Here is a 53499-nt window from a genome sequence, read left to right as displayed (position 1 = left end):
GTCATCACCCGTACCTTCACCGCTTCTCTGTAATAGAATCTCGGTGAACAAAAACCGGCGCCCAGGCGCCGGTTTTTTTATGTCAGCTCTTCAGGGCTCAGCGGCTTGCAAGGCCGATGACAACCCAACCCACCCTTCCCTCATACCACCTTGTTCAGGGCCGCTCGCCAGCCGCCAGACGGCGGTTGATATCGGCGATGACGGGGGCTATGTCGGCCAGGGTGTCGATCACGTAGTGAGCCCCCGCCGCCCGCAACTTGGCCTCGGCCGGTGCGCGCCGGGCGGCGATCTCCACCTCGCTCATGGCGGCGAACTCCTGCCATGTCGCGCCAAACTCATTGCCGGAGACCGACAGCCCCACCGTCCACATACCGGCGTTCAGCCCTTCGCTGATACCCGGCACGGCGTCATCCACCTTGATGCAGCGATGCACGGCGCTTATTCCCAGCTCAATCACGTTGGCCAGCGCCATCCAGGGGCCGGGGCGACCACCGGCCTTGAGATCATCGGTGGCGACCCAGTGATCCGGCCGATAGCCGTGATCGGCCGCGGCTGGCACCAGCGCCTCCATCACCGGACGGGGGTAGCCGGAGCAGGAGCCGATGCGCAGCCCCTGCGCTTGCAGCTCATCCAGCACCGGCAGCACATCGGGGATGGGTGCAGCGAAGCGGGTCACCGCAGCAATCTGCAGCGGCATAAAAGTGTGATAGAGGTGGTCCACCTCGGCGTGGCTCATGGGGTGGCCGAAGCGAGCCTGCCAGCGCGCATCCACCGATGGCAGACGGCCCAGCGCGGCGATATGATCCCACTTGCCCAGCCCCATTGGCTGGCGTGCTTCATCCAGGGTCACAGCAAAGTCATAGGCGCGGGCAAAGGCTTCGACGAAGATAGAGGTGGGGGCGAAGGAGCCGAAATCGACGACGGTGCCAGCCCAGTCGAGGATCAGCGCCTCTACGTTAGTGGCCGGGTGAATGGCGATCTGCAAGTCAGTCATGGTGAGGTTCCTGTTTCGGTGAAAGTGCGATCTCGCCAAGGGCGCGATCGAGAATGGTGATGGCGCGCACCAGATCGGCGCGAGCGATGTTGAGCGGGGGCGAGAGCTGGATGACATTGCCCTGGGAGACCTTGAAGCTGAGCCCCAGTTCCAGACAGCGGTAGAGCAGCCGCTCGGCGGCCTGGCTATTGCGGGTGCGACTCTGGTGATCGACCACCAGATCGAGCGCCCACAAGAGACCGATACCGCGCACCTGCCCGATCAGCGGGTGACGCTCGGCAATCGCCGCGAGCTCGCGCGCCATAAAGCGGCCATCCTCCTGCGCTTTTGCCAACAATCCCGCTTCGCGGATTGTCTCTATAGTGGCGAGGGCCGCCGCGCAGCCAATGGGGCTCTTCTCGTGGGTGTAGTGACCAAGCGAGATGGCCGCCGCCTGATTGAAACGATCGCGGGTGATCAGTGCAGCAAACGGCACCACCCCGCCCCCCAGCCCCTTGCCCAGACAGATGATGTCGGGCTCAATGCCAAACTCCTCGAAGCTGAACCAGTGGCCGGTGCGCCCCAGCGCGTTGGGGATCTCGTCGGCGATCAGCAGCACCTTGTGGCGATCACAGATCTCCCGCACCCGTTGCCAGTAGGCTTTTGAGGGCACCTGAACATCGGTGTTGCGGATCGGCTCGGCGATAAAGGCACCTATTCCTCCCTCCTTCTCGATGACGTACTCCAGATAATCGGCGTAATGCACATCATCCCCCTCCCCGCGATACCAGACGCCGCGATAGCGGGTAGGCGGAGGAATACGCTCCACCCCGGCCATCAGCGGGCCCATACCGGCGCGAAAGCAGGCCTCGCCGCCGACCGAAATGGCATCGAGGGAGGCGCCGTGAAAGGCATCCCACAGGGACACCACCTTGCTGTTGCCGGTGATGAAACGGGCGAGCTTCAAGGCAATCCCCACCACCTCGCTGCCGCCGGGGGCGAACAGCACCCGATTGAGATCGCCGGGGGCCAGCTCGGCCAGAGTGCGGGCGCAGTCGATGGCGACCTGATGGGTGTAGCGGCGGGGTGCGAACGGCAGATCGGCGAGTTGCTGCTGTACCGCGGCCACCACCCTGGGGTGACCGTGGCCCAGCTGATGGACGCTGTTGCCGTGAAAATCGAGGTAACGCGCGCCCGATGCGCTGGTCAGCCAGCTCCCCTGCGCGCTATCAAGCAGATCGAGACAGGGGGTGGAGAGTGCCTGATGGAGAAAATAGCGGCTATCTTCCGCCAATCCCGCCTGCACAAGGTCGCTCTGGCCCGCCCACCAGCGCGCCCGCCCCTCACCGAGGTTGATATCCCCTTCGCTGTCGGCGCGGCCGCTGCCGTGCAGCTTATCGTTACGCAGATCGCGCCCCTGAGCCAGCATGCAGGTCATCGCGCGTCCCCTTGCCAGTAGCAGGCGCTGGCCATGGCCGCGAGCAGATCGCGCACCCGCTCCGGGGTCACGTCACCGATATTGCCAATGCGGAAGCAATCGGCCTGGGAGACCTTGCCCGGATAGATGACAAAACCTTGCGCCTTGAGCCGCTGGTAGAAGTCGGCGAAGCGGTAGTCTGGATGAGCCGGGGAGTAGAAGGCGGTGATGATGGGCGATTGCCACTTCTCTGGCAGCAGCGGTGCAAAGCCCAATGCCGCCATGCCATCCACCAGGGTGCGCTGATTTTCGCTGTAGCGCTGATGGCGGGCGGCAATGCCCCCCTCTTCATCAAGTTCGCGCAGGGCCTGGGCAAAGGCGAGTACGGTATGGGTTGGGGAGGTAAAGCGCCACTTTCCCCCCTGCTGCTCCATGGTCTGCCACTGGGCGTGCAGGTCGAGGGAGACCGAGCGGGCGCGACCGGCGCAGGCCGTCAGCGCCGCGCGGCGGGCGATGACGAAACCAAAGCCCGGCACCCCCTGAATGCACTTGTTGGCGGAGCTGATCAGAAACTCGATGCCAAGGCGCCCCATGTCGATGGGGATGCCGCCAAAGCTGCTCATGGCATCGACGATCAGGCGAATGCCGCAGCGCTGGCAGAGTGCGGCCACCTCGTCGAGCGGGTTGAGCATGCCGGTGGTGGTCTCGCAGTGCACCATGGCCAAGTGGGTGATCTCGGGGTGACGCGCCAGCATCGCTTCGATGGCGGCAGGTTCCGGGCGGGTGGTCTCGCCGCAGTCAAGCTCGTGGTGGCGCAGGCCGAGACAGCGAGCCATCTCCCCCATGCGGGCACCGTAGGCACCGTTGTTGATGATCAGCAGACACTCGTCGGCGCCGATCGCCGAGCCCAGCACGCTCTCCACCACATAGCTGCCGCTCCCCTGCAGCAGCACGGCGCTGTAGTCGCTTTCATACTCCGGGCCGGTGGCCAGCCGCACCAGCTCGCGGCGGATGGGCTCGACCACGCCGAGGTTATAGTCCGCATCCCAGGTGCAGCTGTCTTGCAGCATGGCGGCGCGCACAGTAGAGGTGGTCGAGAGGGGGCCCGGGGTCAGCAGCAGGTAATCGACGGCGGCAGGGGCCGCAGGAATATGGGTCATGACTTCGCTCCTTTTGGTATATACCAGAATAAACGCATTGTGGGTAACTGCCCCACCAAGGTCAAAGGGGTGGGGCCACGTGCAACAAAAAATTCATTTTCAGCGCCGGGATCGCGATAATCTAGGAAGCCTGAACAACAGGGGTAATACTGGTATCTACCAATGCATTTTTATGCCGCCACTTAGCGACCAGCCCTGCGCCCAAACCATTACCCTGCCAAGGATTTTCATGAGCAAACCCCAATACCTGCAGATCAAGGATGCCCTCGCCAACCAGATCCTGGCAGGGGGCCTGGCCCCCAACGACAAGCTCCCCTCCGAGCGGTTGCTGGGGGAACTCTACGGCACTACACGAGTCACCATCCGCGAGGCGCTGGTGCAACTGGAGGCCAATGGCCTTATCTATCGGGAGGATCGCCGCGGCTGGTTCGTCACCCCACCACGCTTTCGCCTCAACCCCAGACGCACCTCCAACTTTCACCAGATAGTGCGGGAGCAAGGGGGCGAGCCGCGCACCGAGCTGCTGGAAAAAAGCCGCCAGGCGGTGCCCCCGGCGCTGATGGCGCAGCTGCAGCTCAAGCCGTTCGACAGCCTGTTTCTGCTCAAGCGACTGCGCTATGCCAACGGCCGCGCCATCTGCTACTGCGAGAACCACTGCCTGCCGGAGCGGGTGCCGGGCCTGCTGGAGCTGGATCTCAATGGCAGCCTGACCGAGATCTACCAGGCCCATTACGATCTTCACTACGCCCGCATGCAGGTGCGCTTCTTCCCCACCGCCCTGCCGGACGAGGTGGCCAAGACGCTGGGGGCTACCGCCGGTCTGCCGGCCCTGCGCCTCGAGCGGCTCAACTTCGATCAGCACGGCCGGGTGCTCGACTTCGATCTGGAGTACTGGCGCCACGACAGCCTGGAGATCGAGGTGGATACCCAGAATTAAGAGCAGCCAATCGAGTGCGGCAAAACGTCACGGGGCCGTCACCTGAACGTCATAAAGATCCCCTAGCCTCTCTCTCGACCAATCTGGTTTATACCAAGCCAATTTAACTGGAGAAGAGGATGAAACAGGGAACCTATTTGCTGGCCGCCGCCGTGCTGGCTGCCATGACCGCCCCGGCACTGGCCGCAACCGATCTCACCGTCTATACAGCCTTCGAACCGGAGCAGCTCAGCGAGCTGAAAACCGCGTTCGAGCGCCAGCATCCGGATATCAACATCAAGTGGGTGCGTGACTCCACCGGCGTGGTCACCGCCCGCTTGCTGGCGGAAAAAGCCCAGCCCAAAGCGGATGTGGTGTGGGGACTGGCCGCCACCAGCCTGATGCAGCTCGATCAGCAGCAGATGCTCAATGCCTATGCACCGAAAGGGCTGGATAAGCTCGACAGCCGCTTTCGCGACAGCAAGGCCGAGCCGCACTGGATCGGTCTGGACGCCTTCTTCAGCGCCATCTGCTTCAACAAGGTAGAGGCTGAGAAACAGGGGATCCCGGCGCCAACCAGCTGGGCCGACCTCACCAAGCCCATCTACAAGGGCAAGGTGATCATGCCCAACCCCAGCTCTTCCGGCACCGGTTACCTGAGCGTCGCTGGCTGGCTGCAGACCATGGGCGAGAAGCAGGGCTGGCAATTTATGAACGGCCTGCACCAAAACATCGACCGTTACACCCACTCGGGCTCCGCCCCCTGCAAGCTGGCCGCCAGCGGCGAAACGGTGATCGGTATATCCTTCGACTTCCCGGCCACCAGCCTCAAGGCCAAGGGTGCCCCCATCGAGGTGGTGTTCCCGAAAGAGGGTTCGGGCTGGGATATGGAAGCTGCCGCCATCATCAAGGGCACCCCCAAGCTGGATGCGGCCAAACAGCTGCTCGACTTTGCCGCCACCGAACAGGCCAACGCCCTCTACAACAAGTCGTTCGCGGTAGTCGCCATCCCCGGGGTTGCCCAACCGAGAGCGGGCTATCCGGCAGATATCAAGAGCCAGATGATCGACAACGACTTTGGCTGGGCTGCCCGCGAGCGCAACGCCATCCTGGCCCAGTGGAGCGCCAGCTTCGACGGCAAGTCGGAAGCCAAACAGTAAGCGTGAACGGCAGCGGCTTGTTCACGCCAGACGCACCGCCACTCATAAACCCCTTGTCGAAGGCCAACAGGTGTTGGCCTTCGCTTTTTGGTTTCATCCCAACGTTTGTTTCGCCCTTGATGGGTGGCACGCCACCTGTCTGAACTCGACCAAGCCACCTGCTGACGACCCGCCGTCATCTGACTGTCATCAAGCTGTCATCCCCAGATCACCTGACCGTCACACTTCACCCGCAAACTGGTATATACCAAATCAGTAGCGAGTCGAACCATGACCCAGCCCTATCTGGACATTCAACATCTCAACAAGCAGTTCGGTGCTTTTCAGGCCCTCAAGGGGATCTCTCTGACCATTGAGCCGGGGGAGTTTATCTGCTTTCTCGGCCCCTCCGGCTGCGGCAAGACCACCTTGCTCAGAGCCATCGCCGGTCTGGATCTGCCAGACAGCGGCGAGATCTGGCAAGGGGGGCGCAATATCTCTCGCCTGCCGCCTCAAGAGCGCGATTTTGGCATCGTGTTTCAGTCTTACGCCCTCTTCCCCAACCTGACGGTGGCCCAGAACATCGCCTTCGGCCTTGAGAATCAGGGATTGGCGCGGGATCTCATCAAGGAGCGGGTCGATCACTGGCTGGGACTGGTGGATCTCACTGCCCAGTCCCACAAATACCCGAGCCAGATCTCCGGCGGTCAGCAGCAGCGGGTGGCGCTGGCCCGGGCGCTCGCCCTCTCCCCCGGCCTGTTGCTGCTGGACGAACCGCTGAGCGCGCTGGATGCGCTGGTGCGCACCCACCTTCGCAGCGAGATCCGCGCCCTGCAGCAGCGCCTTGGCATCACCACCATCATGGTGACCCACGATCAGGAAGAGGCCCTGACCATGGCCGATCGCATAGTCGTGATGGAGAGCGGCAACATAGTGCAGGTGGGCACCCCGCAGGAGATCTACCACCAGCCTGCGAGCCGCTTCGTGGCAAGCTTTGTCGGCAGCATGAACTTCCTCGACACCCTGGTGCTGAGCCCCACTCAGGTGCGCCTCAACCAACAGCCTCTTCAGCTCGCCAACCGGGCCGCGGCCGGCAGCAAATTGCAGGTGGCGATCCGCCCCGAGGCGATCACGCTGGGTGCGCCGAGCGAGCCTTATCTTGGTCAACATGGCGTTGAAGCACAGATCGATCAGGTGGAGTTTCTAGGCGCCGCCCAACGGCTTATCTGCACCGCCGACACCTATCTGGGCCCGCAGCAAATTCTGGTGGAGCGTCCGACCCATGAGCTGCTCCGCCACGAACAGGGTGGCTGGCGCAGCGGCATGCGCTGCTCGCTGCACTGGTCAGCCGGGGCGATGCAACTGTTTGAAGGAGAGCGCCCATGACAGCCCCCCTTGCGACCTCCTCCCTGCTGCCGCCAGCGACAGTCCGGCAAGACTCCCGCTGGCAGCGGCTTTGCCCTGGCTGGAGCCGGGATCAACTGCTGCAGCTCCTGCTGCTTCTGCTAGGCATCGCCCTGCTCACTGGCGGCCTGCTGATGCCACTGCTCACCATGCTGCAAAAGAGCCTGCAGGATGAGAACGGCCTCTGGGTGGGCCTTGCCAACTTCAGCGCCTACTTCGACTCCCCTCATCTGGGGCGCACCATTGGCAACACCCTCTGGCTCGGGGTGCTGATCACCGCGCTGGTAGTGACCATCGCCTTTGGCTACGCCTATGCCCTCACCCGTACCTGCATGCCGGGCAAGAGCCTGTTTCGCCTCATTGGCCTTATTCCGCTCTTGATGCCCTCCCTGCTGCCCGCCATCAGTCTGGTCTACTGGTTTGGCAATCAGGGGATCGCCAAGGGGCTGCTCGGCGGCGAGAGCATCTACGGCCCCATCGGCATCGTCATTGGTCTGGGCTTCTGGTGCTTTCCCCACGCCCTGATGATCCTCATCACGGCGCTCGGCCAGAGCGACGCCCGCCTCTATGAAGCCTCACGGGTGCTGGGCAGCAGCGGCTGGCGCACCTTTGCCACCGTCACCCTGCCCACCGCCCGCTACGGATTGCTCAGCGCCGCCATCGCCGTGTTCACCCTCACCATCTGCGACTTCGGGGTCGCCAAGGTGATTGGCGGCCAGTACAGCGTGCTGGCCACCGACATCTACCGGCAGGTGATCGGGATGCAGAACTTCTCCCTCGGCGCCGTTGCCAGCGTCACCCTGCTGCTGCCGGCGCTCTTGAGCTTTGCCCTAGAGCACAGGGTGCGCAGCAAGATGCAGGAGCAGAGCAGCACCAAGGCGGTGCCCTATCAGCCAAAGCCCCATCGGCTGCGGGATCTGCTGGCGCTCGGCTGGTGTACCCTCTGGGCCCTGCTGTTTCTGGCGCTGGTGGGCATGGCGGTATACGGCTCGCTGGTGCAGTTCTGGCCCTACAACCTTGGGCTGACGCTCGATCACTACGCCTTTGACAGCAACAGCGTCTACGGCTGGCAGCCCTTTACCAACACCTTGCAACTTGGCCTCTATACCGCGCTTATCGGCACCGTGCTGGTGATGGTGCTGGCCTGGGCACAGGAGAAGGGGTGCCACTTCGCATGGCTTCGCCAGTTGCTGCACCTCTTTGCCATGCTGTCGCTGGCGGTGCCCGGCATTGTGCTGGGGCTCGGCTACATCTTCTTTTTCAACGGCAATCCGCTGTTTGGCAGCCTCTACGGCACTCTGCCGCTGATGGTGCTCTCCTGCGTCATCCACTACTACACCGTGGGCCATATGACGGCACTGACCAGCCTCAAACAATTGCCCAGGGAGCTGGAGCTGGTGGCCATCTCATTGCGCATTCCGCTCTGGAAGGCGTTCTGGCGGGTCACCCTGCCCGCCTCCCTGCCCGCACTGCTGGAGATCTTCATCTATCTGTTCGTCAACGCCATGACCACCACCTCGGCGGTGATCTTCCTCTACTCGAGCGACAGCGTGCTCGCCTCCATCGCCGTGCTGAACATGGAGGATTCCGGCGATACCGCCGCAGCTGCCGCCATGGCCACCCTGATCCTGCTGGCCGCCGCCACCGTCAAGCTGCTCCAGCTCTTTTTGAGCCGCGCCCTGCTGGATCGCACCCAGCGCTGGCGCCACCAATAACCTTATCGAGGAGTCATGATGTCCACTCTCCCCTTCTGGCTGGCCGAGGCGCTCGCCGCCGAACAGCCTGCGCCCCCCGAGCCCCTTCAAGGCAATCACGAGGTCGATGTCTGCATCGTCGGTGGCGGCTTTACCGGGCTCTGGAGCGCCATCGCCCTTAAACAGGCCGAGCCACACCTGCGTATCCTGGTGCTGGAAAAAGATCGCTGCGGCAGCGGCGCCTCGGGGCGCAACGGTGGTTGTCTGCTCACCTGGTCGGCCAAGTACTTGACCCTGAAGCGCCTCTTTGGCGAGCAGCAGGCCGCCTGGCTGGTGCAAGGCTCCGAGCAGGCGGTGCACGAGATCGCCCTCTTCTGCGAAGTGCACCAGATAGAGGCGGAGCTGAGGGTCGAGGGCACTTGCTACACCGCCACCAGCGAGGCCCAGCGCGGCCTGATGGAGCCGGTCTTACAGGCGCTAAAGCGAGCCGATCTTAACCAGTGGCAGGCGATTGAAGAGGATGAACTGGCAAGCCAGAGCGGCTCCCACGTTCATCTGGAGGGGCTCTACAGCCCCCACGCGGGCTCGGTGCAACCGGCACTGCTGGTGCGCGGCCTGCTGCGGGTGGCGCGGGAGCTGGGGGTCGAGGTCTATGAGCACTCCCCCATGCTGCGCCTCGACGCAGGCCAGCCTGCACGGGTGCAAACGCCGCATGGCGAGGTGCGTGCCCGCAAGGTGGTGCTGGCCCTCAACAGCGCCATGGTGCAGCACTTTCGCGAGTTTCGCCGCAGCATAGTGCTGGTCTCCTCCGACATGGTGATAACCGACCCCGCGCCGGATGCACTGGCCGCCCAGCAGCTTGCGCACGGCCGCAGCGTGGTGGATGGCCGCACCTTCGTCCATTACTATCGCTCGACCCCGCAAGGGCGGCTGATGCTGGGCAAAGGGGGCAACACCTTCGCCTTTGCCAACCGCCATCTGGCCGAGTTCGATGCCCCCAGCCGTTATCTTTCCCCCCTCACCCGCACCCTGCGCCGCTTCTTTCCGGCGCTCAAAGAGGTGCCCATCGCCGCCAGCTGGTGCGGCGCCTCCGACCGTTCGGTGGATGGTCTCCCCTTCTTCGGCCACTGGCGAGGGCAGACCAATATCGTCTATGGCCTTGGCTATTCCGGCAACGGGGTGGCGCAGAGCTGGATGGGCGGCCAGATACTGGCGGCCCTGGTGAGAGATGAGGTGCGGGAAACAGACAAGCCGTGGCGTGAATGTGCCCTGGTGAGCGGCCCGCGCGGCTATTTTCCGCCCGAGCCGTTTCGCTGGCTGGGGGCCATGGCGGTGCGCAATGCCATCCGCCGCAAGGAGCGGGCGGAAGACGAAGGTCGCCCTGTGCCCTGGTATGACAAGCGGCTGGCCCGGCTGGCGGATGCGGCGGGCAAGGCCGACAAATAGGGGCCGCCCGGCACGCCAACATGCAGAAGGGGCAGGAGAGTGTGACTCCCCTGCCCCTTCGGTTACCCGCGCGGCACGTTCTGACCGCGGGGTTTCACTGGCTCAGATTAAAATCGCCAGTATTTAGCTCGCCCAGGTGATGATGTGATCGATCCACTCGCCGGCATGGGCCTCGTGTATCACCTTGCCACGCACCGACTGGCCGGCCTGGTGCATGGCGCTGCGGCTGCCGGTGATCAGCGGATGCCATTCGGGCAAGGTCTGCCCCTCGGCCAGCAACCGGTAGGCACAGGTCGAGGGCAGCCAGTCATACTCGGCAATCTTGTCGACCGTGATCTGCAGGCAATCGGGCTCTTTCTGGAAGCGGTTGCCGTAATCAGAGCACTGGCAGGTCTTGGTGTTGAGCAGATCGCAGGCCACATTGGTGAACACCAGTTCGTCGGTGTCCTCGTCAATTAGCTTGTTCAGGCAACACTTGCCGCAGCCATCGCACAGAGACTCCCACTCGGCATCCGTCATCTGCTGCAGGGTCTTTTCCTGCCAAAAAGGAGTTGGCTGCATTTTCTCGACTTGCTGCATGGAAGGGGCTCGCTAAATAGACCAGTAAAGCGCGTGGTTATACGCCTTATGGCCCGATTTTTCAAGGTGGGCGGCGGTCTGCGGTAAGCGTTGGGCTTCGCAGGCTCAGCCACAACCTACAAAGCAGAAAATAATGTAGGTTGGTTCGAAGTGAAGTCTAACGTTTATCAGCCATAAAAAATGCCGCCCTAAGGCGGCATTTTTTATCAGAGATAACGGGCTAACTTACCAGCCGGTTACTTCACGCAGTGCTTTGCCAATATCGGCAAGGGAGCGCACGGTTTTCACGCCGGCATCTTCCAGGGCGGCAAATTTCTCTGCCGCAGTGCCCTTGCCACCGGCGATGATGGCGCCCGCATGACCCATGCGCTTGCCGGCCGGGGCTGTGACGCCCGCGATATAGGAGACCACCGGCTTGGTGACGTGGGCCTTGATGTAGGCCGCCGCCTCTTCCTCGGCGCTGCCGCCGATCTCGCCGATCATCACGATGGCTTCGGTCTTGGGATCGTTCTGGAACATCTCCAGAATGTCGATAAAGTTGGAACCCGGGATGGGGTCACCACCGATGCCGACGCAGGTGGACTGGCCGAAGCCCTCGTCCGTGGTCTGTTTGACCGCTTCGTAGGTCAGGGTGCCGGAGCGGGAGACGATGCCCACCTTGCCCGGCTTGTGGATGTGGCCCGGCATGATGCCGATCTTGCACTCACCCGGGGTGATGACGCCCGGGCAGTTCGGGCCTATCATGCGCACGCCGGTTTCCTGCAGCTTCACCTTGACCTGCAGCATGTCCAGGGTCGGGATGCCTTCGGTGATGGTAACGATGAGCTTGATGCCGGCATCGATGGCTTCCAGGATAGCGTCCTTGCAGAACGGCGCTGGCACATAGATGACGGAGGCGGTGGCACCCGTGGTTTCAACGGCATCACGGACGGTGTTGAACACCGGCAGGCCCAGGTGGGTGGTGCCACCCTTGCCTGGCGACACGCCGCCGACCATCTGGGTACCGTAGGCAATCGCCTGTTCGGAGTGGAAGGTACCCTGACCGCCGGTAAAGCCCTGGCAGATCACCTTGGTGTCTTTGTTGATCAGAACGCTCATTATTTGGCCTCCGCTGCTTTAACCACTTGCTGAGCTGCGTCAGTCAGACTCGTTGCGGCGATGATATTGAGGCCGCTGTCGGCCAGTTTACGGGCACCCAATTCGGCATTGTTGCCTTCCAGACGCACTACCACGGGCACCTTGACCCCCACTTCCTTGACCGCGCCGATAATGCCTTCCGCGATCATGTCGCAGCGCACTATGCCGCCGAAGATGTTGACCAGCACGGCCTGCACCTTGGTGTCGGAGAGGATGATCTTGAAGGCTTCGGTCACACGCTCCTTGGTGGCGCCGCCGCCGACGTCCAGGAAGTTGGCCGGTGAGCCGCCGTGCAAGTTGACGATATCCATGGTGCCCATGGCCAGACCGGCGCCGTTGACCATGCAGCCGATGTTGCCATCGAGCGCCACATAGTTCAGCTCCCACTGGGCGGCATGCGCTTCGCGGGGGTCATCCTGGGACGGGTCGTGCATCTCGCGCAGCTTGGGCTGACGATAGAGGGCGTTGGCGTCGATGTTGATCTTGCCGTCGAGGCAATGCAGGTTGCCCTGGGCGGTGATCACCAGCGGGTTGATTTCCAGCAGCGCGAAGTCGCAATCCAGGAACATCTGGCCCAGACCCATGAAGATCTTGGTGAATTGCTTGATCTGATCGCCGACCAGACCCAGCTTGAAGGCCAGCTCGCGCGCCTGATAGGCCTGCGGGCCCACCAGCGGATCGATGGCGGCCTTGTGAATGAGTTCCGGGGTTTCGTGGGCGACTTTCTCAATCTCCACGCCACCTTCGGTAGAGGCCATGAAGACCACGCGACGGCTGCCACGATCGACCACGGCGCCCAGATAGAGCTCCTTGGCGATGTCGGTGCAGGATTCCACCAGTATCTTGGTGACCGGCTGACCGTTGGCGTCAGTCTGATAGGTCACCAGGTTCTTGCCGAGCCAGTTCTGGGCGAAGGCGCGGATCTCGTCCTTGCTCTTGGCCAGCTTGACGCCGCCCGCTTTACCGCGGCCACCGGCGTGGACCTGGCACTTGACGACCCAGGTATTGCCGCCAATCTTGTCGGCCGCTTCAGCCGCTTCCTGCGGGGTAGCACAGGCATAACCTTCGGAGACCGGCAGGCCATACTCGGCAAACAGCTTTTTTGCCTGATATTCATGCAGATTCATAGATGCTCTATCCGTGTTGTAGGTATTTCCGTCCGGGGCTCGTGTTTCTCAATCCCCTGTGAATGGGGGCCTGGGCGGCCCCTCGTTATCTTTCTAATTCGCTCAGAATGCTGCTGATTGCCTAGACATCCAGCAACAGACGGGTCGGGTCTTCCAGCAGCTCCTTGATGGAGACCAGGAAGCCCACCGACTCGCGACCGTCGACAATGCGGTGATCATAAGAGAGGGCCAGGTACATCATCGGCAGGATCTCGACCTTGCCATCGACCGCCATGGGTCTGTCCTGGATCTTGTGCATCCCCAGGATGGCGCTTTGCGGCGGGTTGATGATGGGGGTGGACATCAGGGAGCCAAACACACCACCGTTGGTGATGGTGAAGTTGCCGCCGGTCAGTTCATCCACGGTCAGCTTGCCGTCGCGGCCCTTGCCCGCCAGATCCTTGATGGCCTTCTCGATGTCCGCCAGGCTCATGTTGTCGCAATCGCGCAGCACAGGTGTCACCAGCCCGCGCGGGGTGGAGACGGCAATGCTGACGTCGAAGTAGTTGTGGTAGACGATGTCGTCACCGTCCAGCGCCGCGTTCACTTCCGGGTAGCGCTTCAAGGACTCCACTACCGCCTTCACGTAGAAGGACATGAAGCCGAGCTTGATGCCGTGCTTCTTCTCGAAGATCTCGCCGTACTGCTTGCGCAGCTTCATGATGGGCGCCATGTTGATCTCGTTGAAGGTGGTCAGCATGGCGGTGGTGTTTTTGGCTTCCAGCAGACGCTCGGCGATGCGCTTGCGCAGACGGGTCATGGGCACACGCTTCTCGGTGCGACCGACCAGCGGCGCTACCGCGGCCACAGGGGCAGCAGCAACCGGTGCAGCGGCAGGCTTGTTGCCACCCTTGATGAAGGCTTCCACATCTTCCTTGCTGATGCGACCACCCTTGCCGGTGCCGGTCAGCTTGGTCACGTCGATGCTGTGTTCAGCCACCAGGCGGCGTACCGAGGGGCTCAGGCCATCGGCGCCGTCATCGGCAACCGCTTCCACCGGCTTCTCCTTGGTCTCTTCACCGGCCACGGGAGCCGGCTTGAGCATGGCGATCAGCTGGCGGGACAACACGGTAGCCCCTTCCGCTTGCAGGATGTCGCCGAGGACGCCAGCTTCCGGCGCGGGGACTTCCAGCACGACTTTATCGGTTTCGATGTCAACCAGTACTTCGTCACGGGCAACCAGATCACCCGGTTTCTTGTGCCAGGTAGCGATGGTGGCATCCGCCACTGATTCCGGCAGGTCCGGTACCTTGATCTCGATAGTCATGTAATCAGTTCCTTGTTACTTCTTGTTCAGGGCTTAGGCCAGAGTAAGGGCGTCTTCCACCAGGGCTTTCTGCTGCTTGGTGTGGACCGACATGTAACCGACGGCGGGTGAGGCCGAGGCCGGACGACCGGCATAACGCAGACGAGCACCGCTTGGCAGCACACCATCGTAGTGGTGACGAGTGCAGTACCAGGCGCCCTGGTTCTGCGGCTCTTCCTGACACCAGACAAAATCGGTGACGTGGGCGTAGTCGGCGAGGATGGCGCGCACTTCCGCTTCCGGGAAGGGGTAGAGCTGCTCGATCCGCACCAAGGCCACATCGTGCTGCTCGGCCTTGCGACGGGCATCGAGCAGGTCGTAGTAGACCTTGCCGGAGCAGAACACCACCCGCTTGACCCCTTTGGGATCCAGCGCATCTATCTCGCCAATGGCGTTCTGGAAGGTGCCTTGCGCCAGATCTTCGAGCTTGCTCACTGCCATCGGGTGGCGCAGCAGGGATTTGGGCGACATCACGATGAGCGGGCGGCGCATCGGGCGGATCACCTGGCGACGCAGCATGTGGTAGACCTGAGCCGGGTTGGAGGGCACGCACACCTGCATGTTGTGCTCGGCGCACATCTGCAGATAACGCTCCAGACGGGCGGAGGAGTGCTCCGGGCCCTGACCCTCGTAACCGTGCGGCAACAGCATGGTCAGACCGCACATCCGGCCCCACTTCTGCTCGCCGGAGGAGAGGAACTGGTCGATCACTACCTGGGCGCCGTTGGCGAAGTCACCAAACTGGGCTTCCCAGATGGTGAGGCCGGCCGGCTCGGCGCTGGCATAACCGTATTCAAATGCCAGTACCGCCTCTTCAGACAGGACGGAGTCGAAGACTTCGAACGGGCCCTGCTCGTCGTGAATGTTGCACAGCGGGGTATAGGTGCTGGCATCGTTCTGGTTGTGCAGCACGGCGTGACGGTGGAAGAAGGTGCCACGGCCGGAGTCCTGCCCCGTGATGCGGATGCGCGAGCCCTTGTCCACCAGCGTGGCGTAGGCCAGGGTCTCGGCAAAACCCCAGTCCACCAGCTTGTCACCGGCGGCCATGGTGCGCCTGTCTTCGTAAATCTTCTCGACCTGGCGTTGCAATACATGGGCAGCCGGATACTGACTGACCCGCTCACCCAGTGACTTGAGCTCATCAAGCGCCAGGCTGGCGTCATAGTGCATGGCCCAGTCGTGGCCCAGGTACGGGGTCCAGTCGACGGAGTGCAGCTCCATCGGCCGCCACTCCTTGACCACCCGCTCCCCCTTGTCCAGGGCATCGCGATAGTCATTGACCTGGGTCGTGGCCAGCTCCTGGCTGATGCAGCCTTCCGCAACCAGCTGATCGGCGTAGATCTTGCGCGGGGTCGGATGCTGTTTGATCTTCTGGTACATCAAGGGCTGGGTTGCGCTCGGCTCGTCCGCCTCGTTGTGACCGTGACGACGGTAGCAGACCAGCTCGATCACCACGTCGCGTTTGAAGGTGTTGCGGTAATCCAGTGCAATCTGGGTCACCAGCACCACGGCTTCCGGATCATCACCGTTGACGTGCAGCACGGGGGCCTGCACCGCTTTGGCGATGTCGGTGCAATATTCGGTGGAGCGCACGTCACGCATGTTGGAGGTGGTGAAACCCACCTGGTTGTTGATGACGATGCGCACAGTCCCGCCCACGCCATAGGCACGGGTCTGGGACATGTTGAAGGTCTCGGCCACCACACCCTGACCGGCGATGGCTGAATCACCGTGAATGGTGATGGGCAGGACGCTGGAGCCATCCTTGTCGCCACGTCTGTCCATACGGGCACGGACCGAGCCGATGACCACGGGGTTGACGATTTCGAGGTGAGATGGGTTGAAGGCGAGCGCCAGGTGCACGTTGCCGCCCGGGGTCGCAAAATCGGAGGAGAAGCCCATGTGGTACTTCACATCCCCTGTGCCCCAGGACTCGCCATGCTTGCCGGCAAACTCGTCGAACAGCTCCTGTGCCCGTTTGCCGAGCACGTTGATCAGTACGTTGAGGCGACCACGGTGGGCCATGCCGATGACGGCCTCCTTGCAGCCCTGCTCACCGGCGCGACGGATCAGCTCCTTGAGCATGGGCACCATGGCATCGCCCCCTTCCAGCGAGAAGCGCTTGGCACCGGGGAACTTGGCGCCCAGGTATTTTTCCAGCCCTTCGGCGGCGGTCAGGCTCTCGAGGATACGGGTCTTCTCCTCAATGCTGTAGCTGCCCTTGGCCTCGATGGATTCGAGTCTGTCCTGCAGCCAGCGCTTCTCCTCGGTGGAGGTGAGGTGCATGTAGTCGGCACCTACGCTGCTGCAGTAAGTTTTCTTGAGCGAGGCGTAGAGATCGGAGAGCACCATGGTCTCGCGACCGATGGCGTAGGAGCCCACATTGAAGGTGGCCTCCATGTCGGCGCCCTGCAGGTTGTGGAAGGCAGGATCCAGTTCGGCAACGGTTTCACGGGTCCAGAGTCCAAGGGGATCCAGATTGGCATTCTGGTGACCACGGAAGCGGAAGGCGTTGATCAGTTGCAGCACGCGCACCTGTTTCGCATCCACTTGCGGATCGGAGACGGGGGCGCTGTAACGGGAGGGATCCTTGGCCAGACGACGGAAATAATCGCGGACTCGGGAGTGGGGTTGTTCAACCGCATGACCATTGACCTGGGGCAGCTGTTCAAACAGGCTGCGCCATTCGTCGGCTACGGATTCGGGGTCTTCCAGGAAGGATTCGTACAAATCCTCAATATAGCTTGCATTCGCACCAGCCAGGTGAGATGACTCCAACCAGGCCTTCATCACGCCGTTATGCATTTCTATCCCTTGTACATCTTGTTCACTGCAGCGCAGCTTGTAGGGTTTAAATAGCCATCCAGCCACAGGGTCGGATGGCTATCCAGAGGTCGGGCCTGGCGCGTGACGCCCTGGCCCTGATACTAAACAGCCCGATTGAGCAGCATCGACTTGATCTGACCGATGGCCTTGGTCGGGTTCAAGCCCTTGGGACAGACGTTCACGCAGTTCATGATGCCGTGGCAACGGAACACGCTGAAGGCGTCATCCAGGTTACCCAGTCGTTCGGTGGCGGCGGTGTCGCGGCTGTCAGCCAACCAGCGGTAGGCTGCGAGCAGACCGGCCGGGCCGATGAACTTGTCCGGGTTCCACCAGAAGGAGGGGCAAGAGGTGGAGCAGCAGGCACAGAGAATACACTCGTACAGGCCATCCAGCTTGGCGCGCTCTTCGGGGGATTGCAGGTGCTCACGCACGGGCGGCAATTTCTCATCGTTGATGAGGAAGGGTTTGACCTTCTCCCACTGGGTGTAGAACTGGGTCATGTCGATCACCAGATCGCGGATCACCGGCAGGCCGGGCAAGGGGCGGATAATGACGCTATTGCCCTTCTTCAGCAGATCGGAGAGCGGGGTGATGCAGGCAAGACCGTTCTTGCCATTCATGTTGAGACCGTCTGATCCACAGACCCCTTCGCGGCAAGAGCGGCGGAAGGCGAGCGTGGGATCCAGCTCTTTCAGCTGGATCAGTGCATCGAGCACCATCATGTCGGAACCTTCAGGAATATCAAGACGATATTCCTTCATATAGGGGACGTTATCAACATCCGGATTGTATCTGTAGACAGAGAATGTGACGTTCATGTTGTTTGGCTCCGCAATCGTTAAGTCCGCACCGTGGAGAAGAGAGATGGGAATGCCTCCCACCTCTTCACAGACCGGCACATGCTGCAATAAGCCGACTGTCTGCTCTTCATTGTGCTTGTCTCCGCCATCGGTCAGTAAGTCCGGACCTTGGGTGGGAATGCCTCACGGGTTTTCGGAGACATGTTGACAGCGCGACGAGTCATGGACTCTGTGTCCGGATGATAGAGGCTATGGCAGAGCCAGCCCTCATCGTCGCGATCCGGGAAATCGAAGCGACTGTGGGCACCCCGACTCTCGGTACGGAAGTTGGCCGCCACCGCAGTGGCAAACGCCGTCTCCATCAGGTTGTCCAACTCCAGGCACTCGATGCGCTGGGTGTTGAACTCCTTGGAAGTGTCGTCCAGACGAGCATTTTTGAGCCGCTCGCGGATGCGTTTCAGCTCGGCCAGCCCTTCGGCCATGGCGTCACCTTCACGGAACACGGAGAAGTTGTTCTGCATGCAGGTCTGCAGATCCTTGCGGATCTGGACCGGGTCTTCCCCGTCACGGTTGTTTTCCCAGCGATTGAAACGGGCCAGCGCGGCGGCCAGATCAGACTCGGACGCCTCGCGACCGTGTTCCATCTCGCCCAGGGTGTTGACCAGGTGCATGCCGGCAGCGCGACCAAACACGATCAGATCCAGCAATGAGTTGCCGCCCAGACGGTTGGCACCGTGTACCGAGACGCAGGCAATCTCGCCCACCGCGAACAGACCGACCACGGGGACGTCGTTGCCATCTTTATCCTGTGCCAGACACTGGCCATTCACGTTGGTCGGCACGCCGCCCATCATATAGTGACAGGTAGGTATGATAGGGATGGGTTCCTTGACCGGATCCACGTGGGCGAAGGTGCGAGAGAGCTCGCAGATGCCTGGCAGACGGGATTCGAGCACCTCTTTGCCGAGGTGATCCAGCTTGAGCTTGATGTGTGGGCCCCAGGGACCGTCACAGCCACGGCCTTCGCGAATCTCGATCATGATGGAACGGGCCACCACGTCGCGACCGGCCAGATCCTTGGCGTTCGGCGCATAACGCTCCATGAAGCGTTCGCCGTCTTTGTTGAGCAGATAACCGCCTTCACCACGGCAGCCTTCAGTTACCAGCACCCCTGCCCCGGCGATGCCGGTCGGGTGGAATTGCCAGAACTCCATGTCCTGCACGCCGACGCCGGCGCGCAGCGCCATGCCGACGCCGTCACCCGTGTTGATGTGGGCGTTGGTGGTGGACTGATAGATACGACCGGCGCCGCCAGTGGCAAGCACTGTAGCCTTGGCCTTGAAGTAAACGACTTCGCCGCTCTCCATGTCGATAGCGGTGCAGCCAACGATGTGGCCGTCCTGGTTTTTCACCAGATCCAGTGCATACCACTCGGAGAAGACAGTGGTCTTGTTCTTGACGTTCTGCTGATAGAGGGTGTGCAGCAAAGCGTGACCGGTACGGTCCGCTGCGGCTGCGGTACGAGCAGCCTGCTCGCCACCAAAATTCTTGGACTGGCCGCCAAACGGACGCTGGTAAACGGAGCCATTGTCGAAGCGGGAGAAGGGCAAGCCCATGTTCTCCAGCTCATAGACGGCCTCGGGGCCAGTCTTGCACATGTATTCGATCGCTTCCTGGTCACCGATATAATCGGAGCCCTTGACGGTGTCATACATGTGCCATTGCCAGTTGTCGTCGTGGGCATTGCCCAGCGCAACCGTGATCCCGCCCTGGGCAGAAACCGTGTGAGAACGGGTCGGGAAAACCTTGGATAACAGAGCGCAGCTCTTGCCGGACTGGGCAATCTGCAGCGCGGCGCGCATGCCGGCACCACCGGCACCGATCACGACCGCATCAAATTCACGAGTTGGAATAGTCACCTTACACCCCCCACAGCACAACGAAGCCGGTCATCAGATAGACAAACAGCACCACTACCAGGGCAAATTGCAGCGCACCGCGCAGCCCCACCGGCTTGATATAGTCGGTCAGCACCTGCCACAGACCGATCCAGGCGTGGATCAGTACGCACAGCAACGCCAACAGGGTGAATACTTTGGTGAAGGTTTTGGCGAAAAAGCCGGTCCACACCTCGTAGCTGATGTCGTTGAACGCGACAAAGCCAACCAGATAGAGGACGTAAGCCGTCATGATGAGGGCGGTGGCGCGGATCAGGATGTAATCATGAACACCGCTGCGCCCGAATGTTGCAGAATTGGTTACCATACCAGTACTCCCGCCAATACCGCCAAAACCGCGGTGATCACGAAGGCCACACGGGCACTCTGATTACCGGATTCCAGCTCTTCCCAATAGCCCATGTCCATGACCAGATGACGCAGACCGCCCACAATGTGGTAAGCCAGCGCAGTCAGGATCCCCCACAACACGAATTTGACCAGGAAGTTGTCCATGATGGACACCACGGTTTCAAATCCTTCGGGAGAGGCGAGTGAAGTACCAAGCATCCACAGCAAGATAGAGAGCGCCACAAAGGTGATCACCCCTGAGACACGATGCAAGATGGAAGCGATGGCGGTGACAGGAAAGCTGATCGTCTGTAGGTCGAGGTTTACAGGTCTCTGTTTATTTTTCACGGCTTTGCCCACTCAGCTCCATTGAGCACGTTAGTTATTGTTTTTACACGCTTATGAGGGCACGGAGTGGCGTTTGTTAGGTTTTTGTTACCAAAACAACTCAAAAAAGCCAAAAACAACATTTTCAATATCGCATCCGACTTTGCGCAAGCGTTTCAAACACCGACAGCCATCACCCACGAGGCGCAGTATATCGGCGGGCTTAACCAATGACAATCAATTAGCTACAAAGAAAACCCAAAACCGTAAACCAGATCTCACAACTCATTTAACAACTCATTAATGATCATCCAGAAAAATTGACAGCGCCCCTGAACTCTGTTTCAAATAAGGCGCTCCAGCCGCCCTGGTACGGGTCAGAACCTTTGCCAGCGTCATCAAACTCGTAATAAAGTAGAGCTGGAATCAAATTATAAAAGAGCAAAGGAGACGTGCTATGGCTGATAAGATAGCCACCCTACATCTGCCCGGTAAAGACCCGGTAGAACTACCGATCCTGTCAGGGACTGTCGGACCCGACGTGATCGACGTCAGAAAATTGGGCGCGCAAGGGTACTTCACCTTTGACCCCGGTTTTATGGCCACCGGTGCTTGTAAATCATCCATTACCTATATCGATGGCGATCAGGGTGTCTTGCTGCACCGTGGTTACCCCATCGCCCAGTTGGCCACCCAGGCCAGCTACCTCGAAGTCTGCTACATACTGCTGTACGGCGAGGCGCCCACCAAGGCGCAGTACACCGAGTTCGAACGTCTGGTCACCCGCCATACTATGGTGCACGAGCAGATCGCCTTCTTCTTCCGCGGCTTCCGTCGTGACTCCCACCCCATGGCAATCATGTGTGGCGTGGTCAGTGCGCTGTCCGCCTTCTATCACGATGCGCTTGACATCAACAACGAAGAGCACCGCGAGATCTGTGCCTTCCGTCTGCTCTCCAAGATGCCGACCCTGGCCGCCATGTGCTACAAGTACTCCATCGGTCAGCCGTTCATGCAGCCGCGCAACGCGCTCTCCTATGCCGGCAACTTCCTGCACATGATGTTTGGCGTGCCGACCGAAGAGTACAAGGTCAACCCCATAGTAGAACGCGCCATGGACCGCATCTTCACCCTGCATGCGGATCACGAGCAGAACGCCTCCACCTCCACAGTGCGTCTGGCCGGCTCCTCCGGTGCCAACCCGTTTGCCTGTATTGCCGCCGGGATCGCCTCCCTGTGGGGACCGGCTCATGGCGGTGCCAACGAAGCCTGCCTCAAGATGCTCGAAGAGATAGGCTCTGTGGAACGCATCCCCGAGTTCATCGGCCGCGCCAAGGACAAGAACGATCCGTTCCGTCTGATGGGCTTTGGCCACCGGGTCTACAAGAACCACGACCCCCGTGCCACCGTGATGCGCGAAACCTGTCACGAGGTACTGACCGAGCTGCAGATCAAGGATCCGCTGCTGGACGTGGCCATGGAGCTCGAGCGCATCGCGCTGTCGGACCCCTACTTCATCGAGAAGAAGCTCTACCCGAACGTGGACTTCTACTCCGGCATCATCATGAAAGCCATCGGCATCCCCATGTCCATGTTCACCGTGATCTTCGCCATCTCCCGCACCATCGGCTGGATTGCCCACTGGAACGAGATGCACTCGGACCCGGATCAGAAGATCGGTCGTCCGCGTCAGCTCTACACCGGCCTGGCCCAACGGGAATTCACCCCGCTCGATCAGCGTTGATGCACTGAGTCGACATGATTTGTTACCAAGGCGGTCATTGACCGCCTTTTTATTTGCCGCTCTAATGCCCCCTTTCGATCAGAAGGAGTCCATCATGAGACCATTGTTCATCAGCGCCGCCCTGCTGCTCACCGCCTGTCAGAGCACACCGACCCCGTCACAGGGGGAAACCCTCTACATCAACAGCCAGCTGGTCGATTGCGTCGGTGTCGGCCCCATGCAGTGCATGCAGGTTCGCAGCGACGAGCAGCAGGCCTGGAGCCTGTTTTATCAGCAGATAGAAGGCTTTCAGTTTGAACCTGGCTACCAGTACCAGCTGACCGTCAGCAAGGAGCAACTCAGCGACGTGCCGGCGGATGCCCCTTCCCTGCGTTATCGCCTGATCAAGCTGGTCAGCAAGCAGGCCGCTCGTTAAGACGCCCGCCATAATGGGCATCGTTTGGAAATGATTGTTCAGTTCATGGCCGCATTCTGATACGCTGGCTGACGCACACATTATTTAATCAGCGTACCCAGGCAGCGATGCCCCATGACTATGATCCAGATCCGCACTACCCGGGCCAATGACTGGCCTACCATCATGGCCATTCAGGATGAGTGTTATCATCAGCTGGATCCTGAACCCCTCGAGGTCATGAGCAACAAGGCCGAACTGGCTCCCGACTGCTGTTGGGTGGCCGAATATCAGGGCAAGGTACTGGGTTACCTGCTCTGCCATCCCTGGCGCGCCCATCAGCCACCCTCCCTCTCGGTACCCATGCAGACGCTGGCGGGGAACGATGAGTTCTATCTGCACGATCTGGCCGTGTCAGCGCAGGCGCGCGGCAAGGGCATCGGCCAGCGGCTGCTGGAAACCGCCCTCGCCTTCGCCAGCGAGGAAGGTTACGAGCATGCCGGACTGGTGGCGGTGCAGGATGCACCGGCCTTCTGGCGCAAGCAGGGCTTTGTGCCCGCCAAGACCCCAAAATCATTGGACGAGTACGGTGAGGGCGCCGTCTATATGCGGCTGCCCTTGACCGACCTCGCCTGAGGGTCGCCCGATTGCCAATAAAAAAGGCGCCTTGCGGCGCCTTTTTTCACATCATCGACTCATCAAGCCTTGAACTTGCTGAATACTAGGGATGCGTTGGTACCGCCAAAGCCGAAGCTGTTGGACATGACGGTATTGAGATCGGCCGCTTCGTACTCGCGTACGATGGGCAGCCCCTCGGCCTTCTCGTCCAGGGTCTCGATGTTGATGCTGGGGGCGATAAAGCCATGCTCCATCATCAGCAGGGAGTAGACGGCCTCGTGTACGCCGGCAGCGCCCAGCGCATGGCCTGTCATCGCCTTGGTGGCGGAGATCTTGGGACCCTTGGTGCCAAACAGGGTCTGGATGGCTTCCAGCTCCTTGGTGTCACCGACCGGGGTAGAGGTGCCGTGGGTGTTGATGTAATCCACCTTGCCAACACCCTGCATCGCCATCTTCATGCAACGCACGGCGCCTTCACCGCTCGGAGCTACCATGTCGTAGCCATCGGAGGTGGCACCGTAACCGGTCAGCTCGGCATAGATGTGAGCACCACGGGCCAGGGCATGTTCCAGCTCCTCGACCACCAGGATGCCGCCGCCACCAGAGATGACGAAACCATCGCGGTCGGCGTCATAGGTACGGGACGCTTTTTCCGGGGTGTCGTTGTACTTGGTGGACAGGGCGCCCATGGCGTCGAACTGTATGGTGGAGGACCAGTCCAGCTCTTCACCGCCGCCGGCGAAGACCACATCCTGCTTGCCCAGCTGGATCAGTTCCATGGCGTGACCGATGCAGTGAGCTGAGGTGGCGCAGGCGGAGCTGATGGAGTAGTTCACACCCTTGATCTTGAACGGAGTGGCCAGGCAAGCAGAGGTGGTGGAAGACATGGTGCGCGGCACCATGTAAGGACCTACCCGCTTGACGCCTTTCTCACGAGCAATATCGCAGGATTCGGAAGTGTTCTTGCCGGAGGCACCACCGGAACCGACCACCAGGCCGGTACGCTCGTTGGAGACCTGATCTTCCTGCAGACCGGCATCCTCGATGGCCTGCTGCATGGAGAGATAGGCATAGGCCGCAGCGTCACCCATGAAACGCATGACTTTACGGTCGATCAGTTCAGACGGCTCGAGTTTGATGTTACCCCAGACACGGCTGCGCAGGTTGTGCTGCTCGAACTGCTCGGAATAGGTGATGCCGGATTTACCTGCTTTCAGGGAGGCCAGCACTTCTTCCTTGTTGTTGCCGATACTGGAGATGACGCCGATACCGGTGATCACTGCTCTTCTCATTAATTCATCTCGTCTGGAAAAACTGGCGCCAAGTCTACCCGCTTTCGGCTGCCAAACTGGTCTGCTTTCACGTAGAATGCCCGCGTTCTTATGACGCGAGCAGAGGAAAACGTGAGTCAAACATCCTTACATCATGCCCGATTGGACTGGAATGAAGCGGGAACTCCAGTCTCCAGTGACTTCGGGGATGTGTACTTTTCCAATGATAACGGTCTAAGTGAAACCCGCTACGTCTTTTTGCAGCAAAATCGGTTGCCAGCGCGATTTTCGCACCACGATAGTGACAGTTTCGTGATAGGTGAAACAGGTTTTGGCACAGGCCTTAACTTTCTGGCGACAATGGCCGCCTTCCTGGAACAGGCGCCCCAAACCGGCAACGGCGCCCGGCTGCACTTCATCAGCTTCGAGAAATACCCCCTCACCCAGCGCGATCTGAGCAAGGCGCTGGCGGCCTGGCCCGAGCTTGCCCCCTTGAGCCAGGATCTCATCGCCCAGTGGCCGCTGCCGATCCAGGGCTGCCATCGCCTGCAGTTTGCCAACGGCCGCATCCGACTCGATCTCTGGTTTGGCGACATCAAGGATATGTTGCCGCAAGTCCCTCATCACGAGGACGGGCTGGTGGATGCCTGGTATCTGGATGGCTTCTCCCCCGCCAAGAACCCCGAGATGTGGACGCAAGACTTGTTCGATGGCCTGGCCCGTCTCGCCCGCCCCGACGCCTCTATTGCCACCTTTACCTGCGCCGGCTTCGTGCGCCGGGGACTGATTGCCGCAGGTTTTGCCATGAAGAAGGTCAAGGGCCACGGCAGAAAGCGGGAGATGTTGATAGGGGATCGCACCGACAAGCAACCGGTGCAGACCATAGCTCCCTGGTATGCCCGGCCAGCAGGGCGGGACGGCGAGGTGCTGATCATAGGCGGCGGCATCGCCTCGGCCATGACTGCGCTCTCGCTGGTGGAGCGGGGCCGCAAGGTGACGCTCCTGTGCGAAGGCCGCGAGCCCGCCACCGGTGCCTCCGGCAACCGGCAGGGGGCACTCTATCCCTTGCTCAATGGCGAGCACGATGCGCTGTCACGCTTCTATTCGCTGGCCTTTGGCTATGCGCGCCAGCGGCTGCTGGCCCTGGCCGAGCACCACCCCATCGCCTTCGATCTGTGCGGTGTGGTGCAGCTGGGCTATGACGACAAATCCCGCGCCAAGCTCACCAAGATGAGTCAGGGTCCCTTCCCCCCCGAGCTGATGCACTCCCTTTCGGCCACAGAGACCGAGCAGATCGCGGGCCTGCCCAGCGGCCATGGCGGCGTCAGTTATCCGCTGGGGGGCTGGCTCTGTCCGGCCGATCTCACCCGCGCGGCCATCCAGGAGGCGCAGGCCAGCGGCCTGCTGCAGGTGGAATATGATACCCCCATCACGGCGATCGATGAGCTAACGGATGGCTGGCGGGTGGAGAGCGACACCGGCCGTCAGTGGCAGGCTCCCACGCTGGTGGTGGCTGCCGGTCACCAGCTGCCTGCTCTGCTGCCCTTTGCCGAGCTGCCGCTCTATCCGGTGCGCGGCCAGGTGAGTCATGTGCCGACCACAGCCCCCCTGAGCCGGCTCAAGACCGTGCTCTGCTACGACGGCTACCTCACGCCCGCGCACAACCACCAGCACTGCATCGGCGCCAGTTATGGCCGTAACCAGAGCAGCCTTGAGTTTCGTGCCGAGGAGCAGGCCCAGAATCAGGCGCGGTTGCAAGCCTGCCTGCCGGATCAGATCTGGCCAAGCGAGGTGGATGTGAGTGGCAATGAGGCGCGGGTAGGTGTGCGCTGCGCCAGTCGGGATCACCTGCCGGTGGTGGGACCAATCGCCAGATTGGCAAGCCTGGCGGATCACTACGCCCAGCTTCAGCGTGATCAGCAAAACGCAGCACCACTACCGCGACATCCCGGCCTTTATGTGCTGGGGGCGCTCGGCTCACGGGGCCTCTGCTCGGCGCCGCTGTGCGGTGAGCTGCTCGCCAGCGAGATCTGTGGCGATCCGCTACCGCTATCTGCCGATCTGCTGGAGGCGCTCCATCCGGCGCGCTACTGGGTGCGCAAGCTGCTCAAGGGCAAACCCCTCAACTGACCGCCAGCCCCGGTTGGCGACTCCAGTCCAATAAAAACGGGCTCCCTGATGGGAGCCCGTTTTTATCTCAGTCAACACCAGCCGACGCGCTAGATGCCCTTGGGCCAGATCAGCCCCAATTTACGGCCATGATCCGTCTGCTGCTGCAACCGGGTGAAACGCTCGCGCGAGCTGGCCAGCACCCCCTGCCCCCGTTGCCAGGCCTGATATTGCAGGGCGGCGCAATCGCGCTCCACCGGCAGTTGTGCCAGCTGGATGCCAAGCTGGCTGACGCTCTCCAGCAAGATGTCCTTGTGACGGCTCTCATAGTCGAACATGGCGGCCACCAGCTTGTCCCACTTCTGGCGCTCGGCGGCGGAGGCCTTGGCCTTGTCCATCCAGTTCGGCACCATCACCTTGATCCGGGTGGTAACCCGGACCTGCTCCAGCGCGCAGCGATCGACCTCGGGCCGGGTCTGCAACTGCCAGGAAAGTTGGTAGCTGGCCATGCCGATATGGCCTCTGGCCTGGGTTTGTCCCTGCTTTGCTATCTGGCGGGCCACGCTGACGACATCCGGTCCAAAAACCCGGTAAAACTGGAAATCAACCTTGATGTCAGGCGCGACCTTGATGCCGGTATAATGGGAACTTTCGGCCCCTGCCGTGGCGGCATACAACAAGGCTGCCACCATGAAAACTTTGCTGACCATTCCCATTTCTGCTGCCTTGACCTCGTTGATAACCGGGGTGTTATTTTAATTAATAATCAACGTATTAATACTCGAAGCAGGAGATTAACCGCGATCCCCGCGACTGTCACCTACTCCCGTCACAAAGCCTAAGTGTCAGGTTGACAAGTCGCAACCCCGCGCCTTCATTGATTTGCAAGCAAGATCACAAGTGATGATAGACATCATGGTGGCTTACCCCTTATTGGATAATAATCGCCGAGTTTTATGTTGATACACTTCGGGATTGGCCAGATTAACCTCCAAGTTGACGCCAAAAATGTATCCACCTTCATTTCGTACTCAGGAACTCACTCTATGATGGAACTCCTTATTGGCACCCTGGTCACCCTGGCCGTGGGTCGCTACATCTTCAAGGGCTACTCGGCCACCGGGGTGCTGCTCAGCGGCGGTCTGCTGCTGCTGACCATTACCGCCCTGATGGGCAAGGCGGTACTGCCTGCCAGCGTCACCTCCACCGGTCACGTGGCCACCGACGTCTTTGAATATGTGCGCTTCCTGCTGGTGGATCGTGGCGGTGGCCTTGGCATGCTGATCATGGTGCTGTGCGGCTTCGCCGGCTACATGAGTCACATAGGCGCCAACACCATCTTGGTAAAGCTGGCCAGCAAGCCGCTCGGCATCATCAAGTCCCCCTATATCCTGCTGGTAGCCGCCTATCTGGTGGCCTGCGCCATGTCGCTGGCGGTGAGCTCTGCAACCGGTCTGGGCGTACTCTTGATGGCCACCCTGTTCCCGCTGATGGTCAACATGGGGATCTCCCGTGGCGCCGCCGCTGCTGTGTGCGCTTCTCCGGCCGCCATCATACTGGCACCCACCTCAGGCGACGTGGTAATGGCCGCCCAGGCCGCCAACATGGAGCTGCTCGACTTTGCCTTCAAGCTGACCCTGCCCATCTCGCTGGTGGCCATCGCCGCCATGGCGGTGACCCACTTCTTCTGGCAGCGCTATCTGGATCAAAAATCGGGCGAGCACAACGAGCCTGTCGCCCCGAGCGATCTCATCACGGACGCCCCCGGCTTCTACGCCATACTGCCGTTCACCCCCATCATAGGCGTGCTGCTGTTTGACGGAAAACTGGGCCCCAAGCTCGACATAGTGACCATCATCGTCATCTGTCTGGTGCTGGCCGCCCTGCTGGAACTGCTGCGCAAACGCAACGGCAAAGAGCTGCTCGACGGATTGCAGGTGTGCTGGCGCAGCATGGCTGACGCCTTCGCCGGCGTGGTCATGCTGCTGGTGGGTGCCGGTGTGTTTGCCCAGGGTCTGATGGGGCTCGGCTTCATCGCAAACCTCCTGGATCTGGCTCAGAGCTTTGGCACCGGTGGCATCGTCATCATGCTGGTACTGGTGGTCATCACCACTCTGGCCGCCTTTACCACGGGTTCCGGCAACGCCCCCTTCTACGCCTTCGTGGAGCTTATTCCCCATCTTGCCACCAGTCTGGGCGTCAATCCCGCCTACCTGGTCATCCCCATGCTGCAGGCTTCCAACCTGGGTCGCACCATATCCCCGGTCTCCGGCGTGGTGGTCGCCTGTGCGGGCATGGGCAACCTCTCCCCGTTCGAGGTGGTCAAGCGCACCTCGGTGCCGGTCGCCGTCGGCCTGGTGGTGGTGATCCTCGCCACCCAGATCATGGTCCCCGCCTGACATTCGGCCGGCACCAGCGCGGGGCCTGATCCGGGGCACCGCCTGATCTGGCGCTTTCCTCACCAGCCCGGCGTCCTGCCGGGCTGGTATCTTCCCCCGAGCTTGGAGTAGACTCTGTGCTCTTTTTTCTCTAAGGAGGACCGAGATGAGTATTACGGTTCAACTTGCCCATTTCAGTGACTGCCACTCCCATTTCGACGGCGCCCCCATGCGCTTCTCACCCGTTGGCGAGTCCGAGTGGCGCACTCAGTGTGGCGGCTATGCCCGCATCCTTTCCCGGCTCACCGCTCTGCGTCAGCAAGCAGACGTGGCGGGTCAGACCTGCCTGTTCCTGCACGGCGGTGACACCTTCCAGGGTTCCCTTTATTTCAACCGATTCAAGGGACGCGCCAACGCAGATCTGTTGAGCCTGCTGCGACCGGATGCCATGGTGATCGGCAATCACGAGTTCGATCTGGGCAACGGTCCTCTGGTGGAGTTTTTGCGCCAGCTCGACTTCCCTGTGCTGGCCGCCAACCTGGACAGCAGTCAGGAACCGGCCGATACCCCGTTGCGACTGAAAGGTCTGCCCACGCTCCATGATGCCAGCCGCCCCTGGCACAAGCGCACCATAGACGGAGTGCCCTTCGCCCTGCTCGGCATCACGCTGCCGCAGATGGCCGCCATCGCCAACCCGGATGCCTATACCCATTTTCACGGCATCGAGGAGACGCTGGTCGCCGCGATCAGCGACATCAAGGCCGAAGGCATCCACCACATCATCTTGCTGAGCCACCTGGGGCTGGAGCAGGACAAGCGTCTGGCGACCCGCTTTCCCGAACTCAGCCTCATCATAGGCGGCCACACCCACAGTCAGCTGGGGGATCTGGCTCCGCTCGGGCTCGATAGCGACGGCAGCTATCCGCTGATGGTAAACGACGTCGCCATAGTGCACGCGGCCCACAGCGCGCTCTGCCTGGGGGTGTGCGAGCTGGAATTTGACGCGAGCGGCAGGGTTAGTCGCAGCCAGGGCCGGCTGGAGTGGTTGCCCTGGCAACCCTGGCCGTTTGCCTCAGAGCCCCCTGCCGGACTGTACTTCTGCGAGCCGGCTCCCGCATTGGAGCTGCATCTGGCCAAGCGCTACCGGCCCGAGCTCGAGACCATGACCCAGCGCATCGTGACCCGGCTCGCCGGGCCACTGCACCATCAGCGCCTGCCCGATGCCAATTTGCCCACCGGCAGCCAGGTTGCCCCCCTGGTGGCCCACGCCATGCTGACCGGCGCCCGCGAGCAGGTCGGTCAGGTGGACTTCGCCCTGCACAACGCCGGGGGCGTGCGCTGCTCCCTCGAACCCGGTCCCTTGAGCGAGGCGGACATCGCCGGTCGCCTGCTGCCCTTTGCCATTCCGCTCACCCTCTATCGGGTGCACGGCCATGAACTGGCCGAGGCGCTGGAGGGGGCCATCGACAACGCCACCAACAACGGCGTGACGGGTAACGGCAGCGGCAGCTTCCCTTATACTGCCGGGGTCCGTTTCAGCTACCAGGCAGACAAACCCAAGGGGGCCAGGATCACCCGGCTGGAGTGGGAGGCGAGCCCCGGTCAGTGGCAGCCAGTCGAGGCAGACGCCATCTATCGTGGCGTCTCCAGCGCCTATACCGCCTCCGGCAAGGAGGGCTACACGGCGCTGGCCCGCACCCTGACCCAGCACAATCAAGAGCTCGGCATCACGCTGGCGGATGCCTTCATCCGCTGGGCCCGCTATCTGCCCGAGCTGAATGTCATGCCGCCGCTGCTGGCGTATCAGGGCCCTGGCGTCGTGTCGTGACCCCTGCGGGACTCAGGCCACCGCTTCTGCCGCGTTTGTCATGAAAAAGTGCCGCTTTCTTGCCAGAAGGCGGCACTTTTGCAAATTATTTCAAGCACATCTCCCTCGCCCATTGCATAGCGCAGTCAGGCTCGGCAAGATAGGCCCGCTTTCGAGACTTCCCAGCAGGAACAGGTCACCCATGAATCATGCCATCCGTTTTACCCCTCCTCGTGTCAATCCGGGCCTGCGGCCGTTGGTGATCCTGCTCACCGGCCTGCTGGCCTTGCTGTTTTGCCTGCGCAACCCGCTGTTTCATGGCATGGCCCCCGGCTTTGATGCTTCCTTGTTTGCGGTGATGGGCAAGATGTGGAGTGAGGGGGGCGTGCTCTACCGGGACATGATCGACATCAAGGGCCCCATGATCTTCGCCCTCGATGCGCTCGGTTACAATCTGGGTGGCTTCTTCGGGATCTGGCTGCTGGAGTGGGCGCTCTGCTGGCTCGGTCTGCTGGCCAGCTGGCAGGCATTCGGCCAGCTCGGCCTCTCCCTGCGTGCCCGCCTCGGCAGCATGCTGGCGGTACTGGCGCTCTACAGCACCCGTTATTACTACGGCAACATGACAGAGGACTGGACCTTCCATCTGGCCCTCCTCGCCCAATGGGCCTTCATCACCATGCTGCTGGACAAGCGCTTCAGCTGGGGACCGGCCCTGGTGGCGGCGCTGACCTTCGCCATCGTGGCCTGGATGCGCACCAACAACGGCGCCTTCTGGGGCGCCTGGTATCTGGTGCTGTTCTGCCACTGGTGCCTGCGCGAACAGTGGCGCTGCGCCTTCGCCCTGCTCTTCTCCAGCCTGCTGGGACTGGCCCTGATAGGCGGCCCGCTGTTCGCCTACTTCCAGCACCACAGCCTGCTGGCCGAATTCAAATATTACGCCTTCGACATCTTCTTTGAGGGCAGCTACGGCAACGGCTTCTCGCCGGATGTGGGCAGCGTCGGCCTGCTGCGTACCGGCCTCATCATGCTGCTGCCCGCCTTCATCGTACTCATGATGGGCCGGCGGCAGGAGTGGTATCTGCCCGCCCTGTGCGCCACCCTGTTCGGCGTGGTGTTTACCCTGGTCGCCAACTCCGTCTCCGGCCATGTGTTCGATCACTACGACGTGCTCTATCTGCCGCTGGCCCTGCTGCCGCTGGCCTGCCTGCTGGATCGCAGCGAACAGCAGGCCGATGGCCTCGGCCTGCTCTGCATCTCGCTGGTGGTACTGACCGCCAGCTGGCTGCTGGCCCAGCAGCTCGGATACGGCTGGAGTACCAAGGAGTGGCCGCTGGAACGGGTGCGGGAAGTGCTCGGCAACAGCCTGCTGTGGGCCCTGCCCGTGCTGATCCTGGTGCCCCTGTGGCGTGCCTGGGATGTGCGCAGTGCCACCCCCTGGCTCGCCTCGCTGGCCATGCTGGCCCTGCTGCTCAACAACGCCTGGGAAGGGAGCCTGAAGGGCAGGCCGTTCAACCCGCCAGCCCAGGTACGGGTCGATCGGATCAAGGCCGAAACCGGCCCGACCGACAAGATCTGGGTCGATGGCATACAGCCGCAATATTATCTGTGGACCGATCGCCAGCCGGCCTCCGCCTATCTCTTCTTTGCCAACGTCAATCCGCCCTACGACGTGCGTGAACGTGTGCTGGCCGATATCAAGCGCCAGAGTCCCAAGTTCATCATCGCCAAGCCGGAGCGAATTGCCGACGAGCTGAAAAAACCGAGCTCTCCTTCCAGCCTCGCCTTCTATCAATATCTGGTGGGCCAGTATGAAGAGGTTGACCCGGGCCTCTATCGCAGGCGCTGATCCCGCACCATTGCCAGCAAGGGCCACCATTGATCACAGTGACGGCCCTTTTGTTTGAGCGCACGACGCGTTTCGGGCAAGCGCAAGCCCTATCCAAGCCGACGCGGGATGACTACAATGGCGCTCTTTTTAGATGTGACGAGTGACAAACCATGGTGGAACTGACCTATCTAGGGGGCTACCCGGACCCGCTCAAGGCCCAGGTACAACAGCTGATCGCGGCCGGCAAGCTGGGCGACATGTTGGAGAAACGCTACCCTGACAGCCACCTGATCCAGAGTGACAAGGCGCTGCTGGGTTACGCCATGGAGTTGAAGAACCGCTATCTGAAAAGCTCGGCGCCGCTGTCCAAGGTGATCTTCGACGGCAAGATCAACGTGATCAAGGATGCCCTCGGCCTGCACACCTATGTCAGCCGGGTGCAGGGCAACAAGCTCAAGGCCAAGAACGAGATCCGCATCGCCGCCCTGTTCAAGGAGGCCCACCCTGCCTTTTTGAAGATGATAGTGGTGCACGAACTGGCCCACCTGAAGGAGAAGGATCACAACAAGGCCTTCTACCAGCTCTGTCAGCACATGGAGCCGGACTATCATCAACTGGAGTTTGATCTCAGGCTCTGGCTCACCTGGCGCGATCTTGAGCGTGCCGCACGCTGACCGACTGCCGTTTCAAGGAGGAAACATGATCCCGTTGCGCCATCCGCTGCCGCCCCCTGCCCGCGCACTCAAGGGCTGCTTGATGGGCGTATGGAGCCTGATGATGCTGCTCCCGTCGCTTTCCCTGCACGCCGCCGAACGCTGGCAGAGCGATGCCTATCTGACTCAGAGCTTCTTCGAAGTCGCCATGAAACGGGAATATGGCCGCGAGCAGGGTGTGCGCTTCTCCCGCTGGCAGCAGCCCATCCGTCTCAGGCTCATCAACGAATTTGGCGACAAGCCGCTGCAGGCCGAGGTGGTCAAGATCCAGAGCCAGCATCTGGCCAGTATCATAGGTCGCCCCATCACGCTGGTGAACGACAAAGCCAACATCACGCTGATCATGACCCAGCGCTCGCAAATGGCGAGCTGGGCCAGCCGTACCATGGGCCAGGATGCCTCCATCAAGACGGCGCTCAAGGAGGGGCTGTGCATGGCCAATTTCGCCACCAATACCCGCCATGAGATAGCCCGCGCCACCATCATCATTCCGGTGGATTACAGCCGGGCCAAGGGGCGTTTTCTCGATTGCGTGGTGGAGGAGCTCACCCAGGTGATGGGGCTGCCCAACGACTCGGACAAGGTATTTCCCTCCATTTTCAACGACAACAGCATCGACAGCTTCCCGACTGGACTCGACTATGTGCTGCTCAAGCTCGCCTACCACCCCGCCCTGCAGGCCGGCATGACGGCCAGTGAAGTGCGCGCCGCTCTGCCCGAAGCCCTCAAGGCGCTACGCGCCCATGGCGAGATAGCCCAGGCCGACCAGCGAGTTCAGGTCAACAGCCTCAAGCGCTGGGCCGGGTTGTAAGGCGCAGGCCCCACTTTCCTGCACGCAGTGAACAGGCCAATCCCCCGAGTAATCAGAAACGAAAAACGCAGCCCGAAGCTGCGTTTTCCTGATCTGGATTGAGTCTTGCTGGCGCCTGCCACGGCTCACGCGGCTACCAGCGAGCCTCAGGAGGCGGCGTTTTCCGGCATCCAGCTGTCGGCATTCTCCCACACCTCCTGCACCATAGCCTCCGCCAGCTCTTTGTCTTCCTTGCTGGCCCGGCTGACCGTCATCGCCATGGCGCCGCCCGGCGCGACCCGCACATGCAGGTCGGGGAATTTCTCGCCCAACTGCTTGAGCAACTCCTGACGCAGTGCCTCCATGGTAGTGGTAGGGATCTGATGTTTCTTGTCGATGATGATTTCCAGACGCATAGGATAAGTCTCCATGATTTATGACTGTATTTTTATACAGTAAAAATCAAAAGTAAAGGGGGCATTATCTGCTTCCCCAGACAGGCCTTCAATCAAAGTCGCAGCGACGCGGCAGATAACCAGGTTTCACTGCTCACAGGTTGTGCACACCAGCCGATTTTTCCTCTATGCCGGCCTGGGCTCTCGCTGTCATTCCAAAAAATTGTTGATATTCATTCTCAACAGGAGCATGATTTAGTTGTTATAAGATAACATACCAATTAATTGAGCGAGTATCATGCGTCCCGACATACACCCCGAATACCGCAAGGTTCTGTTTCACGACCTGACAGGCAACACCTATTTTCTGGTGGGTTCCACCCTCAAGACAGATCGCACCAAATTGTGGGAAGACGGCAAGACCTATCCCTATGTGACCCTGGATGTCTCCAGCGCCTCGCACCCCTTCTACACCGGCAAGCAGAAGCAAGTCAGCAAGGAAGGTCAGGTCGCCCGCTTCGGTCAGCGTTTTGGCCAATTCTTCAACAAAGGAAAAGACAAGTCATGAAAGTGCTCTCCTCCCTGAAATCAGCCAAGTCGCGCCACCCGGATTGCCAGATTGTCCGCCGCCGCGGCAAGCTGTTCATGATCTGCAAGAGCAACCCCAGGTTCAAGGCTCGCCAGCGCTGAAGGCTGCCGCACCATAGACAACCCGGGCCCTCTCGCGAAGGCCCGGGTCTTTTTTAACCTTCATTACTCTGACATCAGGCCAAATCTACCGCTGTTGAAGTCATCGATGGCCTGCACTATCTCCTCATGGCTGTTCATCACGAAGGGGCCGTGACCCACAATGGGTTCCTCGATGGGCTCACCGCTGAGCAGCAGCACCACAGCCTCGCTGTTTGCCTCGATCATGACCTGCCGCCCCGCCCTGTCCAGCACCACCATCTGCGCCTCCCGGGCAATGGTGCTGCCGTTGACCTGCACCAGCCGCAGATCCCAGACATGCAGGGGGCTGAAGGTTCGGGCCGGGCCACGGTGCCCATCAAATTCCCCGGCGATGACCCGCACTGTGCCTGTGCCCTTGGCCAGCGCCACCGTTGGAATGTCGCGACCGAAGATGGCCTGATAGCCAGGCGGCGTCATCTTGTGCTGGCTGGGCAGGTTCACCCACAGCTGCACCATCTCAAGCTCACCGCCCGACTCGCTGAAGGCCGGTGCGTGAAACTCCTCGTGCAAAATACCGGCGCCGGCGGTCATCCACTGCACATCGCCTGGGCCAATCACGCCGCCCTGACCGGTCGAATCCCGGTGCGCCACCTCCCCCTTGTAGACGATGGTCACCGTCTCGAAGCCGCGATGGGGATGCTGACCCACGCCGCGCGGCTGGGTGCTCGGCGTGAAATTGGCCGGGCCGGCATAGTCGAGCAGCAAGAAGGGGCTCAGTTGCTTGCCGTGGCTGCTGTATGAGAAGAGGGAGCGAACGGGAAAGCCGTCGCCAACCCAGTGAGGACGCGGTGCGCTGTAGACGCCAAGGATCTTTTTCATCTGTAGCTCCTGAATTATCCGGTAGATTTCATCGTTGGAGACAGCTTAGTTTCGAGACTAATCCATGGGTAGACTGCTAAATTGAGCATCAGCGTCCTATTTTTGGAACGATAAGAGCACCTTATGCAGGATCTGAACGATCTCTACTACTTCGTCCAGGCGGTGGACCACGGCGGATTTGCCTCCGCCGGACGGGCCATCGGCATGCCGAAATCCCGGCTCAGCCGCCGTATCGCACTGCTCGAAGAGCGGCTCGGCGTGCGCCTGATCCAGCGCTCGACCCGCCAGTTTGCGGTGACCGAGCTGGGCCGCACCTATTACGAGCACTGCAAGGCGGTGCTGGTGGAAGCCGAGGCGGCGCAGGCTGCCATCGAGGTGACCCGCACCGAGCCCTGCGGCCTGATCCGCCTGAGCTGCCCCATCGCCCTGCTACATACCCATGTTGGCCCCATGCTGGCGGATTTCATGGCGCACTACCCGCAGGTCAGCGTGCAACTGGAAGGAACAAACCGGCGGGTGGATCTCATCGCAGAAGGGGTCGATGTGGCGATCCGGGTCAGGCCGCCGCCGCTGCAAGACAGCGAGCTGGTGATAAGGGTGCTGGCGGATCGCAGGCAATGCCTGGTGGCGAGCCCTGCACTCATCGCACAACATGGGTTTCCCGCCGCCCCTTCCGAGCTGAACGGCTGGCCCAGCATGGGGTTGGGCACCTTGCAGCAGAGCCATCACTGGTCGCTGTTCGGGCCGGATGATGCCCATGCCAGCGTCGTCCACCAGCCCCGTTTCGTGACCACTGACATGGTGGCACTGCGCAGCGCCGCCCTGGCCGGGGTGGGTGTGGCCCAGTTGCCGTTGTTGATGGTGCGGGAACAGCTGGCCGCCCGTGATCTGGTGCAAGTGGTCCCCGAATGGGAGCCAAGACCCGAGATCATCCACGCAATCTTCCCCTCCCGCCGCGGCCTGCTCCCTTCGGTGCGGGCGCTGATCGACTATCTGGTCGAGCGCTTCGCCGCCATTGATGAGGAGTAATGACGCAGCCTGCCCCAAGCGGCCACACCAGCATGCGGTGACAACTCATGGGGCGAAACGATCAGCGTCATCAAGCAAAGGCGGTCACAGCGGGGTGGCGCATTTGCGGTACTCAGTCGGGCTGACGCCGACCCGTTTCCTGAACACCCGCGAGAAGTAGAGCTGATCGTCATAGCCCACCTGCTGGCCTATGGTGGCCACCGACATGGGGGTGGTCTGCAGCAGCAGCTTGGCCCGCATGATCCGCTGATCCTCGCGCCAGCGCACTATGCTCACTCCCACCTGCTCACGGAACAAGTGAGCCAGCCGCGAGGGGGACAAGAACACCTGCTCTGCCAGCGCCTCCACCGAGATCTCGGCACAGAGCGACTCGCTCAGGATCTGGCACGCCTGGTGAACTCTGTGATCTATGGTGGGATAGGCATTGAGGGATGAGGCCTCGTAGCAGCGAATGAGCAACCGCTCCAGCAGGTTCATGGCGAGCTGTTCCGACATGGGTCTGAGCTGCTGGTGAGTCTCTTCGATGTCGAGGAACAGGGCGTCAAATTCGGCGAGCAGCTGACTGTCAGCCAGCTGCAGGCGCCCCACCCGCTCAGTGACCTGGGGCCACTTAAGCCAGTCGGCCCAATAGGCCCTCGGCCGGAAATAGACCCAGCGGTGATACCACTCCCGCGCATCCGGTGCCCGGCCGTAATAATGCACGGCCGCCGGCGGGAACAGCAGCAGGTCGCCTGGCTCCACGGTGAAGGCCTGATCCCCCTGAAAGATCTGCCCCTTGCCCTTGATGGTCAGATTGACGATGAAGCCCTTCATGCCCAGGGGTCTGTCAATGATGAAGTCGAGCGCGCTCCCCTGCTCTATGGGGGTCATGCCCGAGACCAGGAAGACGTCGAAGGCGTAGCCCGGCAACAGGGGGTTGAGTTGTTTCGGCTTCTCTTTTTGCATTGAGGACATGGCGGAAAACAGCGCTTGGGTAAAAAAATCGGCTTGGGCCATTGTAAAGACTCACCTTGGGAACGCGCCATCCGGCGCTCGGCGTCGTGTGAAATTGTTGAACTGGCTCACAATGGCATGGGCCGTGCGCCATGGAGTCACCGGCCATCATGGGGCAATCGGCAATCAGGCCCGCAGAACGCGGGCCTGGGCCGGTTGAAGGGAGATCAGACGCGCGCCTTGCGCACTTGCTTGTAGCGGTCGAACAGCACGGCGGCGAGCAAGATCAGGCCGCGCACCACGTACTGGGCGAACGGGGATATGTTGAGCAGGTTCATGGCGTTCTCCATCAGCCCCAGGATCAGCACACCGGCGATGATGTAGGAGATCTTGCCAATCCCCCCCTTCATGGAGACCCCGCCCAGCACGCAGGCCGAGATCACCACCAGCTCGAAGCCGATGGAGGTCATGGGCTGGCCCGAGGTCATGCGCGACGCCAGTATGATCCCAGCGATGGAGGCAATCAGCCCGGTCATGGTGAAGATAATGATCTTGGTGCGCACCACGTTGACCCCGGCGAGGCGCGCGGCCTCCTCGTTGCCCCCCATGGCCAGGGTGTTGCGACCGAAGGTAGTCTTGTTGAGCAGCAGCCCAAACAGCACGAAGCAGAGCGCCGTCAGCCAGACCGGCGTCGGGATCCCAAGCAGGGCTGAGTTGCCTAGCTCGAAGAAGCCCTCTTCCACTATGCCGACCGCCTTGCCGTCCGAGATGATGTAGCCTACCCCCCGCGCCATCTGCATGGTGGCGAGGGTGGTGATGAGGGCATTGATCTTGAATTTGGCCACCACTATGCCGTTGATGAGGCCAAACAGCACCCCCACCGACATGCCGGCTAGGATGCCGACCGTGATGCTCTCGGTGGCGTTGATGCCCACCGCGCAGGCGACGCCCGAGCAGGCCACTACGGAGCCGACCGACATGTCGAATTCACCGGAGGCGAGGCAGAACAGCATGCCGCAGGCCACCATGCCCGACATGGAGACAGCCAGCCCTAGCCCGCGCATGTTGATCAGGCTGGCGAAGTTGGGTACCAGCACGCAGGCCAGCAGGAACAGGGCGGCGAAGATCACCAGCATGCCGTATTGATCCCAGATCCGGGCCAGTTGCACTCTGGAGCTGGCGGTCGCAGAGACAGTCGCGGCCTGACCGACAGAGGTAGTTGTTGTCATGGTATTTCTCCTGAAGTTTCCGGGTGCTATCGCGTTGCAGTCACGGGGGATTAACGGGCCGGCATGGCCAGATTGAGTGCCTTGACCTCGTCGGCCTCATCATGGGAGAGCTCCCCTGCTATCACCCCCTCCCGCATGACCATGATCCGATCCGCGATGCCCAGCACCTCCGGCAGTTCGCTTGAGACCACCACCACGGCGATACCCACCTTGGCCAGATCGTAAATCACGTTGTAAATCTCGTTTTTTGCCCCGACGTCGATGCCGCGGGTCGGCTCGTCGAGCAGGATCACCTTCATGTCTTCGGAGAGCCAGCGGCCCAGAATGGCCTTCTGCTGGTTGCCGCCGGAGAGGTTCATGATGGCTTGATGAGGGGACGGGGTCTTGACCCGCATGTCGCGGATCCGCAGCCTCGCGTTCTCGTCCTCCCATTTCTGGTTGATCCAGAAGCCCCCCCACGCCTTGTGGCGGCGGGCGCTGATGTTGATGCTCTCCTGCACCGAGTGAATGGGGATGATGCCGAGCGCCTTGCGGTCTTCGGTGCAGAGCATGATGCCGCTGTGAATGGCATCGATGGGGTTGCGGATGGGCACCGGCTTGCCAAACACAGCGATTTCGCCAGAGACCAGCTTGTCGGCACCAAAGATGAGCTTCATCAGCTCGCTGCGACCGGCCCCCACCAGCCCGAAGATGCCGAGGATCTCCCCCCGTTTCACCTCAAACGAAATGGGCGCTTTCAGGCCCGGTCCCATCAGGTTCTCTACCTTGAGGCCCACTTCCCCGAGCGGCCTCGGGCTGTAGCCGTAGATGTCGGTCAGCTCGCGCCCCACCATGGTCTTGACCAGCAGATCCCGGCTGACCTCGGCCATGGAGGCGAAGGTGCGCACGAACTGGCCATCCTTGAAGACGGTGATGGCATCGCACAGGGCGAAGATCTCGTCCATCCGGTGGGAGACGTAGAGGATCACCTTGCCCTCGTCGCGCAGCTGGCGAATGACCCGAAACAGCTGATCTATCTCGCGGGACGACAGGCTGCTGGTCGGCTCGTCGAAGGCGATGACGCTGGCATCCCGGGTCAGGGCCTTGGCGATCTCCACCATCTGCCATTGACCGAGCGACAGGTACTTCAGCAGCGTCTCGGGCGACACATCCATGCCGAGGCGCGCCAGCTGCCTGGCGGCATCCTGATAGAGCTTCTCCCGATCGATGACGCCGTGCCGGGTGGGCAGCTGGCCGAGATAGATGTTCTCGGCGATGGTCATCTCGGGCACCAGATGCAACTCCTGATAGATGATGGCGATCCCGCTCTCCAGCGCATCGACCGTGTTTTGAAAGACCCGCTCCTGACCGGCCAGCTTCACCACCCCCGTGGTGGGCGCCTGAAAGCCGCTCAGGATCTTGAGCAGGGTGGATTTGCCCGCGCCGTTCTCTCCCATCAGCGCGTGCACCGAGCCCTGCTGACAGGAGAAGGAGACGTTTTGCAGCGCCTTGACGCCGGGAAACTCCTTGCTGATGCCGCAAAACTCCAGATAAGGAACTTGATTCATGTGTTCACTCCAGCCAACCGGCATGACGTTGCGTCATGCCGGTATCGATGTCAGAGGTTGGACGGCACCTGTCACAGACCTTTCTTCTGCAACTCGACCTTGAAGTTGTCGCGGGTGATGAGCACCACATCGGTCACTTCGGTGAACTTGGCCGGCTCGGCGCCATTGACGACCCAGTCATGGAGCATCTGGATGCTCTTGTAGCCGTGTACGTCCGGGCTTGGCAGCAAGGACCCCAGGAAACCGGTGGCGCTGGACTTGGAGAGCTCATTCACCGCATCCACCCCGTTGATGCCGATGACGTTCGCGGCCTTGAAGCCCTGCCCTTCGGTGGCGCGCACGCCGCCAAGCACTGTGTTGTCATTCATGCCGACGATGAGCCAGTTTTTGACCTCGGGGTGCTGCACCAGCATGGAGTTGGCGGCATCCAGGGCTCCCGGAATATCGTTGGCCTTGGTCGGTGAGCGGTAGATCTGGGCATCGGGGAAACCGGCGGCCTTGAGCGCACTCAAGGAACCTTCAACCCGGCGACGGGCGGTATCCAGCTCGTCGGCCGTGATGGCCAGCACCCCGGTGGCTTTCACGTCCCACTGGCGTTTTTGCATCTCCTTGTAGAGCTCCTGACCCTGGCGCTCGCCAATCTTGGTGGCGGCCATCATCACCAGCGGCACCTGATCCATGGGCTGGCCCTTGGCGTTGACGAACTGGTCATCCACGGTGATGACCTTCAGATCCATGCTGTTGGCCTTGGCCATGATGGCGGCCCCAAGTTTGGGATCCGGGGTACAGATGACGAAACCCTTGGCGCCGTTGGCCGCCAGGCTGTCGATGGCATTGAGGGTCTTCTCGCCATCGGGCACGGCTATCTTGATCACCTCGAAGCCGAGATCCTTGCCGGCCTTGTCGGCAAAGTTCCATTCGGTCTGGAACCAGGGCTCCTCCGGCTGCTTGACCAGGTAGCCCAGCTTCAGCGCCTCGGCCGAGAAAGCAGAATTTGCCATACCAAGGGCAAACCCCATCGCAATCATGCCTTTAACGATTTTGTTCATGTGAGTGTCTCCAGGTGTTCTATCAATCCATGTATCAACGAAGTGCGGCCGTTCGTTCCATTCAACCAGCCGCCACATAAAAACATGTTCAAACATGACGTTATTGTTGTTGCTAGATGAGCGAACCAAGTTGTAATCGTTTTCACATGGAAAAATGGAGAGCAGGATCACGCCATGAAATTGCAGCTATTTTGTCTATGTTTTCAGCAAAAAAGTCACATACGGGATCCCGGGCAGCCGTCACCCTCTTGCGTCTGTAGCGTTTAAATCCATATTTCCAGCAGCCAATGGCTAACCGCCCGTCCGCTCCATCTCCTATGGTTCCTCCCCAGTCACCCCTCATTGATGGTCAGGAGCACCTATGTCTGAGCACCCCAGGTCCGAGCACATCGCCATCGGACTCGATTTCGGCAGCGATTCGGTCAGGGCACTCGCCGTGCGCTGCCACGACGGCGCCGAGCTGGCAACCCATGTCGTCTACTACCCGCGCTGGCAGGTCGGCCACTACTGCCAGCCGGTCCATAACCAGTTCCGCCACCACCCCCTCGACTATCTGGAGTCCATGGAACAGGCGGTGGTGCAGGTGGTGGGCCAGCTCTCCCCCGCCCAGCGCGCCGCCGTGCGCGGCATAGGGGTAGACAGCACGGGATCGACCCCGGCCCCCATCGATGAAGAGGGCCGGGTGCTGGCCCTGCGCCCCGAATTTGCCGACAACCCCAACGCCATGTTCGTGCTGTGGAAGGATCACACCGCCATCGAGGATGGCCGAGGCTATCACGGCACTGTGCCACGGCGGCCAGTTCCCTGACTACAGCCGCTACATCGGCGGTGTCTACTCCTCCGAGTGGTTCTGGGCCAAAATCCTGCACGTATCCCGAGCCGATGCAGCCGTGCGCGCCGCCGCCTGCAACTGGGTCGAGCTGTGTGACTGGGTGCCTGCCATCCTGAGCGGCACCCAGGCTCCTGCCAATATCAAGCGCGGGCGCTGCTCCGCCGGTCACAAGTCCCTCTGGCATCCGAGCTGGGGCGGCCTGCCAGCCGCCGATTTTCTCCATGCGCTGGATCCGCTGCTGACTCAGGATCTCGACTTCCCGCTCTTTACCGACAGCTGGACCGCCGATCTGCCGGTCGGCACCCTGACCCCGGAGTGGGCGGAGCGGCTGCACCTCTCCTGCGAGGTGGTGATAGCGGGCGGCGCCTTTGATTGCCACATGGGGGCTGTGGGGGCCGGGGCCGGCAACAATGCCTTGGTCAAGGTGATAGGCACCTCCACCTGCGACATCCTGATCGCGGACGAAGCCACCATAGGCGATCGTGCGATTGCCGGGATCTGCGGCCAGGTAGACGGCAGCGTGGTGCCGGGCAGGGTGGGACTGGAGGCGGGACAATCGGCGTTCGGCGACATCTACGCCTGGTATCAGCGCCAGCTCGGCTGGCCGCTGGAGAGCCTCGCCGCCCAATACCCCGAGCTTCGCACCGCCATCGAGGCCCACAAGCGGGAGCTGTTGCCAAGCCTCGCCGCCGCCTGGGAGCAGCAGCGCGACCTCGCCCACCTGCCGGTGGTGCTCGACTGGTTCAACGGCCGCCGCACCCCTTACGCCAACCAGCGCCTGCAGGGCACTGTCACCGGCCTCAACCTCGGCACGGATGCACCCGACCTGTTCGGCGCCCTGGTTGCCTCCACCGCCTTCGGTGCCCGCAGCATCATGGAGTGCATGACTAGCCAACAGGTGCCGGTGGACCAGGTGATCGCGCTCGGCGGCATAGCCCGCAAATCAACGACTGTGATGCAGACCTGCGCCGACGTGATGAATCGCCCCATCCAGGTGGTGGCATCGGATCAGTGCTGCGCCCTGGGGGCGGCCATCTTTGCCGCCGTGGCGGCCGGTATCTACGCGGATGTGGCTGATGCCCAGCGGGACATGGCGAGCGCCGTGGATCGCACCCACCAGCCACACCCTGAGCGGGTCGCCGAATATGAGCGGCTCTATCAGCGTTACCTTCAATGGAGCCATGCCGCCGAGCCCCTCTACAACCAGGGAGCACTGGCATGAATCTCAAATCTCTCAAAGAGCAGGTGCTGACCGCCAACCTGGATCTGCCGCGCCATCATCTGGTGACCTTCACCTGGGGCAACGTGAGCGGCATCGACAGGGAGCGGGGTCTGGTGGTCATCAAACCGAGCGGCGTCAGTTACAACAAGATGCAGCTTGAGGACCTGGTGGTGCTTGATCTGGCCGGCAAGCAGCTGGAGGGGGCCCTGCGCCCCTCCTCCGATACCGCCACCCATCTGGTGCTCTATCGCACCTACCCTGAACTCGGCGGCGTGGTGCACACCCACTCCACCCACGCCACCGCCTGGGCCCAGGCGTGCCGCGCCATCCCCATTTTCGGCACCACCCAGGCCGACTACTTCCACGGCGAGATCCCCTGCTCCCGCCTGCTCACCCCAAGGGAGGTCGAAGAGGACTACGAGGGGCTGACCGGTAATCTCATTGTCGAGACGCTCAAACAGACCCCCATTCTCACCATGCCAGGGGTGCTGGTGGCCAACCATGGCCCCTTCAGCTGGGGCAAGGATGCGGATGATGCGGTGCACAACGCCGTGGTGCTGGAAGAGGTGGCGCGCATGGCGTGGCTCACCGGCCAGATCAACCCCGCAGCACACCCCCTGCCCGATTACCTGCTGGAGAAGCACTACCAGCGCAAACATGGCAAGCACGCCTACTACGGCCAGACCGAGACTTAATCAATCAAGAGGACAAGATCATGGAGTTTATGAAACAGCTGGAAGTGTGGTTTCTGGTCGGCAGCCAGCACCTGTATGGCGCAACCACATTGAAGCAGGTCGCCGATCACGCCCATACCATGACCAGCCAGCTCAACGAGGGGGCCGGGCTGCCCATCAAGATAGTGCTCAAGCCCACCGGCACCACCCTCGATGAAATAAGCAGCGTCGCTCGCGATGCCAACCACAGCGAGCAGTGTGTTGGGCTCATGGTGTGGATGCACACCTTCTCCCCCGCCAAGATGTGGATCCCGGCCCTGAGTCAGCTGCAAAAGCCTCTGCTGCAATTTCACACCCAGTTCAACCGGGATCTGCCCTGGCGCGAGATCGACATGGACTTCATGAACCTGAACCAGACCGCCCACGGCGGGCGCGAGTTCGGTTTCATGGGGGCCCGCCTGCGACTGCCACGCACAGTGGTAGTCGGCCACTGGCAGGATGAGGAAGCCAGGAGCAAGATCGGCAACTGGATGCGCATAGCCGCCGCCATTCATGACAGCCGCCACCTGAAGATCGCCCGCTTTGGCGACAACATGCGCAACGTGGCCGTCACCGAAGGTGACAAGATTGAAGCCCAGATCCAGTTCGGCTATCAAGTGAACTACCACCCGGTGGGCGATCTGGTCAAAGTGATTGACGCCGTGCCTGACAGCGATATCAAGGCGCTGCTGGCCGAATACGAACAGAGCTATACCCTGACCGAGGCGGTGCAGGCGGGTGGGCCGCTTCGCGCGTCCCTCTACGAGGCGGCGCGCCAGGAGTTGGGGATGAAGAAATTCCTCACCGAGGGCGGTTTTGGCGCCTTCACCACCACCTTCGAGGATCTCTACGGCCTGCACCAGCTGCCGGGGCTGGCCTGCCAGCGCCTGATGCAGCAAGGCTTCGGCTTCGGGGCCGAAGGGGACTGGAAGACCGCGGCCCTGCTGCGCACCATCAAGGTGATGGGGACAGGCCTTGCGGGTGGCACCTCCTTCATGGAGGACTACACCTACCACCTGGAGGCAGGCAACCACCTGGTACTGGGATCCCACATGCTGGAGGTGTGCCCCTCCATCGCCGCCGACAAACCCGTGCTGGACGCCCAGCATCTGGGGATCGGCAAGAAGGCCGACCCTGCCCGTCTGCTGTTCGCTGCACCAGCCGGCAAGGCGGTCAACGCCAGCCTCATCGACATGGGCAATCGCTTCCGGCTGGTGGTCAATCAGCTGGAGGTGGTGGACTTGCCAGAGGCCATGCCGAAATTGCCGGTGGCGAGCGCCCTGTGGAAGCCCCTGCCGAGCCTTCAGACCAGCGCCGAGGCCTGGATCCTGGCGGGCGCAGCCCACCACTCCGTCTTCACCCAGTCGGTAGACATAGCGCAGCTGCGCACCTTCGCCGACATCATGGGCATAGAGTTCGTAGTGATTGACGAGCACACCCGTATCCCCAAACTGAAAGAGACGCTTCGCTGGAATGAGGTCTACTACAAGATCTGCAACTGACCCACTTCTTCGGCCAGCAGCCACCAGCATGACAGCAGCCCCGCCAGCGGGGCTGTTTTTATGAGGAAGCAGCGCAATGCTCGGGCCGATTTCGCCCCGTCAAGGGAGGCACTGACGGCGATCAGGGATGGTCGCGGCTTTCCAGCAACCAGTCACAGGTACGGGCCACCCCCTGGCGCTGGCTGTTGGGACGGGCAACCAGAGCATACTCGTGATCCGTGCTGAGCACGGGGGCAAAGGGGGCTACCAGCACGCCGCTCTCCAGCTCCTCGGCCACTATGGTGGGATCCCCGAGGGAGAGGCCGAACCCCTGCAGCGCGGCATTCATCGCCAAGTCCAGGGTATCGAACAGCTGTCCCCCCTGGGGCTGCCAGGGGGTGGCGATGAAGGCGGCAAACCAGTTGCGCCAATCCCGCCGATCGGCGCTGGCATGAAGCAGGGGCAGCAGGGGCAACTCCTCAATGGTGCGCTCGAACAAACGGTGCTTGGCGGCAAAGGCGGGGGCACAGACGGGGGTCAGCTGCTCTTGAAACAGCGGCTGGCTGTGGAGGTATCTGGCCTGACAGGATTGATAGACGATGGCGAGATCGAAGGGCTCGCGGGAAAAATCGATGCCGTGGCTGTGGCTGCCACGTACTTCGACTGCCTCCCCCTCGAAGTCCTGCAACCGTCGCAGCAGCCAGCGGCTGGCACAGGAGGGCACCTTGATGCTGATTGCCTGCTCGTGGGGCAGGGTTTGCAGGGCGCAGAGCCCCTCCCCTATGCGGGCCAACCCCTCACGGACGAAGGGCAGCAGCCGCTCGGCGGCCGGGGTCAGGGCCAGGCAGCGGGTGCCGCGCACGAACAGCAGATGGCCGAGGCGCGCCTCCAGCTGGGCGATCTGCTTGCTCACAGCCCCCTGGCTCACGCACAGCTCGTCGGCGGCCAGGGTGAAACTCAGATGGCGGGCAGAACACTCGAAAACCAGCAAGCCATACAGGGGCAACTGGCTGCGGGGTTGGCTGGACAACATACAAGCCTCCATGCTTGAGAAAAACTCATGCATAACATGCCGAATAATCCGTTGTCCGGCAAGAGAGCGAGGACTAAAAAGGGACATCTTTCAAACACTCAGGTGACGACGTCATGTCTTCCCCCCGCATTGCCAGCAAACTGCCCCAAGTGGGCACCACCATCTTCAGCGTGATCGGGGATCTGGCCGCCCGCCATCCCAGCATCAACCTCTCCCAGGGGGCGCCGAGCTTCCCCTGCGATCCCGAGCTCATCCGGGTAACCCACGAGGCCATGCTGGCCGGGGAGAACCAGTATGCCCCCATGACCGGGCTGCCCGCCCTGCGCGAGCAACTGGCGGCCAAGATAGCGGCCAGCTATGGCCACCACTATGATGCCGGCGAGGAAGTCACCATCACCGCCAGCGCCAGCGAGGCCCTGTTCTGCGCCATCACCGCCCTGGTGCACCCCGGGGACGAGGTGATCATGTTCGAGCCGGCATTTGACAGCTACCGCCCCATGATCCAGCTGCAGGGGGCCACCCCCGTGGTGATCGCCCTCAAGGCGCCCCATTTCGCCATCCCCTGGGATGAAGTGGCGGCCCGCATCACCCCCCGCACCCGCATGATAGTGCTCAACACCCCCCACAACCCCACCGGCACCGTCTGGCAGGCGGGGGATCAGGAGCACCTGGCCCGCCTGGTGCGCGGCACCGACATCCTGATCCTCTCGGACGAGGTGTACGAGCACGTGGTGTTCGACGGCGCCCTGCACCAGAGTGTGATCCGCTATCCGGAGCTGGTTGAACGCTCCGTCGCCGTCTTCTCCTTCGGCAAGACCTTCCACGTCACCGGCTGGCGGGTGGGTTACTGCGTGGCGCCCCGCCCCCTGATGGAGGAGATCCGCAAGGTGCACCAGTTTGCCATGTTCGCCGCCGACACCCCCATGCAGTACGGCTTCGCCCACCTGTTGCAGCAACCGGCCCACTACCAGGGGCTGGCGGCCTTCTACCAGCGCAAGCGCGACTTGCTGGTCTCGGCCCTGGCGGACTCGCGCTTTACTCTGCTCCCCTCGGCGGGCAGCTTCTTCATGCTGGCGAGCTACGAGCGGATCAGCGACGAGCCGGACAGCCTCTTCGTGCAGCGCCTGATCCGCGACCACGGGGTCGCCACCATACCCGTCTCCGCCTTCTATCACGACGGCACGGATCAGCGGGTCATCCGCCTCTCCTTCTCCAAGGATGACGATACCCTGCTGGCGGGCGCCGAGCGCCTGTGCGGCGTCTAGGAGGCACCATGGATTCAGTGCGCGTTGCCGTCCTGCAGATGGTGTCCGGGGATGACCTTGACCACAACCTGACCCAGGCCGAGGCCCTGCTGCGTCAGGCCGCGGCCGAGGGGGCCGAGTTTGCCCTGCTGCCCGAATACTTCTACCTGATGCCTGCCGACGAGCGGGCACGGGTGGCCCTGGCCGCCCCCGTGAGAGATCACCCTCTGCTGGCCTGGGCGCAAGGGCTGGCACGGGAGCTTCACCTCTGGATCCTGGCAGGCACCCTGCCCCTTGAAAGTGATGAGCCCGGCAAGATGCACAACAGCAGCCTGCTCATCGATCCCAAGGGGGCGCTGGCCAGCCGCTACGACAAGCTGCACCTGTTTGGTTTTTGCACCGGGCAAGAGCAGTATGACGAGGCCGCGACCATGAGCCCGGGCCGGGAGGTGGTGAGCCATCCCCTGCCCTGGGGGGTGCTGCGCGTCGGGATCTGCTACGACCTGCGCTTCCCCGAGCTGTTTCGCCTGAGCCCTTCCCCCGATTTCATCGCCCTGCCCGCGGCGTTCACCCACACCACGGGGCTCGCGCACTGGGAGCTGCTGCTGCGGGCCCGGGCAGTGGAAAACCTCGCCTTCGTGCTGGCATCGGCCCAGGGGGGAGAGCACCCCGGCGGGCGCCGTACCTTCGGCCACAGCATGATCATCGATCCCTGGGGCCAAGTGCTGGCCCAGGTAGAGGAGGGTCAGGGCATGGCCATCGCCACCCTGGATCTGGCGGCCCAGCGCAAGGTACGCAGCCAGCTGCCGGCACTCACCCATCGCAAGATAGCCGTCGGCCCTTGAGGCAGGCATCCTTCACGACCATCGGCATGACGCCACAAACGCAACAACCGCAAGGGACTGACCATGAAACTCAACACCGCAATGATGCTGGTGGCCCTGGCCACCGCAGGCCAGGCCGCCGCCAAACCCCTGGTGATCGCCACCGACGCCACCTATCCCCCCTTCGAGATGGTCGACAGCAGCGGCAAGCTCGGCGGCTTCGAAGTGGATCTGGCCTATGCCCTGTGCGAGGCCATGAAGACGGAGTGCGAGGTGATCAACCAGCCCTGGGATGCCCTGCTCCCCGGCCTGCAGGTGCGCAAGTACGACGCCATCATGTCCTCCATGAACATCACGGACGAGCGGCGCCAGAAGGTCGCCTTCAGCCAGGTCTACTACATGATGCAGAACCGCTTCGTGGGACGCAGCGACAAGGCAGCCGACTTTGCCGACACCCCTGAGCACTTCAAGGGCAAGGTGATAGCGGTGCAGGAGGGCACGCCCCAGGACAACTTCATCACCGCCCGCTACGGTGACGTGGCCAAGATCAAGCGCTACGTCAACGCCCAGTCCCCCATGCTGGATCTGCAGTCTGGCCGCGCCGACTACACCTTCGGCAACATGGTGCAGTTGAAGGTCGGCTTCCTCGACAAGGAGATGGGCAAGCAGTTCGCCTTCGTCGGTCCCCAGTACAACGGCACCCAGGACAAGATCCTGGGAGAAGGGGTGGCGGTGGCCCTGCGCAAAAACGATAACAAGCTCAAGAGCCGGTTCGATGCCGCCATCGAGAGCGTCAAGGCCGATGGCACCTTCGACACCTTGCTCAAGAAGTACCAGCTCGAAGACCTGCTCTGATCCCGACGACGAGAATCCGTCAAGCCATACCTTGCATGCCAGTCAGCTCCGACTGGCATTCTTTTACTCGGGATCTGCCGGCAACGCGGCAAATCGCCTTCCTTTATGCGGGCCGCCTGCCACCTCGACGGAGGAGAGCCTCCCCCACCTGCCTCTACTATGACGAGGCAGAGCATGCCATGCTGTACCTATCCACGGGACCCTGATCCCCCATCGGTCATCCGGTGGCGCCGCGAGCCGGTCACACCAGACAAGGAGGCAAGCCATGAACCCGTCCCCGCTGATCAGACGCTTCTCCCGCAATCCTCTGGGGCGGGATCTCGCCGTCGGCGATATCCACGGCTACTTTTCACGGCTGGAACAGACCCTGAACCAGGCGGGATTCGATCCTGCTCGGGATCGCCTCTTCTCAGTGGGGGATCTGGCGGATCGCGGCCCCGACTGCACAGCCGTGCTCGAGTGGCTGGCCAAGCCCTGGTTTCACCCTGTCTGTGGCAATCACGACGACTACGTCTGCCGTTACGAGAGCTGCGATCGGGAGAACTGGATCCAGAACGGCGGCGGCTGGTTTCAGCAGCTGGCCCCAGGCGAGCAGGCGGCGTTCGCCGACCACTACCGCCCCCTGCCCCTTGCCATCGAGGTGGCCACCCCGGCCGGCCCGGTCGGGCTGCTCCACGCCGATTGCCCCTTCTCCTCCTGGCAGGACCTGCTGGACACACTGGATGCGAGGGTGAGCGGCGGGAAGCTTCGGGCCATCAAGAACGTCTGCCTCTGGTCAAGGCGCCGCATCGAGCAGCTGGACGAAAGCGGGGTCGAGGATCTCGTTGCCTTGGTGGTGGGCCACACCCCGGTGGGCCGCCCGACGCGCCTTGGCAATGTGTACTACATAGACACCGGCGGCTGGTATCCCGATGAAGGCGGTTACTTCACCCTGCTGGATCTGCATACCCTGATGCCGCTCGCCCTGGGGCATCCCGATGAGCCACCTGAGCGTGCGATGTTTCACCATGCAATCCGCGATCATGCTGACCCCTTGAGCCGACGCTCTTGAGCGTTCATTAAACCAGCAGCCAGACGAGCTGCCCTTCGTTCTGCCTGCGCTATGGTTTACCATGCAGGCAATTGTGGTGCAGGGCACCGCTCACCCAGGTGCTTTGGCGCCGTCGCCATCCCGGACACCCTATCTCGGAACATATGAGCAAAACAGCACAATCCGGCATTGAGCCCACTTTCTACTTCCACGATTACGAGACCTTCGGGATCAGTCCGGCGAAGGACAGGCCGTCGCAGTTTGCGGGTATTCGCACCGACGCCGACTTCAACATCATCGGCGAGCCGCTGGTGATCTATTGCAAGCCGCCGGCGGACTACCTGCCGGAGCCGGAGGCCTGCCTCATCACCGGCATCACGCCGCAAAAGGCGATGAAAGACGGACTGTGCGAGGCGGATTTCATCCGCCAGATCCACGAGCAGTTCGCTACACCGAATACCTGCGTGCTGGGCTACAACAGTATCCGTTTCGATGACGAAGTGACCCGCTACACCCTCTATCGCAACTTCTATGACCCTTACGCCTACGCCAGGCAAAACGGCAACTCCCGCTGGGACATACTCGACATGCTGCGGGCCTGCTATGCCCTGCGCCCGGAGGGGATCGAATGGGCCTTTGATGAGGAGGGCAAGCCAAGTTTCAGGCTGGAGAAGCTGACTGTGGCCAACGGCGTGGCCCACGCCAATGCCCACGATGCGCTCTCCGATGTGCTGGCCACCATAGAGATGGCCAAGCTGGTGAAAAAGGCCCAGCCCAAGCTATTTGGTTATCTGTTTGACCTTCGCAACAAGAACAAGGTCAAGGCACTGATCGACGTGGTGACCATGAAGCCGCTGACCCATGTCTCCGGCATGTTCTCCCCCTGGCAGGGGTGCGTGAGCTGGGTATCGCCACTCGCCTGGCACCCGACCAACCAGAATGCGGTGATCATGGTGGATTTGACCCGTGATCCGACCCCGCTCATCGAGCTCTCCAGCGACGAGATCCGCGAGCGACTCTATACCCGCAAGGACGAGTTGGGGGATCTGGCGGCCATTCCGGTCAAGCTGCTACACATCAACAAGTGCCCCGTGCTCGCGCCAGCCGCTACCCTGACACCGGAACGTGCCGATGAGCTTGGCATCGATCGGGAGCAGTGCCGCAAGAGCCTGAACCTGCTGCGGGCTCACCCCGAGGTGCGGGAAAAACTGGTGGAGGTGTTCAATCAGGAGTTCGCGGGCAACAACGACTCGGATCCGGATACCCAGCTCTACGCCGGCTTCTTCAGTCACGGCGACAAGGCCACCATGGATCTGGTGCGTGCCACCCCGACCGAACTGCTGGGGGAGCGGGAATTTGCCTTCACGGACGCGCGTTTGCCCCAGATGCTGTTCCGCTACCGCGCCCGCAACTGGCCCCACACCCTGAGCGAGGCGGAGCAGAAGCGCTGGCGCCTGCACTGCAGCGACTACTTCAGCCGCCGCCTGCCGGACTACGCCCCTCGCCTCGAGGCGCTGGCCGAGCAGAATCAGGGTAACGAACGGAACTTTGCGATTCTCAAGAGCCTCTATCACTACCTCGAAGATCTGTGAGATGTGATCGGTTTCACAGTTAAATGTCGGTATGCTCCCCTCGCCCAAGACATAATGGGAAGGGGAGCAAAGACTCCTGAAGTTTCAATTATTTGTGCGCTAACATTGCATTAACGGCCTTTGGCTATCGACCCTTGGGGATGCCTCATCTGATGCGTTCAGGATTATCCGGTTTCGGTTTGCTCGTCTGCTCCCTGCTGCCTTCGGCCGGCATGGCGGGCGTGCGTTTTGATGTCCCCGACTATTTGCTGCAATTGCCGCAGCAGACTTATCAGCTGATCGAGAGCAACTTCAGCCGCCTCTATCAGCAGACCGACTTCACTCCCCAGATCACCAACAGCTATTTCAACCGCTCCGATCTCTACAACTTCGTCGGCGTGCCGCTGGCCATCACTCCCCAGGCGGGTTTTCAGCTGGAAGTGTTCGGTCAGCTCTACAATCGCGCCTCCCAGAGCTATGTGCACATGAGCCAGGACATGTCGCTATATCGGATGATCCGGGCCGACATGATTGGCAACACCAATGACGAAGTCGCCATCGGTATGGGGCTCGGCATTCCCCTCAGCCCGCAGCTCACCTTCAAGGCGCTGCTCTCCAGCAACGAGATCCCGGGCTATGGCGCAGCCAACTACGCCATCGGCTTCGAGTGGCGTTACTGATCCCCCGCCATATTTGCCCCCTCTACAAATAATTCAGGCTCCCATGGGAGCCTG

The 53499-nt window shown here is 61.6% G+C and carries 46 protein-coding genes and 1 pseudogene; 26 read left to right on the top strand and 21 right to left on the bottom strand.

Annotated elements, in window-relative coordinates; genetic code table 11:
- Positions 1-154: 154 nt before the first annotated feature.
- Genes phnX through phnW form a run of 3 tightly spaced genes read right to left on the bottom strand, consistent with a single transcriptional unit; the run spans position 155 to position 3550 of the window.
- The gene (gene phnX, locus BN1128_RS20680) at positions 155-994 is read right to left on the bottom strand and encodes a phosphonoacetaldehyde hydrolase (protein WP_042872326.1); all 840 of its coding nucleotides are present in this window, start codon (positions 992-994) and stop codon (positions 155-157) included.
- A complete protein-coding gene (locus tag BN1128_RS20675) occupies positions 987-2411 on the bottom strand; it encodes an aspartate aminotransferase family protein (protein ID WP_042872324.1) in 1425 nt (474 codons plus the stop codon). Before BN1128_RS20675 ends, phnX begins: the two co-directional genes overlap by 8 nt.
- Entirely contained in the window at positions 2408-3550 is a 1143-nt protein-coding gene (gene phnW / locus BN1128_RS20670; protein WP_042872322.1) for a 2-aminoethylphosphonate--pyruvate transaminase, read from the bottom strand. The genes BN1128_RS20675 and phnW overlap by 4 nt, the downstream gene beginning before the upstream one ends.
- Before the next feature lie 229 nt (positions 3551-3779).
- Between phnW and phnR the strand changes: the two genes are divergently transcribed.
- The 5 genes from phnR (at position 3780) to BN1128_RS20645 (ending at position 10149) form a co-directional block, all read left to right on the top strand.
- Entirely contained in the window at positions 3780-4487 is a 708-nt protein-coding gene (gene phnR / locus BN1128_RS20665; RefSeq protein WP_042872320.1) for a phosphonate utilization transcriptional regulator PhnR, read from the top strand.
- 119 nt (positions 4488-4606) lie between these two features.
- Positions 4607-5626, top strand: coding sequence for a putative 2-aminoethylphosphonate ABC transporter substrate-binding protein (locus BN1128_RS20660; protein ID WP_042872317.1), 1020 nt, complete (start codon positions 4607-4609; stop codon positions 5624-5626).
- A 270-nt stretch (positions 5627-5896) separates the two neighbouring features.
- The gene (locus tag BN1128_RS20655; protein WP_042872315.1) at positions 5897-6991 is read left to right on the top strand and encodes a putative 2-aminoethylphosphonate ABC transporter ATP-binding protein; all 1095 of its coding nucleotides are present in this window, start codon (positions 5897-5899) and stop codon (positions 6989-6991) included.
- Complete coding sequence (locus BN1128_RS20650) at positions 6988-8724, top strand: putative 2-aminoethylphosphonate ABC transporter permease subunit (RefSeq protein ID WP_042872312.1); 1737 nt, start codon at positions 6988-6990, stop codon at positions 8722-8724. Before BN1128_RS20655 ends, BN1128_RS20650 begins: the two co-directional genes overlap by 4 nt.
- Before the next feature lie 18 nt (positions 8725-8742).
- Positions 8743-10149, top strand: coding sequence for an FAD-dependent oxidoreductase (locus tag BN1128_RS20645; protein WP_042872310.1), 1407 nt, complete (start codon positions 8743-8745; stop codon positions 10147-10149).
- A 123-nt stretch (positions 10150-10272) separates the two neighbouring features.
- Here the strand turns inward: BN1128_RS20645 and BN1128_RS20640 are convergent, their stop codons facing one another.
- The 9 genes from BN1128_RS20640 to sdhC form a co-directional block, all read right to left on the bottom strand.
- A complete protein-coding gene (locus BN1128_RS20640) occupies positions 10273-10710 on the bottom strand; it encodes a YcgN family cysteine cluster protein (protein ID WP_042872335.1) in 438 nt (145 codons plus the stop codon).
- A 243-nt stretch (positions 10711-10953) separates the two neighbouring features.
- Positions 10954-11826 carry a succinate--CoA ligase subunit alpha gene (sucD, locus tag BN1128_RS20635; protein WP_042872308.1) on the bottom strand — a complete coding sequence of 291 codons (873 nt, stop codon included), beginning with the start codon at positions 11824-11826 and terminating at the stop codon, positions 10954-10956.
- Positions 11826-12992 (bottom strand): ADP-forming succinate--CoA ligase subunit beta, encoded by a 1167-nt coding sequence (gene sucC / locus BN1128_RS20630; RefSeq protein ID WP_042872307.1) that lies wholly within the window; start codon positions 12990-12992, stop codon positions 11826-11828. Before sucC ends, sucD begins: the two co-directional genes overlap by 1 nt.
- A gap of 121 nt (positions 12993-13113) precedes the next feature.
- A complete protein-coding gene (gene odhB, locus BN1128_RS20625; RefSeq protein ID WP_042872305.1) occupies positions 13114-14298 on the bottom strand; it encodes a 2-oxoglutarate dehydrogenase complex dihydrolipoyllysine-residue succinyltransferase in 1185 nt (394 codons plus the stop codon).
- Between the two features lie 33 nt (positions 14299-14331).
- Positions 14332-17142 (bottom strand): 2-oxoglutarate dehydrogenase E1 component, encoded by a 2811-nt coding sequence (sucA, locus tag BN1128_RS20620; protein ID WP_042872303.1) that lies wholly within the window; start codon positions 17140-17142, stop codon positions 14332-14334.
- A 122-nt stretch (positions 17143-17264) separates the two neighbouring features.
- On the bottom strand, positions 17265-17981 hold the full coding sequence (locus BN1128_RS20615; RefSeq protein ID WP_042872301.1) for a succinate dehydrogenase iron-sulfur subunit: 717 nt from the start codon (positions 17979-17981) through the stop codon (positions 17265-17267).
- Positions 17982-18115: 134 nt separating this feature from the next.
- A complete protein-coding gene (gene sdhA / locus BN1128_RS20610; RefSeq protein WP_042872299.1) occupies positions 18116-19882 on the bottom strand; it encodes a succinate dehydrogenase flavoprotein subunit in 1767 nt (588 codons plus the stop codon).
- 1 nt (position 19883) lies between these two features.
- Positions 19884-20228 (bottom strand): succinate dehydrogenase, hydrophobic membrane anchor protein, encoded by a 345-nt coding sequence (gene sdhD / locus BN1128_RS20605; RefSeq protein WP_042872296.1) that lies wholly within the window; start codon positions 20226-20228, stop codon positions 19884-19886.
- Entirely contained in the window at positions 20222-20611 is a 390-nt protein-coding gene (sdhC, locus tag BN1128_RS20600) for a succinate dehydrogenase cytochrome b556 subunit (protein WP_011705795.1), read from the bottom strand. The genes sdhD and sdhC overlap by 7 nt, the downstream gene beginning before the upstream one ends.
- Before the next feature lie 424 nt (positions 20612-21035).
- Between sdhC and BN1128_RS20595 the strand changes: the two genes are divergently transcribed.
- From BN1128_RS20595 to BN1128_RS20585, 3 genes are all read left to right on the top strand, one after another.
- On the top strand, positions 21036-22322 hold the full coding sequence (locus BN1128_RS20595) for a citrate synthase (protein WP_042872295.1): 1287 nt from the start codon (positions 21036-21038) through the stop codon (positions 22320-22322).
- A 94-nt stretch (positions 22323-22416) separates the two neighbouring features.
- Positions 22417-22737: a DUF4377 domain-containing protein gene (locus BN1128_RS20590; RefSeq protein WP_042872293.1), complete on the top strand. Its 321-nt coding sequence runs from the start codon at positions 22417-22419 to the stop codon at positions 22735-22737.
- Positions 22738-22857: 120 nt separating this feature from the next.
- Positions 22858-23352 (top strand): GNAT family N-acetyltransferase, encoded by a 495-nt coding sequence (locus BN1128_RS20585; RefSeq protein WP_042872291.1) that lies wholly within the window; start codon positions 22858-22860, stop codon positions 23350-23352.
- Positions 23353-23414: 62 nt separating this feature from the next.
- On the opposite strand, the gene fabB is transcribed toward BN1128_RS20585, so the two are convergent.
- On the bottom strand, positions 23415-24626 hold the full coding sequence (gene fabB, locus BN1128_RS20580) for a beta-ketoacyl-ACP synthase I (RefSeq protein WP_042872289.1): 1212 nt from the start codon (positions 24624-24626) through the stop codon (positions 23415-23417).
- A gap of 90 nt (positions 24627-24716) precedes the next feature.
- Here fabB and mnmC point away from each other — a divergent pair, with 90 nt between their 5' ends.
- The gene (gene mnmC / locus BN1128_RS20575) at positions 24717-26735 is read left to right on the top strand and encodes a bifunctional tRNA (5-methylaminomethyl-2-thiouridine)(34)-methyltransferase MnmC2/FAD-dependent 5-carboxymethylaminomethyl-2-thiouridine(34) oxidoreductase MnmC1 (protein ID WP_209428593.1); all 2019 of its coding nucleotides are present in this window, start codon (positions 24717-24719) and stop codon (positions 26733-26735) included.
- A gap of 89 nt (positions 26736-26824) precedes the next feature.
- On the opposite strand, the gene BN1128_RS20570 is transcribed toward mnmC, so the two are convergent.
- The gene (locus BN1128_RS20570) at positions 26825-27424 is read right to left on the bottom strand and encodes a DUF922 domain-containing Zn-dependent protease (protein WP_209428592.1); all 600 of its coding nucleotides are present in this window, start codon (positions 27422-27424) and stop codon (positions 26825-26827) included.
- Between the two features lie 336 nt (positions 27425-27760).
- Between BN1128_RS20570 and dcuC the strand changes: the two genes are divergently transcribed.
- The 5 genes from dcuC to BN1128_RS20545 all read left to right on the top strand — a co-directional run bounded on the left by dcuC (position 27761) and on the right by BN1128_RS20545 (position 34251).
- Positions 27761-29113 (top strand): anaerobic C4-dicarboxylate transporter DcuC, encoded by a 1353-nt coding sequence (dcuC, locus tag BN1128_RS20565; RefSeq protein ID WP_042872281.1) that lies wholly within the window; start codon positions 27761-27763, stop codon positions 29111-29113.
- Positions 29114-29258: 145 nt separating this feature from the next.
- Complete coding sequence (locus BN1128_RS20560) at positions 29259-30920, top strand: bifunctional metallophosphatase/5'-nucleotidase (protein WP_042872279.1); 1662 nt, start codon at positions 29259-29261, stop codon at positions 30918-30920.
- Positions 30921-31101: 181 nt separating this feature from the next.
- Positions 31102-32745, top strand: a complete 1644-nt coding sequence (locus tag BN1128_RS20555) for a hypothetical protein (protein ID WP_042872276.1) — start codon at positions 31102-31104, stop codon at positions 32743-32745.
- Between the two features lie 152 nt (positions 32746-32897).
- Positions 32898-33401, top strand: coding sequence for a M48 family metallopeptidase (locus BN1128_RS20550; RefSeq protein WP_042872274.1), 504 nt, complete (start codon positions 32898-32900; stop codon positions 33399-33401).
- 25 nt (positions 33402-33426) lie between these two features.
- Entirely contained in the window at positions 33427-34251 is an 825-nt protein-coding gene (locus BN1128_RS20545) for a DUF2927 domain-containing protein (protein WP_042872272.1), read from the top strand.
- Between the two features lie 146 nt (positions 34252-34397).
- On the opposite strand, the gene BN1128_RS20540 is transcribed toward BN1128_RS20545, so the two are convergent.
- Positions 34398-34646: a DinI family protein gene (locus BN1128_RS20540; RefSeq protein WP_021140432.1), complete on the bottom strand. Its 249-nt coding sequence runs from the start codon at positions 34644-34646 to the stop codon at positions 34398-34400.
- 277 nt (positions 34647-34923) lie between these two features.
- Here BN1128_RS20540 and BN1128_RS20535 point away from each other — a divergent pair, with 277 nt between their 5' ends.
- Together BN1128_RS20535 and ykgO are read left to right on the top strand one after the other, a co-directional pair.
- Positions 34924-35193, top strand: coding sequence for a type B 50S ribosomal protein L31 (locus BN1128_RS20535; protein WP_042872269.1), 270 nt, complete (start codon positions 34924-34926; stop codon positions 35191-35193).
- Entirely contained in the window at positions 35190-35315 is a 126-nt protein-coding gene (ykgO, locus tag BN1128_RS20530; RefSeq protein ID WP_042872268.1) for a type B 50S ribosomal protein L36, read from the top strand. The genes BN1128_RS20535 and ykgO overlap by 4 nt, the downstream gene beginning before the upstream one ends.
- A 63-nt stretch (positions 35316-35378) precedes the next feature.
- On the opposite strand, the gene BN1128_RS20525 is transcribed toward ykgO, so the two are convergent.
- Positions 35379-36173: a pirin family protein gene (locus BN1128_RS20525; protein WP_042872265.1), complete on the bottom strand. Its 795-nt coding sequence runs from the start codon at positions 36171-36173 to the stop codon at positions 35379-35381.
- Positions 36174-36296: 123 nt separating this feature from the next.
- Between BN1128_RS20525 and BN1128_RS20520 the strand changes: the two genes are divergently transcribed.
- On the top strand, positions 36297-37202 hold the full coding sequence (locus BN1128_RS20520; protein WP_042872263.1) for a LysR family transcriptional regulator: 906 nt from the start codon (positions 36297-36299) through the stop codon (positions 37200-37202).
- Between the two features lie 84 nt (positions 37203-37286).
- Here the strand turns inward: BN1128_RS20520 and araC are convergent, their stop codons facing one another.
- The 4 genes from araC to BN1128_RS20500 all read right to left on the bottom strand — a co-directional run bounded on the left by araC (position 37287) and on the right by BN1128_RS20500 (position 41960).
- The gene (araC, locus tag BN1128_RS20515; RefSeq protein ID WP_042872261.1) at positions 37287-38198 is read right to left on the bottom strand and encodes an arabinose operon transcriptional regulator AraC; all 912 of its coding nucleotides are present in this window, start codon (positions 38196-38198) and stop codon (positions 37287-37289) included.
- Between the two features lie 164 nt (positions 38199-38362).
- Entirely contained in the window at positions 38363-39364 is a 1002-nt protein-coding gene (araH, locus tag BN1128_RS20510) for an L-arabinose ABC transporter permease AraH (RefSeq protein ID WP_042872259.1), read from the bottom strand.
- A gap of 50 nt (positions 39365-39414) precedes the next feature.
- Entirely contained in the window at positions 39415-40911 is a 1497-nt protein-coding gene (araG, locus tag BN1128_RS20505) for an L-arabinose ABC transporter ATP-binding protein AraG (protein ID WP_042872256.1), read from the bottom strand.
- A 71-nt stretch (positions 40912-40982) separates the two neighbouring features.
- A complete protein-coding gene (locus BN1128_RS20500) occupies positions 40983-41960 on the bottom strand; it encodes an arabinose ABC transporter substrate-binding protein (RefSeq protein WP_042872255.1) in 978 nt (325 codons plus the stop codon).
- Positions 41961-42321: 361 nt separating this feature from the next.
- Between BN1128_RS20500 and BN1128_RS20495 the strand changes: the two are divergent.
- The 3 genes and pseudogenes from BN1128_RS20495 to araA all read left to right on the top strand — a co-directional run bounded on the left by BN1128_RS20495 (position 42322) and on the right by araA (position 46229).
- Positions 42322-44014: pseudogene (locus BN1128_RS20495) on the top strand (ribulokinase).
- Complete coding sequence (locus BN1128_RS20490) at positions 44011-44709, top strand: L-ribulose-5-phosphate 4-epimerase (RefSeq protein ID WP_042872253.1); 699 nt, start codon at positions 44011-44013, stop codon at positions 44707-44709. The pseudogene BN1128_RS20495 and the gene BN1128_RS20490 overlap by 4 nt, the downstream one beginning before the upstream one ends.
- 20 nt (positions 44710-44729) lie before the next feature.
- The gene (gene araA / locus BN1128_RS20485) at positions 44730-46229 is read left to right on the top strand and encodes an L-arabinose isomerase (protein ID WP_042872251.1); all 1500 of its coding nucleotides are present in this window, start codon (positions 44730-44732) and stop codon (positions 46227-46229) included.
- Positions 46230-46350: 121 nt separating this feature from the next.
- Here araA and BN1128_RS20480 read toward each other — a convergent pair whose 3' ends face one another.
- Positions 46351-47241, bottom strand: coding sequence for a LysR substrate-binding domain-containing protein (locus BN1128_RS20480; protein ID WP_042872249.1), 891 nt, complete (start codon positions 47239-47241; stop codon positions 46351-46353).
- 113 nt (positions 47242-47354) lie between these two features.
- Here BN1128_RS20480 and BN1128_RS20475 point away from each other — a divergent pair, with 113 nt between their 5' ends.
- From BN1128_RS20475 to BN1128_RS20450, 6 genes are all read left to right on the top strand, one after another.
- Positions 47355-48506, top strand: coding sequence for a methionine aminotransferase (locus BN1128_RS20475; protein ID WP_042872247.1), 1152 nt, complete (start codon positions 47355-47357; stop codon positions 48504-48506).
- A gap of 8 nt (positions 48507-48514) precedes the next feature.
- On the top strand, positions 48515-49330 hold the full coding sequence (locus BN1128_RS20470) for a carbon-nitrogen hydrolase family protein (RefSeq protein ID WP_042872246.1): 816 nt from the start codon (positions 48515-48517) through the stop codon (positions 49328-49330).
- A 63-nt stretch (positions 49331-49393) separates the two neighbouring features.
- Positions 49394-50164, top strand: a complete 771-nt coding sequence (locus BN1128_RS20465; RefSeq protein WP_042872244.1) for an ABC transporter substrate-binding protein — start codon at positions 49394-49396, stop codon at positions 50162-50164.
- Positions 50165-50429: 265 nt separating this feature from the next.
- Positions 50430-51215, top strand: a complete 786-nt coding sequence (locus BN1128_RS20460) for a metallophosphoesterase (RefSeq protein ID WP_244464635.1) — start codon at positions 50430-50432, stop codon at positions 51213-51215.
- Positions 51216-51358: 143 nt separating this feature from the next.
- Positions 51359-52786, top strand: coding sequence for an exodeoxyribonuclease I (gene sbcB / locus BN1128_RS20455; RefSeq protein ID WP_042872241.1), 1428 nt, complete (start codon positions 51359-51361; stop codon positions 52784-52786).
- A gap of 152 nt (positions 52787-52938) precedes the next feature.
- Complete coding sequence (locus BN1128_RS20450) at positions 52939-53445, top strand: hypothetical protein (RefSeq protein WP_042872239.1); 507 nt, start codon at positions 52939-52941, stop codon at positions 53443-53445.
- Positions 53446-53499: the final 54 nt, after the last annotated feature.

Origin of the sequence: Aeromonas piscicola (assembly GCF_000820005.1) — a bacterium.
In the GTDB taxonomy this organism is placed as follows: Bacteria; Pseudomonadota; Gammaproteobacteria; order Enterobacterales; family Aeromonadaceae; genus Aeromonas; species Aeromonas piscicola.
The sequence above is the reverse complement of the archived record's forward strand: the minus strand, read 5'-3'. Positions and strand labels throughout refer to the sequence as shown.

What these genes read in the sequence shown, in the direction of transcription:
- phnX (WP_042872326.1), bottom strand. Translation starts at nt 994, where the DNA reads ATGACTGACTTGCAGATCGCCATTCACCCGGCCACTAACGTAGAGGCG.
- BN1128_RS20655 (WP_042872315.1), top strand. Translation starts at nt 5,897, where the DNA reads ATGACCCAGCCCTATCTGGACATTCAACATCTCAACAAGCAGTTCGGT.
- fabB (WP_042872289.1), bottom strand. Translation starts at nt 24,626, where the DNA reads ATGAGAAGAGCAGTGATCACCGGTATCGGCGTCATCTCCAGTATCGGC.
- BN1128_RS20490 (WP_042872253.1), top strand. Translation starts at nt 44,011, where the DNA reads ATGAATCTCAAATCTCTCAAAGAGCAGGTGCTGACCGCCAACCTGGAT.
- BN1128_RS20595 (WP_042872295.1), top strand. Translation starts at nt 21,036, where the DNA reads ATGGCTGATAAGATAGCCACCCTACATCTGCCCGGTAAAGACCCGGTA.
- phnW (WP_042872322.1), bottom strand. Translation starts at nt 3,550, where the DNA reads ATGACCCATATTCCTGCGGCCCCTGCCGCCGTCGATTACCTGCTGCTG.
- sucD (WP_042872308.1), bottom strand. Translation starts at nt 11,826, where the DNA reads ATGAGCGTTCTGATCAACAAAGACACCAAGGTGATCTGCCAGGGCTTT.
- BN1128_RS20660 (WP_042872317.1), top strand. Translation starts at nt 4,607, where the DNA reads ATGAAACAGGGAACCTATTTGCTGGCCGCCGCCGTGCTGGCTGCCATG.
- sbcB (WP_042872241.1), top strand. Translation starts at nt 51,359, where the DNA reads ATGAGCAAAACAGCACAATCCGGCATTGAGCCCACTTTCTACTTCCAC.
- BN1128_RS20460 (WP_244464635.1), top strand. Translation starts at nt 50,430, where the DNA reads ATGAACCCGTCCCCGCTGATCAGACGCTTCTCCCGCAATCCTCTGGGG.
- BN1128_RS20540 (WP_021140432.1), bottom strand. Translation starts at nt 34,646, where the DNA reads ATGCGTCTGGAAATCATCATCGACAAGAAACATCAGATCCCTACCACT.
- araG (WP_042872256.1), bottom strand. Translation starts at nt 40,911, where the DNA reads ATGAATCAAGTTCCTTATCTGGAGTTTTGCGGCATCAGCAAGGAGTTT.
- BN1128_RS20585 (WP_042872291.1), top strand. Translation starts at nt 22,858, where the DNA reads ATGATCCAGATCCGCACTACCCGGGCCAATGACTGGCCTACCATCATG.
- BN1128_RS20675 (WP_042872324.1), bottom strand. Translation starts at nt 2,411, where the DNA reads ATGACCTGCATGCTGGCTCAGGGGCGCGATCTGCGTAACGATAAGCTG.
- BN1128_RS20520 (WP_042872263.1), top strand. Translation starts at nt 36,297, where the DNA reads ATGCAGGATCTGAACGATCTCTACTACTTCGTCCAGGCGGTGGACCAC.
- BN1128_RS20555 (WP_042872276.1), top strand. Translation starts at nt 31,102, where the DNA reads ATGAATCATGCCATCCGTTTTACCCCTCCTCGTGTCAATCCGGGCCTG.
- odhB (WP_042872305.1), bottom strand. Translation starts at nt 14,298, where the DNA reads ATGACTATCGAGATCAAGGTACCGGACCTGCCGGAATCAGTGGCGGAT.
- BN1128_RS20470 (WP_042872246.1), top strand. Translation starts at nt 48,515, where the DNA reads ATGGATTCAGTGCGCGTTGCCGTCCTGCAGATGGTGTCCGGGGATGAC.
- BN1128_RS20550 (WP_042872274.1), top strand. Translation starts at nt 32,898, where the DNA reads ATGGTGGAACTGACCTATCTAGGGGGCTACCCGGACCCGCTCAAGGCC.
- araC (WP_042872261.1), bottom strand. Translation starts at nt 38,198, where the DNA reads ATGGCCCAAGCCGATTTTTTTACCCAAGCGCTGTTTTCCGCCATGTCC.
- BN1128_RS20475 (WP_042872247.1), top strand. Translation starts at nt 47,355, where the DNA reads ATGTCTTCCCCCCGCATTGCCAGCAAACTGCCCCAAGTGGGCACCACC.
- phnR (WP_042872320.1), top strand. Translation starts at nt 3,780, where the DNA reads ATGAGCAAACCCCAATACCTGCAGATCAAGGATGCCCTCGCCAACCAG.
- sucC (WP_042872307.1), bottom strand. Translation starts at nt 12,992, where the DNA reads ATGAATCTGCATGAATATCAGGCAAAAAAGCTGTTTGCCGAGTATGGC.
- BN1128_RS20480 (WP_042872249.1), bottom strand. Translation starts at nt 47,241, where the DNA reads ATGTTGTCCAGCCAACCCCGCAGCCAGTTGCCCCTGTATGGCTTGCTG.
- BN1128_RS20640 (WP_042872335.1), bottom strand. Translation starts at nt 10,710, where the DNA reads ATGCAGCCAACTCCTTTTTGGCAGGAAAAGACCCTGCAGCAGATGACG.
- BN1128_RS20450 (WP_042872239.1), top strand. Translation starts at nt 52,939, where the DNA reads ATGCGTTCAGGATTATCCGGTTTCGGTTTGCTCGTCTGCTCCCTGCTG.
- BN1128_RS20560 (WP_042872279.1), top strand. Translation starts at nt 29,259, where the DNA reads ATGAGTATTACGGTTCAACTTGCCCATTTCAGTGACTGCCACTCCCAT.
- BN1128_RS20535 (WP_042872269.1), top strand. Translation starts at nt 34,924, where the DNA reads ATGCGTCCCGACATACACCCCGAATACCGCAAGGTTCTGTTTCACGAC.
- BN1128_RS20645 (WP_042872310.1), top strand. Translation starts at nt 8,743, where the DNA reads ATGTCCACTCTCCCCTTCTGGCTGGCCGAGGCGCTCGCCGCCGAACAG.
- BN1128_RS20650 (WP_042872312.1), top strand. Translation starts at nt 6,988, where the DNA reads ATGACAGCCCCCCTTGCGACCTCCTCCCTGCTGCCGCCAGCGACAGTC.
- dcuC (WP_042872281.1), top strand. Translation starts at nt 27,761, where the DNA reads ATGATGGAACTCCTTATTGGCACCCTGGTCACCCTGGCCGTGGGTCGC.
- mnmC (WP_209428593.1), top strand. Translation starts at nt 24,717, where the DNA reads ATGACGCGAGCAGAGGAAAACGTGAGTCAAACATCCTTACATCATGCC.
- araA (WP_042872251.1), top strand. Translation starts at nt 44,730, where the DNA reads ATGGAGTTTATGAAACAGCTGGAAGTGTGGTTTCTGGTCGGCAGCCAG.
- sdhD (WP_042872296.1), bottom strand. Translation starts at nt 20,228, where the DNA reads ATGGTAACCAATTCTGCAACATTCGGGCGCAGCGGTGTTCATGATTAC.
- BN1128_RS20615 (WP_042872301.1), bottom strand. Translation starts at nt 17,981, where the DNA reads ATGAACGTCACATTCTCTGTCTACAGATACAATCCGGATGTTGATAAC.
- BN1128_RS20590 (WP_042872293.1), top strand. Translation starts at nt 22,417, where the DNA reads ATGAGACCATTGTTCATCAGCGCCGCCCTGCTGCTCACCGCCTGTCAG.
- sucA (WP_042872303.1), bottom strand. Translation starts at nt 17,142, where the DNA reads ATGCATAACGGCGTGATGAAGGCCTGGTTGGAGTCATCTCACCTGGCT.
- ykgO (WP_042872268.1), top strand. Translation starts at nt 35,190, where the DNA reads ATGAAAGTGCTCTCCTCCCTGAAATCAGCCAAGTCGCGCCACCCGGAT.
- araH (WP_042872259.1), bottom strand. Translation starts at nt 39,364, where the DNA reads ATGACAACAACTACCTCTGTCGGTCAGGCCGCGACTGTCTCTGCGACC.
- BN1128_RS20545 (WP_042872272.1), top strand. Translation starts at nt 33,427, where the DNA reads ATGATCCCGTTGCGCCATCCGCTGCCGCCCCCTGCCCGCGCACTCAAG.
- BN1128_RS20465 (WP_042872244.1), top strand. Translation starts at nt 49,394, where the DNA reads ATGAAACTCAACACCGCAATGATGCTGGTGGCCCTGGCCACCGCAGGC.
- BN1128_RS20500 (WP_042872255.1), bottom strand. Translation starts at nt 41,960, where the DNA reads ATGAACAAAATCGTTAAAGGCATGATTGCGATGGGGTTTGCCCTTGGT.
- BN1128_RS20525 (WP_042872265.1), bottom strand. Translation starts at nt 36,173, where the DNA reads ATGAAAAAGATCCTTGGCGTCTACAGCGCACCGCGTCCTCACTGGGTT.
- BN1128_RS20570 (WP_209428592.1), bottom strand. Translation starts at nt 27,424, where the DNA reads ATGGTCAGCAAAGTTTTCATGGTGGCAGCCTTGTTGTATGCCGCCACG.